General features: G+C 59.8%; 31 protein-coding genes, 3 tRNA genes and 2 pseudogenes. 20 read left to right on the forward strand and 16 right to left on the reverse strand.

Annotation, left to right across the window (positions count from 1 at the left end; genetic code table 11):
- Positions 1-433: 433 nt before the first annotated feature.
- On the reverse strand, positions 434-2,479 hold the full coding sequence (locus tag F7P80_RS15400; protein WP_151045921.1) for a M3 family metallopeptidase: 2,046 nt from the start codon (positions 2,477-2,479) through the stop codon (positions 434-436).
- Positions 2,476-2,829 carry a hypothetical protein gene (locus F7P80_RS15405; RefSeq protein ID WP_151045923.1) on the reverse strand — a complete coding sequence of 118 codons (354 nt, stop codon included), beginning with the start codon at positions 2,827-2,829 and terminating at the stop codon, positions 2,476-2,478. Before F7P80_RS15405 ends, F7P80_RS15400 begins: the two co-directional genes overlap by 4 nt.
- A gap of 30 nt (positions 2,830-2,859) precedes the next feature.
- On the opposite strand from F7P80_RS15405, the gene F7P80_RS15410 reads away from it, so the two are divergent.
- The 3 genes from F7P80_RS15410 (at position 2,860) to F7P80_RS15420 (ending at position 3,166) form a co-directional block, all read left to right on the forward strand.
- A tRNA-Gln gene (locus F7P80_RS15410) sits at positions 2,860-2,936 on the forward strand.
- A 38-nt stretch (positions 2,937-2,974) separates the two neighbouring features.
- Positions 2,975-3,051: transfer RNA gene (locus F7P80_RS15415), tRNA-Gln, on the forward strand.
- A gap of 38 nt (positions 3,052-3,089) precedes the next feature.
- Positions 3,090-3,166, forward strand: a tRNA-Gln gene (locus F7P80_RS15420).
- Between the two features lie 136 nt (positions 3,167-3,302).
- Here the strand turns inward: F7P80_RS15420 and F7P80_RS15425 are convergent.
- The 4 genes from F7P80_RS15425 to F7P80_RS15440 form a co-directional block, all read right to left on the reverse strand.
- Entirely contained in the window at positions 3,303-3,623 is a 321-nt protein-coding gene (locus tag F7P80_RS15425; RefSeq protein ID WP_058879575.1) for a DUF2322 family protein, read from the reverse strand.
- 74 nt (positions 3,624-3,697) lie between these two features.
- Positions 3,698-5,638, reverse strand: a complete 1,941-nt coding sequence (locus tag F7P80_RS15430) for a UvrD-helicase domain-containing protein (protein WP_249041502.1) — start codon at positions 5,636-5,638, stop codon at positions 3,698-3,700.
- 98 nt (positions 5,639-5,736) lie between these two features.
- Positions 5,737-6,471 carry a hypothetical protein gene (locus F7P80_RS16845; RefSeq protein ID WP_170265401.1) on the reverse strand — a complete coding sequence of 245 codons (735 nt, stop codon included), beginning with the start codon at positions 6,469-6,471 and terminating at the stop codon, positions 5,737-5,739.
- A 33-nt stretch (positions 6,472-6,504) separates the two neighbouring features.
- Positions 6,505-6,975: an EVE domain-containing protein gene (locus tag F7P80_RS15440; protein WP_058879577.1), complete on the reverse strand. Its 471-nt coding sequence runs from the start codon at positions 6,973-6,975 to the stop codon at positions 6,505-6,507.
- Between the two features lie 121 nt (positions 6,976-7,096).
- Here F7P80_RS15440 and F7P80_RS15445 point away from each other — a divergent pair, with 121 nt between their 5' ends.
- Both F7P80_RS15445 and F7P80_RS15450 read left to right on the forward strand, forming a co-directional pair.
- Complete coding sequence (locus F7P80_RS15445; protein ID WP_114070893.1) at positions 7,097-8,347, forward strand: aminotransferase class I/II-fold pyridoxal phosphate-dependent enzyme; 1,251 nt, start codon at positions 7,097-7,099, stop codon at positions 8,345-8,347.
- A 208-nt stretch (positions 8,348-8,555) separates the two neighbouring features.
- Positions 8,556-10,613 (forward strand): BCCT family transporter, encoded by a 2,058-nt coding sequence (locus tag F7P80_RS15450; RefSeq protein WP_151045925.1) that lies wholly within the window; start codon positions 8,556-8,558, stop codon positions 10,611-10,613.
- A gap of 261 nt (positions 10,614-10,874) precedes the next feature.
- On the opposite strand, the gene tnpA is transcribed toward F7P80_RS15450, so the two are convergent.
- Positions 10,875-11,288 (reverse strand): IS200/IS605 family transposase, encoded by a 414-nt coding sequence (gene tnpA, locus F7P80_RS15455; RefSeq protein WP_151045927.1) that lies wholly within the window; start codon positions 11,286-11,288, stop codon positions 10,875-10,877.
- 21 nt (positions 11,289-11,309) lie between these two features.
- Between tnpA and F7P80_RS15460 the strand changes: the two genes are divergently transcribed.
- Together F7P80_RS15460 and F7P80_RS15465 are read left to right on the forward strand one after the other, a co-directional pair.
- Positions 11,310-12,380: an RNA-guided endonuclease InsQ/TnpB family protein gene (locus F7P80_RS15460; RefSeq protein WP_151045929.1), complete on the forward strand. Its 1,071-nt coding sequence runs from the start codon at positions 11,310-11,312 to the stop codon at positions 12,378-12,380.
- An 11-nt stretch (positions 12,381-12,391) separates the two neighbouring features.
- Positions 12,392-13,081: pseudogene (locus F7P80_RS15465) on the forward strand (carbohydrate ABC transporter permease); the annotation flags it as partial.
- 15 nt (positions 13,082-13,096) lie between these two features.
- On the opposite strand, the gene F7P80_RS15470 reads toward F7P80_RS15465, so the two are convergent.
- The 3 genes from F7P80_RS15470 to F7P80_RS15480 form a co-directional block, all read right to left on the reverse strand.
- Positions 13,097-14,458 (reverse strand): HD-GYP domain-containing protein, encoded by a 1,362-nt coding sequence (locus tag F7P80_RS15470; RefSeq protein WP_058879579.1) that lies wholly within the window; start codon positions 14,456-14,458, stop codon positions 13,097-13,099.
- Positions 14,459-14,570: 112 nt separating this feature from the next.
- The gene (locus tag F7P80_RS15475) at positions 14,571-15,209 is read right to left on the reverse strand and encodes a CoA transferase subunit B (RefSeq protein ID WP_058879580.1); all 639 of its coding nucleotides are present in this window, start codon (positions 15,207-15,209) and stop codon (positions 14,571-14,573) included.
- 1 nt (position 15,210) lies between these two features.
- On the reverse strand, positions 15,211-15,930 hold the full coding sequence (locus tag F7P80_RS15480; RefSeq protein WP_058879581.1) for a CoA transferase subunit A: 720 nt from the start codon (positions 15,928-15,930) through the stop codon (positions 15,211-15,213).
- A gap of 79 nt (positions 15,931-16,009) precedes the next feature.
- On the opposite strand from F7P80_RS15480, the gene F7P80_RS15485 reads away from it, so the two are divergent.
- Complete coding sequence (locus F7P80_RS15485) at positions 16,010-16,552, forward strand: PAS and helix-turn-helix domain-containing protein (protein ID WP_054065778.1); 543 nt, start codon at positions 16,010-16,012, stop codon at positions 16,550-16,552.
- A 386-nt stretch (positions 16,553-16,938) separates the two neighbouring features.
- Entirely contained in the window at positions 16,939-19,119 is a 2,181-nt protein-coding gene (gene katG / locus F7P80_RS15490; RefSeq protein WP_151045931.1) for a catalase/peroxidase HPI, read from the forward strand.
- A gap of 157 nt (positions 19,120-19,276) precedes the next feature.
- On the opposite strand, the gene F7P80_RS15495 is transcribed toward katG, so the two are convergent.
- Positions 19,277-19,774: a DUF6882 domain-containing protein gene (locus F7P80_RS15495; protein WP_151045933.1), complete on the reverse strand. Its 498-nt coding sequence runs from the start codon at positions 19,772-19,774 to the stop codon at positions 19,277-19,279.
- 101 nt (positions 19,775-19,875) lie between these two features.
- On the opposite strand from F7P80_RS15495, the gene F7P80_RS15500 reads away from it, so the two are divergent.
- Positions 19,876-20,451 carry a peroxidase-related enzyme gene (locus F7P80_RS15500; RefSeq protein ID WP_151045935.1) on the forward strand — a complete coding sequence of 192 codons (576 nt, stop codon included), beginning with the start codon at positions 19,876-19,878 and terminating at the stop codon, positions 20,449-20,451.
- Between the two features lie 72 nt (positions 20,452-20,523).
- On the opposite strand, the gene folD is transcribed toward F7P80_RS15500, so the two are convergent.
- From folD to F7P80_RS15515, 3 genes are all read right to left on the reverse strand, one after another.
- Positions 20,524-21,384, reverse strand: coding sequence for a bifunctional methylenetetrahydrofolate dehydrogenase/methenyltetrahydrofolate cyclohydrolase FolD (folD, locus tag F7P80_RS15505; RefSeq protein WP_054065782.1), 861 nt, complete (start codon positions 21,382-21,384; stop codon positions 20,524-20,526).
- An 87-nt stretch (positions 21,385-21,471) separates the two neighbouring features.
- Positions 21,472-22,107: a response regulator transcription factor gene (locus F7P80_RS15510; protein ID WP_151045937.1), complete on the reverse strand. Its 636-nt coding sequence runs from the start codon at positions 22,105-22,107 to the stop codon at positions 21,472-21,474.
- Between the two features lie 120 nt (positions 22,108-22,227).
- On the reverse strand, positions 22,228-24,741 hold the full coding sequence (locus F7P80_RS15515; RefSeq protein ID WP_151045939.1) for a PAS domain S-box protein: 2,514 nt from the start codon (positions 24,739-24,741) through the stop codon (positions 22,228-22,230).
- A 302-nt stretch (positions 24,742-25,043) separates the two neighbouring features.
- Between F7P80_RS15515 and aceE the strand changes: the two genes are divergently transcribed.
- From aceE to F7P80_RS15540, 4 genes are all read left to right on the forward strand, one after another.
- Positions 25,044-27,761: a pyruvate dehydrogenase (acetyl-transferring), homodimeric type gene (gene aceE / locus F7P80_RS15520; RefSeq protein WP_151045941.1), complete on the forward strand. Its 2,718-nt coding sequence runs from the start codon at positions 25,044-25,046 to the stop codon at positions 27,759-27,761.
- A 21-nt stretch (positions 27,762-27,782) separates the two neighbouring features.
- A complete protein-coding gene (gene aceF / locus F7P80_RS15525) occupies positions 27,783-29,543 on the forward strand; it encodes a dihydrolipoyllysine-residue acetyltransferase (protein ID WP_151045943.1) in 1,761 nt (586 codons plus the stop codon).
- A 17-nt stretch (positions 29,544-29,560) separates the two neighbouring features.
- Positions 29,561-31,417: a dihydrolipoyl dehydrogenase gene (lpdA, locus tag F7P80_RS15530; protein ID WP_151045945.1), complete on the forward strand. Its 1,857-nt coding sequence runs from the start codon at positions 29,561-29,563 to the stop codon at positions 31,415-31,417.
- 439 nt (positions 31,418-31,856) lie between these two features.
- A complete protein-coding gene (locus F7P80_RS15540) occupies positions 31,857-32,732 on the forward strand; it encodes a YrhK family protein (protein ID WP_054065789.1) in 876 nt (291 codons plus the stop codon).
- Positions 32,733-32,816: 84 nt separating this feature from the next.
- Here F7P80_RS15540 and F7P80_RS16850 read toward each other — a convergent pair whose 3' ends face one another.
- A complete protein-coding gene (locus F7P80_RS16850; protein ID WP_170265402.1) occupies positions 32,817-33,083 on the reverse strand; it encodes a DUF4124 domain-containing protein in 267 nt (88 codons plus the stop codon).
- A gap of 39 nt (positions 33,084-33,122) precedes the next feature.
- On the opposite strand from F7P80_RS16850, the gene F7P80_RS15545 reads away from it, so the two are divergent.
- Both F7P80_RS15545 and F7P80_RS15550 read left to right on the forward strand, forming a co-directional pair.
- Positions 33,123-34,121: a MerR family transcriptional regulator gene (locus F7P80_RS15545; RefSeq protein ID WP_130932660.1), complete on the forward strand. Its 999-nt coding sequence runs from the start codon at positions 33,123-33,125 to the stop codon at positions 34,119-34,121.
- A 175-nt stretch (positions 34,122-34,296) separates the two neighbouring features.
- Entirely contained in the window at positions 34,297-35,169 is an 873-nt protein-coding gene (locus tag F7P80_RS15550) for a class I SAM-dependent methyltransferase (RefSeq protein ID WP_170265403.1), read from the forward strand.
- A gap of 55 nt (positions 35,170-35,224) precedes the next feature.
- Here the strand turns inward: F7P80_RS15550 and F7P80_RS15555 are convergent, their stop codons facing one another.
- Complete coding sequence (locus F7P80_RS15555) at positions 35,225-37,228, reverse strand: peptidase U32 family protein (protein ID WP_058879588.1); 2,004 nt, start codon at positions 37,226-37,228, stop codon at positions 35,225-35,227.
- 180 nt (positions 37,229-37,408) lie between these two features.
- Here F7P80_RS15555 and gltS point away from each other — a divergent pair, with 180 nt between their 5' ends.
- The 4 genes and pseudogenes from gltS to F7P80_RS15575 all read left to right on the forward strand — a co-directional run.
- Positions 37,409-38,623 carry a sodium/glutamate symporter gene (gene gltS / locus F7P80_RS15560; RefSeq protein WP_151045950.1) on the forward strand — a complete coding sequence of 405 codons (1,215 nt, stop codon included), beginning with the start codon at positions 37,409-37,411 and terminating at the stop codon, positions 38,621-38,623.
- Between the two features lie 42 nt (positions 38,624-38,665).
- Positions 38,666-40,069, forward strand: coding sequence for a tRNA adenosine(34) deaminase TadA (tadA, locus tag F7P80_RS15565; RefSeq protein ID WP_151045952.1), 1,404 nt, complete (start codon positions 38,666-38,668; stop codon positions 40,067-40,069).
- 262 nt (positions 40,070-40,331) lie between these two features.
- Entirely contained in the window at positions 40,332-41,246 is a 915-nt protein-coding gene (locus F7P80_RS15570) for an LD-carboxypeptidase (protein WP_249041503.1), read from the forward strand.
- Between the two features lie 78 nt (positions 41,247-41,324).
- Positions 41,325-41,563, forward strand: a pseudogene (locus F7P80_RS15575) (hypothetical protein); the annotation flags it as partial.

Here is a 41,563-nt window from a genome sequence, read left to right on the forward strand (position 1 = left end):
TCACAAGTGTGAGGGGCAGTCACTACCGCCAGCAGATGGGCGCTTGTTCCCTCTCCCGTTTACGGGAGAGGGTTAGGGTGAGGGGGCTATGAAGCAAAAAGGAGACCGCAGTCTCCTTTTGTTGTGGGCTGGCCCTCACCCCAGCCCTCTCCCACAAGTGGGAGAGGGAGTCACTACGCCAGCACAGGGGCGCTAAACACCAGTCGGAGGTGTAGATGCATCGGGCTGGCCCTCACCCCAGCCCTCTCCCAGCGGGGGAGGGAAAGTGGCGCTTATCCCAGCCCACTCTCACAAGTGTGAGGGGCAGTCACTACCGCCAGCAGATGGGCGCTTGTTCCCTCTCCCGTTTACGGGAGAGGGTTAGGGTGAGGGGGCTATGAAGCAAAAAGGAGACCGCAGTCTCCTTTTGTTGTGGCTTGGCACCAGCCTCGGCTTATGCCGCAACTGGCTCTGCCATGCCCTGGTGGCGCAGCAGGGCGTCCAGCTGGGGCTCACGGCCGCGGAAGGCCTTGAAGTTGTCCATGGCGCTGCGGCTGCCGCCCATTTCCAGGATGTTGTGCAGGTACTTCTGCGCAGTTTCCTGGCTGGCGGTGCCGTCCGAACCTTGGGTTTCTTCGAAGGCCGCGTAGGCATCGGCGCTCAGCACCTCGGCCCACTTGTAGCTGTAGTAGCCAGCGGCATAGCCACCTGCAAAGATGTGGCTGAAGGTGTTGGTGGAGCGGTTGTAGTCGGTCGTTGGCAGCACAGCCACTTCATCACGCACTTGCTTGAGCAGTGTCAGGTAGTCGCCATCTTTGGCGGCGCCGGTGTGCAGCAGCATATCGAATAGCGCGAATTCGATCTGGCGCAGCGTGCCCATGCCGGCCTGGAAGTTCTTGGCGGCAATCATCTTGTCGTACAGCGCACGGGGCAGTGGCTCGCCGGTGTCCACATGCGCGGTCATGTCGCGCAGCACGTTCCATTCCCAGCAGAAGTTTTCCATGAACTGGCTGGGCAGCTCGACGGCATCCCATTCCACGCCGTTGATGCCGGACACGTCACGCTCGTTGACCTGCGTGAGCATGTGGTGCAGCGCGTGGCCGGATTCGTGGAACAGGGTGATCACGTCATCGTGCGTCAGCAGGGCAGGCTTGCCATCTACGCCATCGGCAAAATTGCACACCATGTGGGCCACAGGTGTCTGCAGTGTGCCTGTGTCGGGGCGCAGCCAGCGGCTGCGCACATCGTCCATCCATGCGCCGCCGCGCTTGCCTTTGCGGGCGGGCTGGTCCAGATAGAACTGACCGACCAGCTGGCCGTTGCGCTCCAGTCGGAAGAACTGCACGTCCTTGTTCCAGACAGGCGCTTCGTCCTTGACGATCTTGACGTCAAACAGGCTTTCAATGATCTTGAACAGGCCAGCCAGCACCTTGGGTGCCGTGAAGTACTGTTTGACCTCCTGCTCGCTGAAGGAATAGCGCGCTTCCTTGAGTTTTTCGGAGATGTAGGTCCAGTCCCAGGGCTGTGGGTCGGTAATGCCCAGCTCCTTGGCGGCAAACTCGCGCAGATCGGCCACATCTTTTTCTGCGTAGGGGCGGGCGCGGCGGGCCAGGTCACGCAGGAAGTCAATGACCTGCTGCGGCGACTGCGCCATCTTGGGCACCAGCGAAACTTCGGCAAAGTTCTGGTAGCCCAGCAGCTGGGCCTCTTCCTGACGCAGGGCCAGAATTTCCTGGATGATGGCCGTGTTGTCGTACTTGGCCAGATCGCCCTCAGCCTGCTCGGAGGCGCGGGTCACATAGGCGCGGTACAGCTTTTCACGCAGTGCGCTGCTGTGCGCAAACTGCATCACGGGCAGGTAGGAAGGGATCTTGAGCGTGAGTTTGTAGCCTTGCTTGCCATCGGCCTCGGCAGCAGCCTTGGCGGCCTGCTTCACATCTTCGGGCACACCGTCGAGTTCCTGCTCGGTGGCGTAGTAGGCCCAGTGGTCGGTGGCATCCAGCGTGTTTTCACTGAACTTCTGCGCCAGCTCGGCGCTGCGCTCCTGAATCTTGGCAAAGCGCTCACGGTCTGCACCTTGCAGCTCAGCGCCGGAGAGCACAAAGCCGCGCAGCGAATTCTCATGCGCCTTTTTTTGCTCTGGGGTAAGGGTGGTGGTGTCAATGGCCTTGTACTTGGCGTACAGGCGTTCATCGGCCCCCAGGTTGGTCCAGAACTCTGTGACTTTGGGCAGCGCTTCGTTGTAGGCGGCACGCAGTTCAGGGCTGTCGGCCACGCTGGAGAGGTGGCTGACGGCGCTCCATTGCATGCCCAGCTTTTCGGTGGCGACGTCCAGCACTTTGGCAATCGCGTTCCAGTCTGCGGGGAAGTCCGGCGCTGTGACTGTCTCCAGCGCCACCTGGGCGCGCTCAATCAGGGTGTCGATGGCAGGGCCGACGTCTGCAGGCGTGATGCGGTCAAACAGCGGCAGGCTAGAGGGTTCAAGCAAAGCATTGGTCATAGCAAAGCATTTTGCTCCAACTGCCTGTGTTTCAAGGGCGTATAAAAACTATTTTCTTGATAGCTGCAGGTGCTGGATGGACGTGCGGTTTGCCAGGCTTTCGATGTGTGCAGAAGATGTTGGGTCAGCAGCGCATCATCTGGTTCAGCAGGGTGGAGTCTCCTGTACTGTGATGCATGCGGTTTGGCTTGGGCTTGCGCCTGTGGAACTGTCTGCTCAGGCTGGAGATCTGTATCGCTTTCGCATTGGAGTGCGGCAGCTTTGCGCGAATTGCTGAAAACATCAGCAATTCGGTACATCTTTCGAAAATTTTTTTGAGATTTGACAGCGTTTTTGATCAGAGAGGCCAAAAACTATGTGCATAATCTCGGCTTCTCTGAAGGGGAGTCGCCAAGTTGGTTAAGGCACCGGATTTTGATTCCGGCATGCGAGGGTTCGAGTCCTTCCTCCCCTGCCAGATTTTGTAGCTGGTCTGTTTGCAGGCCGGTTGCGTGTAGGGGAGTCGCCAAGTTGGTTAAGGCACCGGATTTTGATTCCGGCATGCGAGGGTTCGAGTCCTTCCTCCCCTGCCAGATTTTGTAGCCGGTCTGTTTGCAGATCAGTTGCGCGTAGGGGAGTCGCCAAGTTGGTTAAGGCACCGGATTTTGATTCCGGCATGCGAGGGTTCGAGTCCTTCCTCCCCTGCCAGAACACAAAACCCAGTCAGTTCACTGACTGGGTTTTTTTTTATGCCTGTTGCACAAATAAATGCCTATGTGCTGCCGTGGTCAGGCGTGCTATCAGCGGCATTCTGGCTGGCCCTATGCAGAGCCAGGCCGTCTGCCTAAGCCAAGGCGACGATGCGTACGTGCAAGGTCTGACCGCTGGCAATGATTTCGAACAGCCGGTCGATATTCGGGTGGCTGCCTGGGTGCTGGCGCGCAGCTTCTGTGTGCTCGGCAAACAGCACCAGCCCTTCTTGCGCAGCGGCAGCAGTGATGACACCACCATGCTTTGCAGCGAGCGCGTGGTACACGCGCACGGAACCGGCCTTGCCGGGCAGGTTGGGGATGCGGGCCACAGTGTTGCCCTGTGCATCCAGCAGTTGTAGTTCGGCAATATGGTCTACGGCGGGAAGGGTTTGCAAGTTGTCGGCGAAGGGCATGAAACGCTTTCAAGTAGAAAAAAATGAGAAGGCAGCCGGGCAGCAGGCTGCCGTGAAAATGTGCGTCCTATGCATCAAGCATCAAACGGCTGGACAGGCCGCAGAGCATTTTCCATCAGCCACAGGCGTTGGCGTGCACGGGTCATGGCAACGTACAGGCGGTTGCGCTCCAGAAAAGCTGTGGTTTTTTCTGCCGGTGCAGGAAAGCGACCGGGCTCCAGAAAGGGCAGGGCCACGTAGTCAAATTCCTGGCCCTTGGCCTGTTCAATGCTCAGCAGCTGAAAGGCAAAGCCGCCTCCTTGGCGCAGGGTTTTGCCGTGGCGCTGCGCCATGGTGGCTACGTGGGTCAGCACATCGGCTACTGGCATGTCTGCAATGGCTGCAATAAAGGCCTGCACACGGGCTCGCAGCTGGGCGCGGTCCTGCTCGGGCATGGGGGTTGCTGCAAACAGACCCCAGATGTCCGCTTGCTGCAGCAGCTGCGCTGCGTTGTCCTGCAGTGCCAGCGGCAGCTGCAGAAAGTTACCAAAGGCCGCGAAGTTGCGCTGGCCGCCTTGCAGGCTTTGTTCACCAATCAGAAAGCGCCAGATGGCCTGTGGGTAGGCCTGCATCTGCGCGGCCATGGTGGCCAGATCGCTGTCCTCCTCATTGCTGCGCTGGCGAATCTGGCCTTTGCCGAAGTACAGCGCACCGTCGATAAAGGCGCTCAGAATGTCTGTGCCCAGCATGCAGCGCGTACTCTTCCAGTCAGCCGCCTGCATGCTGTGGGCATAGAGCAGGCCCAGCAGCAGCGCAATATCGCGGTGCTGGTAGAACGGCTTCAGACCGTGCAGGCTGACGCTTTGGCCTGCGCGATGGATGGCCCATTCCAGTGCGATGGCATCATGCGCGTGGCGCAGGATGATGGTGAGCGGCCGCACAGGCTGTGCAGGGGCTGCTGGAATGCTGGCCTGTGCCTGCAGCAGCTGGGCGATGCATTGCGCATCGCTTTCGTAGCTGCAGCGCGTGACGGTGCTGCGCCGTGTGCTGGGTGCCTTCATGTCCACCGCAAACCACTGGTTGACGGCCTGTGCAATCTGCGGGCCAAAGCGGCGCGACTGGGTCAGCGGCAGGCTTTGCGTGGGCAGGGGTAGAAAGTCGGCCAGCTGGTGCAGCTTGTCCTGAAACACAGACCAGGCCTGGGCCTCAATGTGCTGGTTAAAGTCGCCTGCGCCCAGAAACCGTGCCTGCGTGGCCTGCAGCAGCTTGCGCAGCACGGTGAGTGCCGCCAGGTCCAGATCGTGCATTTCGTCAAACAGCACAAGCTCATACGAGGCGTGCAGCTGCGGTGCATCGTCCTGTGCCAGGGCGTAGGTGCAGTCGCCTTCGGCGTAGTAGCGGATATCGCCGCAGTGGTCGATGCGCAGGCGCTCATAGGCCGCAAACAGCCGCGCCTGCGTGTAGCTGAGCTGGTAGTTGTCGCAAAAGTCAGCCAGATCACCACCTTCTTCCTGCACACGCTGCAGCAGCAAAGACTTTTTGGCAGCGCGGTTGAAGGCGGCAAAGGCTTGCATATCCACTTCAGACGGCAATTCAATGCGTGGATCGGGGCGTTGCTGCAGCTGCTCTTCCAGCAGACGTAGGGCTTGCTGGGCCTGCTCGCGCAGCGCTACAGGGTCGGTCAGAAAGCGTGTGGCCGGGTCATGCTGGCGCAGCACGCGTGCGCACCAGCGCTCCAGCGTGGTGATGTGCAGATTCGCGGGCACGGCCTGCGTCAGCTGGCCCAGACGCTGGCGAAAGGCTTGCACCCCGGCGTGTGAACAGGCCAGCACAAGAATGCGCGTCTGTGGCCGCTCTCGCAGCACATGCACCGCGCGGCATGCCAGGGTGGTGGTCTTGCCAGTGCCTGCCAGCGCGGCAATGATGGCAGAGGGCGCGTCGCTGTAGACAATGGTTTGCTGCTCGTGGGAGAGCATCAGTGTCTGGCCGTGGTCGGTCAGAAAAGCATTGGGGCGTTGCATGGTTTCAAAGTGCATGACTGTGTGTCAAACAGTCCTTGGTCAATGTGCAGGCCAGGCCTGCTTTCAGCGGTGTGTTGTGCAGAGCGTTCTGAGCAGGCAAGTGCGGCAGATGCTCAGTCTTCATGACGGCGAGCACCCATGCCCATGCCAAGCCCGAGACCGCCCCCCATGCCGCCGCCACCGGCTCCACCACCGCCGCCACGGTTGCCTCCGCCTGCACCCCCTTCGGTGTTGCCCGCACGGCGCCCGCCAGGGCCTCCGGCGCTGTTGGGGCGCAAAGGGCCCTGGTTAGGGATGGCTACATCGCTGGGAATGGCTTCCAGATCCAGCGCATTGCGAATGTACTGGCGCAGTGAGCTCGCCAGCATGGCAGTTTGCACGGGGCGTCCCGCGACCAGGTCCTGGGCGGCCTGTGCAGCCATGCGCACCTGGTCTTCGGTACCCAGCAAGATGATGTCAGACAAGGCGGCCTCTACGGCATCGCGTGTGCGGCGCTGGCGTTCGGAGCTGCCGCCGGTAACGGGGCTGTCGTCATCTTCATCGGGTTCTAAAAAAGGTGTGGGTTCATCTTCCGGGCGCTCTCCGGCCTGCGTCATGGTGCGTGCATCCCGCAGATGCACGGGGCTGACGGTCAGATTGCCGGTGAAGGAGCTGCCCAGCGTTTTGTAGGCAGCAATCAGGGTGCGCAGTCGTTCATTGATCTGGCGGTTCTCGCGCTCGCGCTTTTTCTGAATGGTCTGCATGAACAGCAGACGCACGCCCATCATCAGCAGCGTCATCAGCAGCAGACTCATGATGGTGACGAGGATGGACGACCAGGAACTGAAATCAAACAGGGCACCGCGCATAGGTACTGCTTTCTGTGGGAAGACGCTAATTTTTTAGCGGAGGATGACGTTCATGATGTAGTCCCATTCCTCCGGGGTCACAGGCGTGATCGACAGGCGATTGCCGCGCTGCAGCACGCGCATGTTCTCCAGCGCCTGATGCTCCCGCAGTTCGGCAATGGAGACATAGCGGGTTTTCTTGACGGCCTGCACATCCACCATCAGCCAGCGGGGCTTGTCGGGGGATGACTTGGGGTCATAGTACGGATCGGCCGGATCGAACTGCGTAGGGTCTACGCGCAGATTGCCTGCAATGCGTGCGATGCCGTAGATGCCCGGCTCTGCGCAGCTGGAATGCCAGTACAGCACGCCATCGCCCACCTGCATCTGGTCGCGCATGAAGTTGCGTGCCTGGTAGTTGCGCACGCCCGTCCAGGGCATGAGTTGCCCGGGGGCCTGCAGGGCGTGGTCTATGGAGTATTCGTCGGGCTCGTTCTTCATGAGCCAGTATTGCGTACAGGTCATGGCGCTATTGTCAGGGCAGCGGCAATGCCTTGTGCGCGTACGTGCAACGGCATGGCGGTGTGTCTGTTTCACGCAGGGTGGCCGCGCTGCCGAACCTTTACCGCGCGGTGGGGCGCTTAATATGTATGGCATGAAAGAACAAGCTCGCCACATCACTACCGAACTGGTGCACCACAGCTACCAGCCCCCCCAGGCCTTTGCCGCCCCTCAGCCTGCGGTGCACAAGGCATCGACCGTCATTTTTGACAGCGTGCAGGACATGCGCACGCGCCGCTGGCTGGACAAAAGCGGCTACACCTACGGCCTGCACGGCACGCCGACCACCTACCAGCTGGAAGAGCGCCTGTGCAGCCTGGAAGGCGGTAAGCAGTGCCTGCTGGTGCCCAGCGGCCTGTGCGCCATCAGCACCGTGGCGCTGGGTTTGCTCTCGGCCGGTGATGAGGTGCTGATTCCCGACAACGCCTATGGCCCCAACAAAGACTTTGCGGAGCACGAGCTGGCGCGCTGGGGCATTCGCCATGCCTGGTACAACCCTATGGATGTGGCCGATCTGCAGGCCAGGATCAGCCCCGCGACCAAGCTGGTGTGGCTGGAAGCGCCGGGCAGTGTGAGCATGGAGTTTCCAGACCTGATCGCGCTGGTGCAGGCCTGCCAGGCGCGCGGCGTGACCACGGTGCTGGACAACACCTGGGGTGCAGGCCTGGCTTTCCAGCCTTTTGATTTGCTGGCCGATGGCGGCAGTCTGGCGGTGGATGTCTCTGCCCACGCGCTGACCAAGTACCCCAGCGGCGGCGGTGATGTGCTCATGGGCAGCATCACCACCGTGAACCAGGCGCTGCACATGCGCATCAAGCTCACGCACATGCGTCTGGGTATTGGCATTGGCGCCAATGATGCAGAAGCCGTGCTGCGTGCGCTGCCCAGCATGGCGCTGCGCTACCACGCACAGGACCAGTCTGCACGCCAGCTGGCAGCGGCCCTGCAGCGCCAGAGCGGCGTGGTGCAACTGCTGCACCCTGCGTTTGAAGGTGCGCCCGGGCATGCCTGCTGGCAGCAGCTGTGTGGCGCTGCCAACCAGGGGCAGGGCGCAGCGGCTGGCATCTTCAGCGTGGTGATAGATGCCAGGTTTGAGCAGGCCGCGATTGACCGTTTCTGTGACAGCCTGCAGCTGTTCAAGCTTGGCTACAGCTGGGGCGGCCCCATGAGTCTGGTCATGCCCTACGACATTGACAGCATGCGTGCCAACGGCCGTGGCTGTGTGCAGGCGGGCACCGTAGTGCGCTTTTGCATTGGTCTGGAAGACACGCAGGACTTGCTGCAGGATCTGGCCCAGGCCTGGGAGCAGGCCTTTGGGCAGGCATGGCAGCACTGAGTTGAATTGAGTTGTAAGCTACTTAAATAGGAGCTGCCTGCGCTTCAATTTAAAGAATTTCAGATATAAAACTATCTAAACCCCTTGTATTTCAAGCGCTGGCAGCTATTTTTTTGTTCGTCGGCTTCACAACTTTGTCTGACGTACAGACGCATGCTGTTGCCTCCATACTGGTTGGCATTTCTTGGCTAACCAATGCTTATTGCCTATGCAACCTGACACTCAAGCCCCAACCACCGCCGCGCGCAAGCCGCGCATGACTTTTGCCCCTGCCGTTGTCTTGCCTTCCTTGCTGGTGCTCGGTGCCCTGCTGGTGCTCTGCGGTTTTTATCCCCAGCGTGCAGACCAGCTGTTTGGCAGCGCGCAGGCCTGGGTGGTGACGAATTTCGACTGGTTCTACACCGTGGCCGTGACGGGTTTTCTGGTGTTTCTGGTGCTGATTGCCTGGAGCCGCTATGGCGATATTCGCCTGGGGCCAGATGATGCCAAGCCCGAGTTCAGCTTTGCCTCATGGACGGCCATGCTGTTTGCGGCTGGCATGGGCATCGGGCTGATGTATTTCGGCGTGGGTGAGCCGCTGCAGCACTACCTGAATCCACCCACGCAGGAGGCAGGCACACCGGCTGCTGCGCGTGAGGCGCTGACTTCTACCTTCTTTCACTGGGGTTTTCAGGCCTGGGCCATCTATGGCGTGATGGGGCTGGTGCTGGCGTATTTTGGCTTTCGCTACAACCTGCCGCTGACCATGCGCTCGGGCCTGTACCCGCTGCTGCAAAAGCGCATCAACGGGCCCATTGGTCACAGCGTGGATGCCTTCGCTTTGGTGGGCACGATTGCCGGTTTGGCCACCACACTGGGCTATGGCGCACTGCAGCTGGCGGCAGGCCTGAATCTGGTGACCGGCTGGGATACAGGAACCACGGCGTTTCGTATCGCCGTGATCGTCGTCGTCGTGGGGCTGGCGGGTCTGTCCGCAGCCTCCGGACTGGACAAGGGCGTCAAGCGCCTGTCAGAAGTCAATCTGCTGATTACGTTTGCCCTGCTGGGCTTTGTGCTGCTGTGTGGCCCCACGGTGTTTTTGCTGCAGGCCTTCAGCGAAAACATCGGCAACTACCTGTCCAGCCTGGTGGGCATGTCGCTGCGTACCTTCACCTATGAAGTCGCCAAGGACGATGGCTGGTTTGGCGGCTGGACCATCCTCTACTGGGCGTGGTGGATCTCCTGGTCGCCCTTTGTGGGCATGTTCATCGCGCGTATTTCGCGTGGCCGCACGGTGCGTGAATTCATTGTGGGCGTGCTGTTCATTCCCACGGCGTTCAACCTGCTGTGGATGACCGTGTTTGGCAATGGTGCGATCTGGATCGACACCCATGTGGCGCAGGGCGCGCTGTCAGCGACGGCCAGCAATGTGGATGCGCTGCTGTTCCGCTTCTTTGAATATCTGCCGCTGGCCAAGGCTGTGTCGTGGATCGCCGTCTTGCTGATTACCCTGTTTTTTGTGACATCGGCTGACTCGGGCGCCTATGTGGTGGATGCGATTGCTTCGCGTGGCCACCCACAGTCCCCTGTCTGGCAGCGCCTGTTCTGGGCGGCCGTGCTGGGTATGACTGCCGTGGTGCTGCTGCTCGCCGGTGGGCTCAAGGCCTTGCAGGCCATGACACTGGTGACCGCTTTGCCTGTAGCCGCCATCATGGTGCTGCTGTGCATAGGCCTGTGGCGCGGCATGAAGGCCGACCTGGCGCATGCCGGGCAGGATCTGGCGCCTGCTACCAGCTTCTGGACAGGCCAGCACTGGCGCAAGCGCCTGGAGCAGATCGTGCGCCAGCCTACAGAGGCAGATGTCAACCGCTTCCTTAAGGTATCGGTACTGCCTGCCATGCAGGAAGTAGTGGCTGAAATGCGCAAGCAGGGCGTAGATGCTCGGGTGCAGGATGACACGGCAGTGACAGAGGGTGCGGATGCAGGCTCTGTGCGCCTGATCGTGCCGATTACCGGGCTGCGTGACTTTGTCTATGGCGTGCGACCCGTCACACGCAGACTGCCGGGCTTCATGCTCACCGAGGTGACGGACGACGAAGCAAACGTGCGCCGCCACGTGGTGGAGCCCATCACCTTCTTTGAAGACGGCCGTGAAGGCTATGACGTGCAGTATCTGCGCCAGGAGGAGCTGATTGCTGACATCCTGCGCAACTACGAGCGCTACCTCTCGCTGATGGCCGACCAGCGCACCGTGCTGCTCAACCGCGCACCCGGGCATACGGAGTAACGCGCCTTTGCACTGAATACCCCCATGCCGCAAGTACACACGTGGCATGGGGGGTGTGACAGGTGCTGATGTCATGCTTGTGAATTCATGACATTTTTATGACGATGCAGGCTTTTACCCGGGTTACCTCGGGTAAAGACGTCATGACCGAATGCGCGACAAGCCCCGTCCAAGTCAGTTAGTCGCGCAGCGACTTGGAGGCCAAGCCGTCTGATTTGGGCGGGGAAGGATAGCGCTGCCCGCGCAAGCGGGCATGGGTATTCAATGGGGTGTTTGCTGCTGCTCGATATATCTGCGGATTACGTCAATTGGCGCACCGCCACACGACGCGGCAAAGTACGAAGGCGACCACAGCATGTTTTTCCAGTACCTCTTCGCCATATCAGGGCGCTCCTTGCGCAGCATCCGACTGGAGACACCCTTGAGACTGTTCACGAGACTTGCCACGGCCACCTTGGGCGGGTAATGCACCAGCAGGTGTACGTGGTCATCTTCGCCATCCATTTGCACTAGCTCTGCCTCAAAGTCTTTACACACCCGCGCAAAGTGCAGCCGCAGCCTTTCGATGGCATCGCCATCGAAGACATGGCTGCGGTATTTGGTAACAAAGACCAAATGAACGTGCATTTGGAAAAAACAGTGTCTGCCAGATCGTAAGTCTTGATTATTTGCCATAGACCAACTATAAATTACCCTATGGAAACGACCAAGACCCTCAAGTTGCGCATTAAAGACAAACACGCTCGCGTGTTGTCTGCAATGGCACGCGAGGTCAATACGGTCTGGAATTTTTGCAATGAGACAAGCCATCGCTCTATCCGAGAGCGATTCAAGTGGCTGTCTGCCTACGACTTGCAAAAGCTCACGGCGGGCTACAGCAAATGCGAGGGGGTGCAAATTGGCTCAGCAACTGCGCAGCTTGTCTGTGAGGAATATGCACTAAGGCGCAGGCAGTTTAAAAAGGCCAAGCTGCGCTGGCGTGTGAGCAACCCCAAGAGCAGCAAATACAGCCTTGGCTGGATTCCTTTTAAGGTCGGTGGAGTCAAGTACAAAGCAGGCCAGGTTGTGTTCGCAGGCCACAAGCTCAGCTTGTGGGACAGCTACGGGCTGGCAGACTACGAGCTGCGGGCAGGCAGCTTTGTGCAAGACACACGCGGGCGCTGGTATCTGTGCGTAGCGGTCAAGGTGCAGGTCAAGCCCAGCACTGCCACAGGCAGCATTGGTCTCGACTTGGGGCTTAAAGAAGCTGCCACAGCCTCCAATGGACAAAGTATCGAAGGACGCTTCTATCGCAAGCTAGAGGCCAAGCTAGGCATTGCGCAGCGTGCCCATAAAAAGCAGCGTGTCAAAGCCCTGCACGCAAAGATTGCGAACCAGCGCAAAGACATGCTGCACAAGTTCAGCACCCGGCTAACAAAAGAGTACGGTGCGATCTTTGTGGGCGATGTGAGCAGCCAAAAGCTGGTTAAAACCAAGATGGCTAAAAGCACGCTGGATGCGGGCTGGTCAATGCTAAAGACGATGTTGGAATACAAGAGCCAGCAGGCCGGTGTCGTCTTTGAAGTAGTCAACGAAAGCTACACAACCCAGACTTGTTCGTGCTGCGGGAGTATTCCCGCAAGCAGTCCGAAAGGTAGAGCAGGTTTGCGAATAAGAGAGTGGACTTGCAGCGATTGTGGTGCGGTGCATAACCGCGACACCAACGCTGCAAGGAACATTCTCGCGGCGGGACTTCGCCGTCTGGAAGCAGGAATCACCGTCCTTTAGGGCGGTGAGGAAGTCAACTGAGCGCGCCATGGACGCTGCAGAATTTTCGCAATGCCTGGGAAGCGGCACCTTTTGCGCGCTACTTTCTGAACACCACGCTGCTGGTGCTCATGATTTTGGCGGTGCAGCTGGTGCTGTCTACGCTGGCGGCCTTTGCGTTTGCACGCTATGAGTTTCGCGGCAAGAACGTGGCTTTTGCGCTGGTGCTGGTGCAGCTGATGATCATGCCGGACATCCTGCTCGTGGAGAACTACCAGACCATGGCACGCCTGGGGCTGGTAGATACGCTGTTTGCCATCGGCCTGCCGTACTTTGCTTCAGCGTTTGCCATCTTCTTGCTGCGTCAGACTTTCATGGGCATTCCCAAGGAGCTGGACGAAGCCGCACGCGTGGAAGGTGCCAGCACTTTGCAGGTGCTCTGGCGCGTTTATGTGCCGTTGGCCAAGCCCGTGTACACCGCGTTTGCGCTGGTATCGGTGAGTTTTCACTGGAACAACTTTCTGTGGCCGCTCATCATTACCAATAGCGTGGAGTCGCGCCCACTGACGGTGGGGCTGCAGGTGTTTTCCAGCGTAGAGCAGGGCGTGGACTGGAGCACCATCACCGCCGCCACATTGATGACTTCTGCGCCGCTGCTGATCGCTTTTATCCTGTTCCAGCGTCAGTTTGTGCAGAGCTTCATGCGGGCTGGTATCAAGTAAGCAGCGGGCGGCGGCTCAGCTATCCGCTGCTGCAGGCTTGCTGCCCAGCACTTGCTTGCAGGTGCTGATCCATTCCGCCATGGCCTTTTCAAAAAGGCTCTGTGGGTGTTGCACGATCTGTGGCCAGCGGCGTGTGCAGGCGTCAATACAGTTTTCAACCTGCCACAGGGCTTCGCGGTTGATCAGCACCAGCTCTGACATGCTGGATGGGGCTTCCTCGAGCATGGCCAGCCAGTCTGCCTGATGGCGGGGGTGTGAGCCTGCTTCGGCCAGCGCTTTCTCCAGTGCCACCAGACGTGCGTCGACGTAAACGCCAGCACGTCCACTGGGCATGGCCTGCCAACGTTCCGGAAACTGGCGCTTGCACAGCATCCATTGCTGAAAAATCGCTGCCAGCGTGGCAATCTCACGCCGGACTTCGGCCTGTGTGTGCTCCCGTGCCTGTACAGGCTGGGCTGTATCTGCACGGAGCATGGCGTGGATATGCTGCATCAGCTGCCTGTCAAAGCGGTTGTGGTTCATGCGCAGCACCAGGGACAGCCGCTGTGCGGGCATATCGCGGTATTTGTCGTAGAAGGCAGAGACCACTTCGGCCAGCATCAGGATGCGGCCCATGGACGAAATCGCATCGCCACTGATGCCGCGCGGGTAGCCGCTGCCATCCATGCGCTCATGGTGCTCCAGCACAGCCTCTTCAATCTCGTGTGAATAGGCCTTGCAGTTGCGCACCACCAGCATGCCTGTGACGCAGTGGGCGGCCAGATGCTTGCGCTCCTGGTCTGTCAGTTTGTGATTGCGGTTCAGCCAGCTGGGTGGCATGTAGAGCATGCCTACATCGTGCAGCATCGCAGCAGCAGCCAGCTGTCCACATTCACGCGTCTTCATGCCGGACTTGATGCCCAGGTACACGGCGCTCATCATCATGGTGATGCTGTGTGCGTACAGCACGGGCAGCTGTTCGCGCATGACGCTCATCTTGAAGCTGGCCTGGTAGGGCCATGGCATCTGGCGCACAGCTTCCAGCAGCATGTGGCTGTCAGCACCAAGATGAGCTTGCAGTGAACGACCCAGCGCTGATTCGGAGCACAGGCGCAGCACCTCTTCCTCGATCGCACGCACATCCACACCATTGCGTATGAGCAATTGCTCGTCAATGGGGGTGGCCAGCTTGTGCTGGATCAGTTGCTCGTACAGGCGACTGTCCAGCCGAACACCTTTTTCCAGCAGCTTGATGCCGGTCTCAGAGTAAATGGCCCCGCCCGTCACCACTTCTTTCTTGTCTGCCATGTCTGTGACAGCGCGTAGAAAGTGTGCGTCGTTATGCAGGCGCTCAGGAGCCAGCAAATCGTCGGGTTCCTCTACGCTCACTCCCTGCATGCAATCTCCATTCTCTGAATCAAGGCAGCCGATGGTAGTGGATTGCACACAGTGCCAGACAAGAAAAAGCCCGCATGGTGCGGGCATTGGCGTTTGTCAGCAGTGTCAACGCTCAGCGAAGCAGCGTCACACCGGTCTTGCTCTGGATTTCTTCAAAGCTGACGTCAGGTGCCAGTTCCACCAGTTTGAGACCTTCGGGCGTGACGTCCATCACGCCCAGATCGGTAATGATGCGGTCCACAACACCTACACCTGTGAGCGGCAACGTGCACTGGGGCAGGATCTTCAGGTCGGTCGTGCCGTCCTTCTTGCGTGCCACATGCTCCATCAGCACGATGACGCGCTTGACGCCTGCGACCAGGTCCATGGCGCCGCCCATGCCCTTGACCATCTTGCCCGGAATCATCCAGTTGGCCAGATCGCCTTTTTCGCTGACCTGCATGGCTCCCAGAATTGACAGGTTGATCTTGCCGCCGCGAATCATGGCAAAAGACTGGTCCGAGCCAAAGATGGATGAGCCTGGGATGGTGGTCACGGTCTGCTTGCCGGCATTGATCAGGTCAGCATCCACCTGGTCTTCGGTGGGGAAGGGGCCAATGCCCAGCATGCCGTTTTCGGACTGCAGCCACACTTCCTTGTCGCCTGTGTGGTTGGCTACCAGTGTGGGGATGCCAATACCCAGGTTCACGTAGAAGCCGTCTTCCAGTTCTTGCGCCGCACGTGCGGCCATTTGGTCTTGGGTCCAAGGCATGTCAGGCTCCTGCTTTGTCGTTCTTGGTTTCGGTCATCGTGCGTTTTTCAATGCGCTTTTCGGGGCTGGGGTTGTGCACGATGCGGTGCACGTAGATGCCGGGCAGGTGGATGTCGTCCGGTGCAATTTCGCCCAGTTCCACGATCTCCTCCACCTCCACAATGCAGATCTTGCCGGCTGTGGCCGCAGCAGGATTGAAGTTGCGTGCCGTCAGGCGAAACTGCAGGTTGCCGCTGGTGTCCGCACGGTAGGCCTTGACCAGCGATACATCGGTGACGATGGAGCGCTCCATCACATAGGTCTCGCCATCGAACTCGCGCAGTTCCTTGCCTTCGGCAACCATGGTGCCCACGCCGGTCTTGGTGAAGAACGCAGGAATACCGGCGCCACCAGCGCGCAGCTTCTCGGCCAGTGTGCCCTGCGGGGTAAATTCCAGCTCCAGCTCGCCTGCGAGATACTGGCGCTCGAATTCCTTGTTCTCGCCCACATAGGACGAGATCATCTTCTTGATCTGGCGCGTCTCCAGCAGCTTGCCCAGACCAAAGCCATCCACACCGGCGTTGTTCGACACCACGGTCAGATTTTTCACGCCGCTATCGCGCAGGGCGTCAATCAGTGCTTCAGGAATACCGCACAGGCCAAAACCGCCGACGGCGATCAGCTGTCCATCAGCGACCACGCCCTTCAATGCCTCATGGGCTGAGGGATAGAGTTTTTTCACGCTTGTCTCCTTGTTGGGAATTTATGCTTCGTAAGATACTACGTAGCTACATACGTAGTTTTTCCTAGAGAGTTGCACTATGGAGCTTGATCACCGACTCGCCTTTGACCTTGCCCCCGTGGGTTTGGTGATCTCGCGCAACCGCATCATGGTGGACTGCAACCAGCGCGTGTGCGAAATGTTTGCCATGTCGCGCGAAGTCATGGTCGGGCAGTCCTTTCAGCTGCTGTACCCGAGCATTGATGAGTATGAACGCCTGGGAGCACGCATGGCACCCATTCTGAATGCGCGGGGCACGTATTCAGACAACCGCATCATGCGGCGTGGTACGGGCGAGACCTTCTGGTGCCATGTGAGCGGGCGCGCACTGGACCGCAATGATCCGCATGCAGCAGGCATCTGGAGCTTTGAAGACATGAGCGAGCAGCGTCCGGTCAAGGCAGAGCTCACGGGCCGCGAACGTGAAGTGGCAGCACGTCTGCTTGAAGGCCTGACTTCCAAGGAGATCGGGCGTGTGCTCCATATCAGCCACCGCACGGTGGAAATTTACCGCGCACGTCTGATGCGCAAATACAGCGCCAGTACCACGGCCGATCTGGTGCACAAGCTGCTGACGGCATAAGTCGTAACGGTCCAAGCTGCTTGCTGGAGCAGCGTTTCTAATCTGCATCATGCATCTCGCAATGGTCTTGTAGTCCAAGTGCGCGATCGACTGCTGCTGCCTTGTTCTTTAAAAGCTTCCGCGACAGACTGAGGAACTTAAGTTACATGTGGCATCTCCCTTGATAGGAGTGCCATGGCAGTTACATGCTGCGCTTGCAGTTTTGCCTATGGGTGCACTTGGTATTTTCAATCGAAAACGCATACCGGATGTCACATGACTCCTGCATAATTCGATCCATAGATTGCTTATGTCTATCTAATTTCAAATCTGATATCAATTATTAATTGATATCTTCGCCCACCACGACTTGCGTTGTTGCAAGTTCAATTCAACGGAGATCACACATGACAGCTGAATCGAAGTGCCCTTTCCACCAAGAAGGTCAGAACCCAGGCACTGCTGCCAAAGGCGGCACAACTAATCGCGACTGGTGGCCTAACCAGCTGCGTGTGGACTTGCTCAGCCAGCACTCGTCCAAGAGCAACCCCATGGGCGAAGACTTCAACTACGCTGAAGAATTCAAAAAGCTCGACTATGAAGCCCTCAAGCGCGACCTGCGTGCACTGATGACGGACTCCCAGGATTGGTGGCCTGCTGACTTTGGTCACTATGGCCCTCAGTTCGTGCGCATGGCGTGGCACTCTGCCGGTACCTACCGCATGCAGGACGGCCGCGGTGGCGCAGGCCGTGGTCAGCAGCGCTTTGCACCGCTGAACAGCTGGCCCGACAACGTCAATATCGACAAGTCTCGTCGCCTGCTGTGGCCCATCAAGCAAAAGTACGGCAACAAAATTTCCTGGGCTGACCTGCTGATCCTGACTGGTAACGTGGCGCTGGAAACCATGGGCTTCCGCACTTTCGGTTTTGCCGGTGGCCGTGTGGACACCTGGGAACCCGATCAGGATGTGTACTGGGGCTCCGAAAAGGAGTGGCTGGCACCTACCGCCAACCCCAATAGCCGTTACTCCGGTGAGCGCGATCTGGAAAACCCACTGGCTGCCGTGCAGATGGGCTTGATCTACGTGAACCCCGAAGGTCCAGATGGCAACCCCGATCCCCTGCTGTCCGCCCGTGACATTCGCGACACCTTCGCCCGCATGGCGATGAACGACGAAGAAACTGTGGCGCTGATCGCTGGTGGTCACACCTTTGGTAAGACCCACGGTGCAGGCCCTGCTTCGCATGTGGGTGCAGACCCTGAAGCTGCGGGCCTGGAAGCCCAGGGCTTGGGCTGGGCTTCGAGCTTCGGCAAGGGCAATGCTGGCGACACCATCACCTCCGGCCTGGAAGTGACCTGGACCCAGACGCCTACACAGTGGAGCAACTTCTTCTTTGAAAACCTGTTCAAGTACGAATGGACGCTGGAGAAGTCCCCCGCTGGTGCCTGGCAGTGGGTGGCCAAGGACGCGGACGATGTCATCCCTGACGCACACGGCGGCCCTCGTAAAAAGCCCACCATGCTGACCTCGGACATTGCCCTGCGCATGGACCCTGCTTACGAGAAGATTTCTCGCCGCTTCCTGGAAAACCCACAGGCATTTGCTGAAGCTTTTGCCCGTGCATGGTTCAAGCTGACCCACCGTGACATGGGCCCCCGCTCGCGTTACCTCGGCCCCGAAGTGCCAAAGGAAGAGCTGATCTGGCAAGACGTGATTCCTGCACCTTTCTACGCTCCTGTGGGCGAAGCAGAAATTGCAGCCATCAAGGCCAAGATCCTGGCTTCCGGCCTGAGTGTGCAAGAACTGGTGGGTACAGCCTGGGCTTCGGCATCCACCTTCCGTGGTTCCGACAAGCGCGGTGGTGCCAACGGTGCTCGCATCCGCCTGGCTCCTCAAAAGGACTGGGCTGCGAACAACCCTGCCCAGCTGGCCAAGGTGCTGGCAACACTGGAAAGCATCCAGGCTGAGTTCAAGATCTCGTTGGCTGACCTGATCGTGCTGGCCGGTGGTGTGGGTATCGAGAAGGCAGCAGCAGACGCAGGCGTGCAGATCACCGTGCCTTTCACGCCTGGTCGCAGCGATGCCTCTGCAGAGCAGACCGATGTGGAATCGTTCTCGGTGCTGGAGCCTCAGGCTGACGGCTTCCGTAACTTCCAGAAGGCCAAGTTTGCGGTGCCTGCTGAAGCCATGTTGATCGACAAGGCCCAGCTGCTGACGCTGACAGCCCCTGAAATGACCGTGCTGATCGGTGGTCTGCGTGCCATCAACATCAACACCGACGGCAGCAACACCGGCGTGTTGACCAAGACGCCTGGCAAGCTGACCAACGACTTCTTTGTGAACCTGCTGGACATGAGCACCCAGTGGAAGCCTCTGGACAACGGCAACTACGAAGGCGTGGATCGCAAGACTGGCGAAAAGCGCTGGACTGGCACCCGCGTGGACCTGGTGTTCGGCTCGAACTCCATCCTGCGTGCACTGGCTGAGGTCTATGCCGAAGTCGGTAACGAGCACAAGTTCTACCAGGACTTTGTGGCTGCCTGGGTCAAGGTCATGGAGCTGGACCGCTTCGACCTGAAGAAGTAATGCAGCGAGGGCTGGTGTTCACCACCAGCCTGTTGCTGAAACGACTGAAAACGGTCATTTCAAGCGCCCTTCGGGGCGCTTTTTTTATGCCATCTTGGGGATGGCTGCAAGACGTAAAAAAGCGCTCTGGCGAGCGCTGTAGATCCTGGGTATGGCTTTAGCTGGGTAGCTGATCATTGGGTACAGCTACCTGCAGATGCAAGATGCTGAAGTACAGCGATACATCGCCTTGCTGGTCCACATAGGTGCCCAGTGCTCGCTGCAGCCGTGCAGCAATTGCCAGACACTCCGTGGCTTCTGGGCGGCCGCCCTGGATGCAGGGCGTGGTCAGCAGTGCCAGCTGATGTTCTCGGCCAAAGTCATAGACCACTTCGAGGGCCTGGGCGTGCTGAACAGGAATGGCTTCATTGCCCCAGCTCCATACGAACGTGCCGTCTTTGTTGCTGCTGGTACCAACCAGACACACTGTTGCCACAACCTCGTGCAAAGGGCCTTCGAAGGCCAGCAGTGCACGTTCCAGATCCCAGCGGCATTTCAGCGGGGCATGCAAACCAAACTGCTGTGGCCATTGTGCATTTTGGGCCAGCATGTTCTCTACGGCTTCACGGCTCCAGGCCGCCCAGTCGGTGCTTGCGCTTGCTTGTGTGTCGCTCATTCCCTATCCATGGTGTTTGTCATTGCCTGCATTGTCCGTCACATGACGATCTTGGTGCAGGCATTTGACTATGCTTGGGAAAAACTGTGAGGAGACAAACCTTGAAAGCGCGTTATCCCTTCCCTGATCTGAACGTTTTGCCTGAAGACATCCGTGCCCGCATTCTGGAGGTGCAGGAAAAGGCAGGCTTTATTCCCAACGTGTTTCTGGCGCTGGCGCGCCGCCCGGCCGAGTGGCGCGCATTCTTTGCCTACCACGACGCACTGATGCTCAAGGAAGAGGGCAGCCTGACCAAGGGAGAGCGCGAAATGATCGTCACTGCCACCAGCGCAGCCAACCAGTGCCTGTATTGCGTGGTGGCCCACGGAGCCATCCTGCGCATTTACGAGAAAAAGCCGATGGTGGCGGACCAGGTTGCGGTGAACTATCGCAAGGCCGACATCACGCCGCGCCAGCGTGCCATGCTGGACTTTGCGATGAAGGTCAGCCAGCGCAGCCACGAAATTGAAGACCGTGACTTTGAGCTGCTGCACGCACATGGCTTTGATGATGAAGACATCTGGGACATTGCCGCCATCACTGCGTTCTTTGGCCTGTCCAATCGCATGGCAAGCTTCAGTGGCATGCAGCCTAACCCGGAGTTTTACCTGATGGGGCGCATCCCCAAAAGCCGCTGAAAAACAAAACCTCCACAGACTTTGGCAGCCTGCGGAGGTTGTTCAATGTTCAGCCTTGCAGCTATGGGCTGATTACTTGGCCGCAGCCGTGCGCTCAGCGGCTTCCATGGTGTTGACCAGCAGCATGGTGATGGTCATGGGGCCCACGCCGCCGGGTACGGGGGTGATGTAGCCAGCCACGTCCTTGCAGCCGTTGTAGTCCACGTCACCGCACAGCTTGCCTTCGTCATCGCGGTTCATGCCCACGTCAATCACTACGGCACCGGGCTTGACCATGTCGGCGGTCAGCACATTGCGCTTGCCTACGGCAGCGACCACGATGTCAGCTTGGCGGGTCATGGCGGCCAGATCAGCAGTGCCGCTGTGGCAGATGGTCACAGTGGCGTTGGCAGCCAGCAGCATCATGGCCATGGGCTTGCCCACAATATTGGAGCGGCCGATGACTACGGCGTGCTTGCCGCGCAGATCTTTCATGCCAATGGATTCCAGCATCTTCATGCAGCCGTAGGGTGTGCAGGCCTTGAAGCCCACTTCACCGACCATCAGTGCACCGGCACTGGCAACGTGGAAGCCATCGACGTCCTTGGAAGGAGAAATGGTCTCGATGACCTTGTGGTCGTCAATGTGCTTGGGCAGGGGCAGCTGCACCAGAATGCCGTGGATGCTGGGGTCGTTGTTCAGCGCTTCCACGCGTGCCAGCAGCTCTGCTTCGGTCATCGACGCATCGTACTTTTCCAGCACGGAGTGGAAACCCACGTCTTCGCAGGCCTTGACCTTGTTGCGCACGTACACCTGAGAGGCCTGGTTGTCGCCCACCAGAATCACAGCCAGACCAGGTTTGGTACCTTGGGCTGTCAAGGCTGCTGCACGCTGGGCGACTTCGGAACGCAGTTGGGCGGAAAGGGCTTTGCCGTCAATGATTTGGGCTGTCATGGTGATGCTGGAGGAGGAAAGACATCAAAAGAAAAAGCTGCCGGACCTGTACAGGCGCTGGCAGCCTTTGAGGGTAAGCCCCGAATTTTATGCCGGGACTTTGGATGCTGAAGATGAACCCAATGCAATCTTGAGCAGATCAGCCACGGTGTTGGCACCCAGCTTTTCCATGATGTTGGCGCGGTGCGCCTCCACGGTCTTGATACTGATGCCCAGATCGTCTGCGATTTGCTTGTTCAGGCGACCGGCGACGATGCGCTCGAGCACCTGCGATTCGCGGCCAGTGAGCTTGGACAGCAGCGCTTCACGGCTGGCTGCCTGCTGGTGGTCAGTAAATGCTTCCTGTGCGCGTTCGAGCATGCGCTCCACCACACTCAGCAAGTCATTTTCGTTAAAAGGCTTCTGGATAAAGTCCAGCGCGCCTTTTTTCATGGTGTTCACCGCCATGGGCACGTCGCCGTGACCGGTGATGAACACGACGGGCAGGGGGGATTTGCGTTCCAGCAGCTTGTCTTGCAGCTCCAGACCTGTCATTCCTCCCATGCGGATATCGGCAATCAGGCAGGCCACTTCGCGGGGGTCATAGCGCGAGAGGAATGACTCGGCGGAGTCAAAGCAGCGTACGCGATAGTCTTTGCCCTCCAGCAGCCATTGCAGCGAATCGCGTACGGCTTCATCGTCATCGACTACGTAGACTGTGCCTTTTTTGGGTGTCAAGCTCATGCAGGTTTCCTTGTATTTGGATTTATCGCCGAAGAAAGGTTGTCTCCTTTTCCTGAGTTGCTCACACAAGCCTTGGAGCCATCTTTAAGAAGCCTGGGCGTAAGACTTGTGTAAACCACTCTAAGTGCTGGCCAGAGGTATCCAGAAGGAAAACCGGCAGCCAACCACTTCGGAACCATTGTAGATGTTCTCAGCAGCCATGCGACCCTGATGTGACTCGACAATGGATCGGCACAGGTTCAGACCAATGCCCATGCCTTCGTTTTTAGTGGAAAAAAAGGCTTCGAACAAGCGTTCCTGCACTTCGGGCGGCAGGCCTTTGCCTGAATCCTGCACGGAGAACTCCACGCCCTTGAGCCCTGTGGACTCCTTGGGCTCTACGCGCAGCTCCACATGACGCTGTGAGGGTGGGCGCTGGGCCTGCTCAATGGCTTCGCCAGCGTTCTTGATCAGGTTGATCATGACCTGCTCAATCAAGATGGTGTCCGCCATGACCGGCGGAATGGCCGGAGCCACCCAGTGCGTCAGGCGCACATTGCGCCGGCGCATTTCAATATTGGCCAGCTCCAGTGCTTCTTCCACCATGGTTTCCACGTGCGCCAGGGTGCGGTTGGGCTCGCTGCGCTTCACAAAGGAGCGAATGCGCTGAATGATCTGGCCCGCGCGCTGGGCCTGGTGGGCGGTCTTTTCCAGCGCAAAACGCATTTGCGATTCGGACAGCGATCCACTATCGAGGCGCGTCAACATGCCGCTGCAGTAGTTGCTGATGGCGGTCAGTGGCTGGTTCAGCTCATGCGCAACGCTGGAGGCCATCTCGCCCATGGTGATCAGGCGGCTGGCGGTTTGCGCCTGCTCGGCCTGGCGGGCTGCCTGCTCTTCGGCATGGCGGCGGGCGGTGATGTCGGTGGCAATCACCATCTGCGCCAGGCGGCCGTCCACCCAGCTCAGGTAGCGGGAGCGCACTTCCAGCCACTTGCCCAGTTCCGCCACATAGATTTCGGCGTTATTGCTGCCAGCGCTGGTCAAGCTGTCGGTGGGCAGGCCCATGAGCCCGTCTTCATCGTCTACCGACTCATTGCGCTTGCTGGGCAGGCCGCCTTGCTGCACTAGCTGCAGGTGTCCTTCGGTCTGTGAGCCAAACCACTGGCGGTAGAGCTTGTTGGCAAACAGCAGTTCTGCACTACCCAATGGTGCTACGGAAACTGAAGCATCCAGCGCTTCCAGCACAATGGTAAAACGCGCATGAGAGGCAGAAAGCTGATCGCGGATGCGCTTGGATTCCGTAATGTCCGTCATGGACGACATCCAGCCTGTCTGGTTGCCATGCGCATCGACGAGCGGCGAGATGTACAGGCGCGCATCAAAGATAGAACCGTTTTTGCGCTGCACCCGCACCTGAAAGCCGCCGGGCGAGCTCTTGCCGCTGAGCTCTTCGTTGAGCTTGCTCTGCAGAATTTCGTAGTCAGCCGCAGGCCAGTAGGAGTAGGGCGGCGTCTGGCCTACCAGCTCCTGCTCATTCCAGCCCGTCATCTGGCAAAACGCAGCGTTCACATAGGTGATACGGCCCTGCATGTCCAGCGCACGCATGCCGGTGAGCAGCGAGTTTTCCATAGCGCGGCGGAAATTGGTTTCCGCCACCAGCGCTTCCTGTGTGCGCAGGCGCTTGCGGGTATGGCGCCAGGTGGCTACCAGCAGCCAGGCGGTGAGCATGCTCAGCGTCGCCACCAGCCAGAACATGCCATTGCCAATCATGCTCATGGAGGTGCGGTATGCCTGCGCCTTGAGATTGAGTGCCTCCCCCACGGGCGCAATCGGCATGCTGTATTCCGTGGACTTGGGGGTGTTGATGTCGTACCACTTCCTGTCGGCCTTGGACAGCGTCAGTGGCGTGCCAGCAATCACCGTGCCCTGACCATCGGTCAGCGTCATGGCGTAATGCGCCAGCAGCTCGCTGGGGGTGGCATAGCGCATCAGGCTGTCGGGCGAAAACTCCGCCATGACGGTGCCGCCAAAGCTGCTGATGCCCAGCACGGGAGTCTGAAACTGCAGCATTGGCGGGTAGTCACCAGGCTTGGCCAGTGGCTGGGTGTACACAGGCAGGTGTGTGGTCTTGACCTGCTCAAAGCTGTGCGCTGCTGCGTCGTCCTGCAGTTTTTCCGAAGGCATGCGCAGGCGTTCGCTGGACACGGAAGGCGTGGCGTAGCTGGTAATGACGCGGCCATCGCGGTCCACCCAGGTCAGGCTCTGCAGCTCTGGGTACTGGGTGGTCAGCACTTCTGCGCGGTTGGTGAACTCGGAAGTGCCAATGTCTCCGGCAGCCAGGTCACGGGCCAGCAGCATGACCTGTTCCTGGCGTTCCAGCAGACGCAGGCGCATGCGCTGCTGGGCGTATTCCACATCGCGCTGCAGGGCCTGGTTGTCGCGGTCGATTTCCTCCGAGCGCAAATACCAGAAAGCGGCCACGATTGCAGCCATGAACAGGGCAACGGAAACCAGCGGTGCCAGTGCGGCCAGACGGTCCTGTCGGGTGGGGGAGAGGCTGCGCCACCAGGAACGCCACCACTGCGTGGGATCGGCGCTGGAAAAGCTGCTGGCTGTCTTTGTCTCTGTGTTCTTTTTTCTGAATAAAACCATGTACGCAGTGTAGGGGAATCCTAGTGATTTCACTGAGTTTGCATGTGGTTTTGCGGTGTTTCAGAGTATGTGCGCTTGCAGCAATTTTTCACAATAAGAAATGATGGTGCATCATTTGAAATCTGTAGAAAATGTGCGAAACTGCAAGTTGAAATGGTCAACGTATTGCGCGTCTTTGTCTCTCTAACAAGTCGTGGTCCACTGAGTAAGCTCAGAGCATTGCGGTCTTAAGGAAGCAAAGTAGATGGCACGCATTACATCCCTGACCGCGTACCTGCAGCCTCTTGAACAGGAGACAGACAATGACAGCTCAGACCGACCCTCAGGCCGGCGCTAACGTAAAGCCCAGCCTTGACCCCCAGGAAACCCGCGAGTGGATGGACGCGCTGTCCGCCGTCATCGACCGCGAAGGTGCGCAGTACGCGCACCAGCTGATCGAAGAAGTGCTGGAGCATGCCCGCCAGAACAGCGTGGACATGCCTTTCTCTGCACAGACCGGTTATGTGAACACCATCGAGCCTTCGCAGGAAGCCAAGTGCCCCGGCAACCTGGAAATCGAAGGCCGCCTGCGCGCCTACATGCGCTGGAACGCCATGGCCATGGTGGTGAAGGCAAACCGCCACAACCCACCCGAAGGTGGTGATCTGGGCGGCCACATTGGCTCCTTTGCCTCGCTGGCCAACATGTTTGGCGCAGGCTTTAACCACTTCTGGCATGCCGAGAGCGAAAACCACGGCGGTGACTGCATCTACTTCCAGGGCCACGTATCGCCCGGCGTGTACGCACGCGCCTATCTGGAAGGCCGCCTGAGCGAGGAGCAGCTGCTGAACTTCCGCCAGGAAGTGGATGGCAAGGGCCTGTCCAGCTACCCCCACCCCAAGCTGATGCCCAACTTCTGGCAGTTCCCCACGGTGTCCATGGGCCTGGGCCCGCTGATGGCCATCTACCAGGCGCGCTTCCTGAAGTACTTGCACGCACGTGGCATTGCCAACACCGAAAACCGCAAGGTCTGGGTGTTCTGTGGCGACGGTGAAATGGACGAGCCCGAATCCCTGGGCGCGATCGGCCTGGCCGCACGTGAGAACCTGGACAACCTGATCTTCGTGATCAACTGCAACCTGCAGCGTCTGGACGGCCCCGTGCGCGGCAATGGCAAGATCATTCAGGAGCTGGAAGGCGAATTCCGCGGCTCTGGCTGGAACGTCATCAAGCTGTTGTGGGGCAAGGGCTGGGACGAGCTGCTGGCCAAGGACAAGGACGGCGTGCTCAAGAAGATCATGATGGAGTGCAACGACGGCGACTATCAGGCCTTCAAGGCCAACGATGGTGCCTACGTGCGCAAGCACTTCTTCGGCCGCGACCCCCGCGCGCTGAAGATGGTCGAGCACATGAGCGACGACGAAATCTGGAATCTGCGCCGTGGTGGTCACGATGCGCAGAAGGTCTACGCCGCTTTCCATGCTGCCAACAACCACAAGGGTCAGCCCACTGTGCTGCTGGTCAAGACCGTCAAGGGCTTTGGCATGGGCAAGGTCGGTGAAGGCAAGAACACCGTGCACCAGACCAAGAAGCTCAGCGATGAAGACGTCAAGGCCTTCCGCGACCGCTTCAACATCCCAATTCCTGACAGCCAGATCGCCGATCTGCCTTTCTACAAGCCAGCGGACGACACCCCTGAGATGAAGTACCTGCACGAGCGCCGCAAGGCCCTCGGCGGCTACCTGCCTCACCGCCGCGAAAAGGCCGACGAAGCCTTCACCGCGCCTTCGCTGGATACCTTCAAGGCCATTCTGGAGCCCACACCCGAAGGCCGCGAAATCTCCACTACGCAAGCCTACGTGCGTTTCCTCACGCAGCTGCTGCGTGACAAGAACATTGGCCCCCGCGTGGTGCCCATCCTGGTGGACGAAGCCCGTACCTTTGGTATGGAAGGCCTGTTCCGCCAGATCGGTATCTACAACCCCCACGGCCAGAAGTACACCCCTGTCGACAAAGACCAGGTCATGTACTACCGCGAAGACAAGGCCGGCCAGATTCTGCAGGAAGGCATTAACGAAGCCGGTGGTATGGCATCGTGGATTGCGGCTGCGACGAGCTACAGCACGTCCAACCGCATCATGATTCCTTTCTACGTCTACTACTCCATGTTTGGTTTTCAGCGCATTGGCGACCTGGCATGGGCAGCGGGCGACATGCAGGCGCGCGGCTTCCTGCTGGGCGGCACATCGGGCCGTACCACACTGAACGGCGAAGGCCTGCAGCACGAAGACGGTCACAGCCACATCCTGGCCAACACCATTCCTAACTGCGTGAGCTACGACCCCACCTTCGCACACGAAGTGGCAGTCATCATGCAGGACGGCCTGCGCCGCATGGTGCAGAACCAGGAAAACGTCTTCTACTACATCACGCTGCTCAACGAAAACTACGCCATGCCCGGCCTGCAGCCGGGCACGGAGCAGCAGATCATCAAGGGCATGTACCAGTGCAAGCCTGGTCAGAAGGTGCCCCAGGCCGGCCTGCGCGTGCAGCTGCTGGGCTCCGGCACCATCCTGCGCGAGTCCCTGTTTGCGCAGGAGCTGCTGGAAAAAGACTGGCAGATCGCTGCGGACGTGTGGAGCTGCCCATCGTTCAACGAACTGACCCGCGACGGCCAGAACTGCGAACGTCACAACATGCTGCATCCGCTGGAAACCGCCAAGGTGCCCTTCGTGACGCAGCAGCTGCAAGGCACACAAGGCCCCGTCATTGCGTCTACCGACTACATGAAGGCCTACGCCGAGCAAATCCGCCCCTACATCCCCAAGGGCCGCAACTACAAGGTGCTGGGCACAGACGGTTTTGGCCGCTCGGACTTCCGCCGCAAGCTGCGCGAGCACTTCGAGGTGGATCGCCACTTCATCGTGGTCGCTGCACTGAAGGCGCTGGCCGAAGAAGGCAAGCTGCCTGTGACCAAGGTGGCCGAAGCGATTGTCAAGTACGGCATCAAGGCCGACAAGATCAACCCCCTGTACGCCTGATAGAGCACCGGAGACATAGATATGGCATTGACAGAAATCAAGGTCCCGGACATCGGCGACTTCGACAGCGTCGGCGTGATTGAAGTGCTGGTCAACGTGGGCGACACCATCAAGGTTGAGCAATCCCTGATCACCGTAGAGTCCGATAAGGCCTCCATGGAGATTCCTTCCAGCCACGCAGGCGTGCTCAAGGAACTGCGCGTCAAGCTCGGCGACAAGGTCGCTGAAGGCGCAGTGATTGCCGTGATTGAAACGGCAGACGCAGCCCCTGCACCAGCACCCGCTGCAGCCCCTGCTGCAGAAGCAGTAGCTGCTAGCGCAGCTCCTGCGCCAGTTTCAGAACAAAAAGCAGCTGAAGTTCCCGCTACACCAGCGCAAGCTGCTCCTGTAGCTGCAGCAAGCTCTATGAATATCGCCATTCCTGACATTGGTGACTTCAAGGACGTGGCCGTCATTGAAGTGCTGGTCAAGGTGGGCGACACCGTAGAGGCAGAGCAGTCGCTGTTCACCGTGGAGTCTGACAAGGCTTCCATGGAAATCCCATCGCCCGCCGCTGGCACCATCACCGCCTTGAGCCTCAAGCTCGGTGACAAGGTCAACGTGGGTGACGTGGTGGGTGCCATGACAGTGCAGGGCGCTGCAGCACCTGCTCCTGTGGCTGCTACTCCCTCGCCCGCTTCAGCGGGAGAGGGCAGGGGTGAGGGTGCAACGGCCTCTGTGCCAGCACCTGCACCTGCAGTTGCCAACAGCCAGCCCTCACCCCAACCCTCTCCCGCAAGCGGGAGAGGGGGCGAAGCTGCCCACAACCCCACCGTGGCACCTTCGGGCAAGCTGCCCCATGCCTCGCCTTCCGTGCGCAAGTTTGCGCGTGAGCTGGGCGTGCCGCTGGAAGAGGTCAAGGGCTCCGGCCAAAAGGGTCGCATCACGCAGGAAGACGTGATGGCCTTCACCAAGTCCGTCATGGCGGGCGCGATGCAGACACTGGCCCAGCAGGCTGCTGCCCCCAAGGCCGCACCTGCTGCCGGTGGTGGCGCAGGTCTGGACCTGCTGCCCTGGCCCAAGGTGGACTTTGCCAAGTTCGGCCCTGTGGAGCGCAAGGATCTGTCGCGCATCAAGAAGATCTCGGGCGCCAACCTGCACCGCAACTGGGTGATGATTCCCCACGTCACCAACAACGATGTGGCCGACATCACCGAGCTGGAAGCCTTCCGCGTGCAGACCAACGCCGAGCAGGCCAAGGCCAAGAGCGATGTCAAGGTCACCATGCTGGCCTTCGTCATCAAGGCCGTGGTCGCTGCGCTGAAGAAATTCCCAGAGTTCAACGCCTCGCTCGATGGCGACACCTTGGTCTACAAGCAGTACTACAACATCGGCTTTGCGGCAGATACGCCCAACGGTCTGGTGGTGCCTGTGCTCAAGGACGCTGACAAGAAGGGCATCCTGCAGATCAGCAAAGAGATGGGTGAGCTGGCCAAGAAGGCCCGTGACGGCAAGCTGGGCGCTGCAGACATGCAGGGCGGCTGCTTCTCCATCAGCTCGCTGGGCGGCATTGGTGGCACCAACTTCACGCCTATCGTGAATGCGCCTGAAGTGGCCATTCTGGGCCTGTCGCGCTCGTCCATGCAGCCTGTGTGGAACGAAGAGAAGGAAAAGTTTGTGCCGCGCCTGATGCTGCCTTTGAGCCTGTCGTACGACCACCGCGTGATCGACGGCGCAGCCGCTGCACGCTTTAACGCCTTCCTGGGCCAAGTGCTGGCGGACTACCGCCGCATCTTGCTGTAACGAAAGGGCTGCTACCTATGGCAATCATCGATATCAAAGTGCCCGACATTGGCGACTTCGCCGAAGTCGGCGTGATCGAACTGCTGGTGCAGCCCGGTGACACCGTCACCGTGGACCAGTCGCTCATCACCGTGGAGTCGGACAAGGCTTCCATGGAAATTCCTTCCAGCCACGCTGGTGTTGTGAAGGAATTGAAAGTGAAGCTGGGCGACAAGGTCGCTGAAGGCTCCGTCATCCTGACGCTGGAAGCCGCTGGCGAGGCTGCACCTGCTGCACCTGCTGCTGCTCCTGAAGTGCAAGCAGCTAGCGCACAGCCTGCAAGCGTTTCCGCGCCAAATGCATCACAAAGCCAGTCTGTGCCAGCGCCAGCAGCTCCTGCACCTGTAGCAAGCAGCTACGCAGGTCATGTGGACCTGGAAGCAGACGTCGTCGTCATCGGCGGTGGCCCTGGCGGATACTCTGCCGCCTTCCGCGCGGCTGATCTGGGCCTGAAGGTTGTGCTGGTTGAGCGTTACAAGACGCTGGGCGGCGTGTGCCTGAACGTGGGCTGCATCCCATCGAAGGCACTGCTGCACGTGGCGGCGGTGATGGATGAGGTCAAGCACCTGGAAGTGGCCGGCGTCAAGTTCGGCGCGCCTGAGGTGTCGATTGACCAGCTGCGTGCGCACAAGGAAAAAGTCATTGGCAAGCTGACCGGCGGCCTGGGCCAGATGGCCAAGATGCGCAAAGTCACCATCGTGCGTGGCGTGGCGGCCTTCGTTGGCTCGCACCACATTGAAGTGCAGGAAACCACCGGCGAAGGCAAAGAACTGGCTGGCAGCAAGAAGGTGGTGCAGTTCAAGAACGCCATCATTGCCGCTGGCTCTGAGGCCGTACACCTGCCATTTCTGCCCAAGGACGAGCGCATTGTGGACTCCACCGGCGCGCTGGCGCTCAAGGAAGTGCCCAAGCGCATGCTGATTCTGGGCGGCGGCATCATCGGCCTGGAAATGGGCACGGTCTACTCGACCCTCGGCGCACGCCTGGACGTGGTGGAAATGATGGACGGCCTGATGCAAGGCGCTGACCGTGATTTGGTCAAGGTCTGGCAGAAGGTGAATGCCCACCGCTTTGACAACATCATGGTCAACACCAAGACCGTGGCGGCCGAAGCAACGCCCGAAGGCATCAAGGTGAGCTTTGAGCCTGCCAAGAACGGCGTCACCGTGCCTGAGCCCCAGACTTACGATCTGGTCTTGCAAGCTGTGGGCCGCACGCCCAATGGCAAGAAGATTGGCGCAGAAGCCGCTGGCGTGAGCGTGACGGATCGCGGATTTATCAATGTCGACATCCAGATGCGCACCAACGTGCCGCACATCTTTGCCATTGGCGACATCGTGGGCCAGCCTATGCTGGCGCACAAGGCGGTGCATGAGGCGCACGTGGCCGCAGAAGTTATCGCCGGTGAATTGCAGGGCAACAAGGAACTGGCATCCGCCGCGTTCAACGCCCGCGTGATTCCTAGCGTGGCTTACACCGACCCCGAAGTGGCATGGGTGGGCCTGACCGAAGACCAGGCCAAGGCACAAGGCATCAAGGTCAAGAAGGGCCTGTTCCCCTGGGCCGCCTCCGGCCGCGCCATTGCCAATGGCCGCGACGAAGGCTTTACCAAGCTGCTGTTTGATGAAGAAACCCACCGCATCCTGGGCGGCGGCATCGTCGGCACGCACGCAGGCGACATGATTGGCGAGATTGCGCTGGCCATTGAAATGGGCGCAGACAGCGTGGATATCGGCAAGACCATCCACCCCCACCCCACGCTGGGCGAAAGCATTGGCATGGCGGCAGAAGTGGCGCATGGCAGCTGCACGGATGTGCCACCGGCACGGCGTTAAGCGCACTTTCTGAGAAAGTGCTGCAAAGCAACAAAGGCAACCTTCGGGTTGCCTTTTTTATTACATATTTTTATAGCTGCTAGCGCATGCTGGATAAGCCTTAGAGGTTGATTGGGCTGATATTTTTTATCTGTGCTTTGCCGCTTGTGCTTGACTCCCTCTCCCGCAAGCGGGAGAGGGCAGGGGTGAGGGGGTATGCAATTCAATGGTGGAATCAATCATTGCGTATTCGTTGTCTGCCTGAGCGCTCAAGACAGCAAAGACTTTCTGCCAGACACCCGTACGACTCCAACGCATGTGCCGCAGATGCACGACGCGAAAGTCGCCAAACCGTTGGGGTAAATCACGCCATGACAGATACCGGCTTCGCCCTGATAGGCAGTCCTCGGCTGGGCGTCATGTAATACTGCACGCCTTGTGCATAGCGCCCACCCGTGACATGAGCTTTCGCTTGGACCCATCGATTCACCGTTCTACCCTTCACGGCATCCTGCAGGCCGGGGCAGGCCCCTTCATCACCTTTCGCAGTTATCAGCTGGCAGCAGGGCGGCGCATTATCTGGAAGGCGCGCGAGCATCGCAAAGGCTTGTTGCGTGCGGCGCGTGCCATGGAGCATCTGCCTGTGCCGTTGTGGAAGTCGCGCGGCTACAACCGGCTGATGGGGGGCACTTTTGCGGTGGGGTCAGCGCTGTTTATTCTGGGCAGCGTGCTGTCCATGCTGCCGCAGGCGAGCGCTGCCTTGCTGGCCTGGGCCAACGTGATCTTTTTCATGGGCTCGATACCCTTCACGCTGGCTGCCTATATGCAGCACTTTCAGGCAGCCAATACAAGCAGTTTTACGCCAGACCCAGAGGGGCAGGCGCGCCACACCCGCATTCAGCTGCTGGGGTGGCAGCCCAGAGATGCTGGCTGGCTGAGTACGCTGACGCAGTTTCTGGGGACGCTGGCCTTTAACGTGAGCACGCTCAGCGCGGTGAAGCTGGGCAGCCTCTGGTATCTGCAGGATCTGCTGGTCTGGGCGCCGGATATGCTGGGGTCGGTGCTGTTTCTGGTGTCTGCCTATCTGGCCTTTGTAGAGGCCAATCACAGCTTCTGGCGCTGGCGGCTGAAGGATCTGGACTGGCAGATCGTGTTTGTGAATCTGGTGGGCTGTATCGCCTTCATGATCGCGGCATGCACGGCCTTTGTGCCACAGCAGGGGCAGTCGAGTGCAGTGGCGCTGTTTTCCAATGCGCAGCTGATGCTGGGGGCCGTGTGCTTTTTGATTGGTGCCTTGCTGGCGGTGCGTGAAGCCAAGGCGGCGGATCGCGTCTAGATTTCAACAAGTTTCATTTTTCATAGCTTTCAGCGCTTGCTGCATAAACGCTGGAAGCATTTTTAATGCTTATTTTGTGTGCGTTCATTGCGCGGGTTGCGCGGCCAGTGTAGTGGCAGTGGCAGTGGCAGTGGCAGTGGCAGTGGCAGTGGCAGTGGCAGAGCCTGTGGCTCCCAGTGTGCTGGGCCGCACTTCAATCTGCTTGCCGCGCATGCCGGTAGCTTCGCAGGGACGTTCCTGAAACGTGGTGCGGCCTGTTGCCGGGTCCTGGCATTGGTAGATGGCCCAGGCGGCTGTGGGTGCGTGCAGCCGTGCTACCGCTGGCTGCTTGCGTGCCGCTATATTGCGCACACTACCAGCATCAGACAGGGGGCAGACTTGTATTTCACCGTGGGCGAAGTTGCCCAACGCACGCAGCTGACGGTGCGCACCTTGCACCATTACGACACGATTGGGCTGGTAAGACCCAGCGGGCGCAGCCCTGCTGGCTATCGGCTCTACCACGTACAGGACATTGAGCGCCTGCATGCGGTGCAGTCCCTCAAGCAGCTGGGGCTGAGTCTGGAAGCCATTGCCGAAGTGCTGCAAGGGCAGGGCGTACAGCCACTGGTACTGATTGAACAGCAGATGGCACAGGTCCAGCAGGCCCTGGAGCAGGCACAGCTGCTCAAGGACAAGCTGCTGCTGGTGCGTGACCAGCTGCGCAGCAGTCAGGCTGCAGCAGACAGCGCACAGGCCTTGCTGCAAGGCATGCAGCTGCTGTCCAGCTACCAGCAGTTTTTGCCCGTGGGCCAGGTCCGCCGCTTGCTGAGCAGCTGGCGCAGAGCCAGGGGGCAATGGCAGCCGCTGGCTTTGGCCTTGCAGCAGTGCCAGCAACAAGGCCTGCCTGCCGATGCCCCCGAGGTGCAACAACTGGCGCAGCAGTGGATGCATGTGGCCATGGCCGTGTTTGGTGGGCAGCTCAGCACCATTCGCCAATGGGCGGATATGCACAAACACGCCCCGCAGACGGCGGCGCACATGGGGCTGGATACGGCCTTGCTGGCTTATCTGGAGCAGGCTATTGGCATGCGTATGGCGGCATTGCTGCGGCATATGAGTGCGCAGGAGCTGGAAAAGCTCGATGGCAGCCTGGGGCCCCAATGGGTGCAGCTGGCTGCTGATGCGCAAGCGCTGGTAGCTGCAGGCGTGGCTGCTGATACGCCGCAGGCCCAGGCACTGGCGAGCCGCTATGCCGAATTGCTCCACCGCACGGTGCGCCATGATGCAGCGCTGGCCGAGAAGATGCGGCGTGCCTACCACCAAGAGCCGATCCTGAGCCACGGGCATTACCTGTCACCTGCATTGCGCAACTTTTTAGAAAAAGCGCTTGACCCTGACGTTACGTGAGCCCTGACAGTCGTGCTTTCTAAGACTCGCTCACACCACCCTTGATACGTCGTTGCGAAGCCTTGTCGTACGCCTTGTACTGCCTGCGGCTTCGCGCCTCGTCTCAAACGCAAACCTGCGGTTTGCTGGGTGGTGTGCGCGACTCTCCATGGAAAACCACCAAGAAAGCACATTCATGACGACCCACTTCAATCCCGCTTCCTGCCCAAGCCCTTCTGCATTGCGTGTGGCCGCTTCGCGGGCGCTGCACCAGCTGCTGGACACACAGCGTGTATTCGATGACCCCTTTGCCATAGGCATTCTGGGCGCAGCCACTGCCGCCCAGCTCATGCTGGACCCCGATGCCCATAACGATGTGACGGCGCGTTCCATGCGCGCAGGCATGGTGGCGCGCTCGCGCTTTGCGGAAGATCGTGTGCTGCGCGCCATTGCCGCAGGCGTGCAGCAGTATGTGATCGTGGGCGCAGGGCTGGACACCTGGGCGCTGCGCCATGCCCAGACGCTGCCGAGCGTGGAGGTGTTTGAGCTGGACCAGCCTGCCATGCAGCAGTGGAAGCAGCAGATGCTCCTGGCCAATGGCTGGCACCTGCACCCGCGCCTGCACTGGGTACCTGTGGATTTGCGGGAGCAGGCCGCACTGCAAGACCCGCAGCGGCTGGGCTGGAGCCGCAGTAGCCCGAGCGTGATCAGCATGCTGGGCGTGCTGGTGTATCTGCACCAGCACGAGGTAGCGCACAGCTTGCAGCGCCTGCGTGCATTGCCCGCAGGTTCTGTGCTGGTGCTGGACTACCGGCTCGAAGACCAGTGCCTGCCACCTCTGGAGCGCAGCATGATGCAGTTCACCGGCCAGATGATGGCGGCAGGCGGCGAGCCCTGGCTGTCTGCGCACACCCCGGATGGCATGCGCCAGTTGCTGGCAGAGGCGGGTTTTACCGTGGAAGAAGATCTTGGTCCGCAAGCGCTGAATACGTGCTACTTCGCACGCCGCCGTGACGGGCTGCAGATTGCAGGTGGGGGGTTTCGTTATCTGAGTGCCATCAAGCACTGATGGCTGCCCCCGTATGCGCTGTGGTGGCATGCGGGGGGGCTTTGCTGGCTTATGCCTATGCCTTGGGCTGAACCGCAGGGCGGGTGCGGTAGAACTGCATGGGGAACTCTTTCATTTCCTTGGCATGCTGGTTCAAGACCGACTGCTTCATCTTGCCGACCACGTGCATCTCGCAGGGCTTGCAGTCAAAGCGCAGGGTCAGCTTTTCTTTGCCGTTGATCAGCTGCAGTGGTTCGGCCTTGATGGTGCCCTTCACACCAATCACGCCCTTGGCCTGCTTGGGACAGAGGCTCATGGAAAAGCGCACGCAGTGCTTGGTAATCATCAGGCTGACTTCGCCCAGCTCTTCCTTGCTCTCATACGCTGCGTCGATGACCTTCACGCCGTGCTTCATGTAGAAGTCATGGGCCTTGTGGTTGTAGACGTTGGCCAGATACGTCAGCGTCTCTTCCGGGAAGGGTACGGGCGGCTCTACCGGCTTGGCACGTGGCAGGCGCACAAAGCCGTCTGCACGGGCCTGCTCCAGCGCAGCCACGGCATCGCGGCGCAGCTGGTTCAGGGCGGAGGCGGGCACAAACCAGGGCTGGCTGATGGACAGGCTGATGTCGTTGACTGCAAAAATCGTTGCGCCAAAGCGGCCCAGCTGTTCGCGCAGCGTGGCTTCGGCTTTGGAAGCATCCGTTGCAGCCTGGTGTTCCTGCGCAATGGCTGCACTGCCCACAAAACCGTCTTCATCGGTCAGCGTTAGCGCAAAGCCGTCGGCGGTTTCCTTGAACTCGGCCCACAGGCCAATGCGGCGGTCGCTCGACTTCTTGTCGAGCATGCGCACCCAGTTCATGTCACGGTTGCGGTTGATTTCCAGGCCTTTGCGTAAGTCCTTGAACTCGGCAATCTCGTTCTTGGGGAAGACACGCCAGATGCCTTTCTTGGCATTCACGCACTCGGCGCGGTTGATGTGCACACCTACCAGTTCCTTTTGCAGGTCGTAGTAGCACAGACCGTCGCCGTTGTTGAAGATGGCGGTCTTGTCGTTGCTTTCAAATTCAAACCACTTGTCACCCACCTGTGTGACCCAGCCCACGGCGCGGCCTGGGGTTTTGGGCGTGTCAAACGCACCAATGTCCTGTTTGCGGCCGTTGACAAAGTAGTCTGTGAATTCGCGGTTGAAGTTCTGGTCAGGGTCGGGATTGAAGGTGAAGGTGGTCGTGCCCGAGGACGAGCGTGCCAGCGGGTAGTCCGAGACTTCGCGCTCTTCAATGATTTCGTCGAGCAGCTTGCGGTAGTGGGCCGTGATGTTCTTCACGTAGGCCATGTCCTTGTAGCGGCCTTCAATCTTGAAGCTGCGCACACCGGCGTCGATCAGCGCACGCAGGTTGTCGGACTGGTTGTTGTCCTTCATCGACAGCACATGTTTTTCGTGCGCAATGATGCGGCCGTTGGCGTCCAGCACCTCGTAGGGCAGGCGGCAGGCCTGGTTGCAGTCACCACGGTTGGCACTGCGGCCCGTGTGGGCGTGGCTGATAAAGCACTGGCCCGAATACGCCACGCACAGCGCGCCGTGGATGAAGTATTCAATGGTGGTGTTTGGATTGAGCACATCGTGCACGGCCTTGATCTGCTTCAAGTCCAGCTCGCGTGCCAGCACGATCTGGCTCAGGCCCACGTCCTGCAGGAACTTGGCTTTCTCGGGCGTGCGAATGTCGTTCTGGGTGGAGGCATGCAGCTGGATGGGGGGCAAATCCAGCTCCAGCAGGCCCATGTCCTGGATGATCAGCGCGTCCGCGCCGATGTTGTACATGTCCCAGGCCATCTTGCGCGCGCCTTCGAGCTCATCGTCGCGCAAGATGGTGTTGAGCGTGATGAAGATGCGGCTGCCAAAGCGGTGGGCGTGCTTGACCAGACGCTCCAGATCACGCGTCTCATTGCCTGCCGTGGCGCGTGCGCCAAAGCCGGGGCCGCCGATGTACACAGCGTCCGCACCGTGGTTGACCGCTTCAATACCAATGTCGGCGTTACGTGCGGGGGAGAGAAGTTCGAGTTGATGAGGCAATAGAGACATAGGGGGCGAATTATCCGTGCGCCACACGCCTGTGTGGGGAATGGGGGGTATTGTGAAACGATGCTGTGAGCAGTAGCGGTCAGCAGCCAAACAGCAGCTGGCGATCTTGTCCTATAGCCGTTGCACAGCTTTATGGGCAGGGTAGAGCTTCCCGCTTTAAGGTGCTTTCCTATTTCTTCCATGGCTCTTGAATTCAGTTCTTACTACACCCTGATCTGTGCGGCAGTGGTGCTCATCATTGGCAGCTTTCTGGTGCGCAAAGTGCCGCTGCTCAACAACTTCAATATTCCGGAGCCTGTGGCGGGTGGTCTGGTGGCTGCCCTGGTCTGTTTAGGGGTGTATCAGTTCACGGGCTATCGCGTCAGTTTTGATGCGGAGTTGCAAAACGCCTTCATGCTGGTGTTCTTCTCTTCCATCGGACTCAGCGCCAATTTCTCCAAGCTCAAGGCGGGCGGGCGGGCCTTGCTGGTGTTTCTGCTGGTGATTGTGGTGTTCATCGGTGTGCAGAACACGGTAGGCATCACCATGGCCAAGCTGCTGGGGCTGGACCCACTGATCGGTCTGGTGGCTGGCTCCATCACCTTGCTGGGTGGGCATGGTACGGCGGGTGCGTGGGGCGCGGTGCTGGAGCATGAGCATGGCGTCAAAGGTGCGATCACCCTGGGTCTTGCCTGCGCCACTTTTGGTCTGGTGATTGGTGGCCTGGTCGGCGGCCCACTGGCCAAGTGGCTGATCCGTCGCAATGGCCTGCGTGGTCCGGTGGCAGATGGCAATAGCGACAGTGAGGAATCGGCCATGCCCAATTTCTCGTCGCCCCACAAGAACCGCCTGATTACGGCAGAAGCTGCGGTGGAAACCCTGGCCCTGTTCGCGGGCTGCCTGGCTTTTGCGCAGTTCATGACCGAGCTGACGGCAGGCTCCAGCTTCAAGCTGCCCACCTTTGTCTGGGCGCTGGGCGGCGGGGTGCTGATTCGCAATGCGCTGGACTATGTGTTTCGCTTTGAGGTGTTCGACCGTGCCATTGACGTGTTTGGCAATGCCTCGCTGTCGATCTATCTGGCCATTGCGCTGCTGTCGCTCAAGCTGTGGGAGCTGGCTGATCTGGCTGGGCCGCTGGTGATCATTCTGGCGGTGCAGACCCTGGTGCTGTTGCTGTACGTGGGTTTTGTGACCTTCCGAGTGATGGGCAAAGACTATGACGCTGCCGTGCTCTGCGCCGGCAACTGCGGCTTTGGCATGGGTGCTACGCCCACGGCGGTGGCCAACATGCAGGCCATTACCAACCAGTACGGCTCTTCATACAAGGCCTTTCTGATTGTGCCCATGGTGGGGGCTTTCTTTATCGACATTCTGAATGCGGTGTTCATTCAGCTCTTTCTCAAGTTCTTGAGCTAATGGAAACAAGAGGGCCATGACGGGCAGAGATAATTCCGGCCCATGACGATTGCCTTTTCTGACCACGAACACTGGATGCGCCACGCGCTGCAACTGGCGCAGCAAGCTGCGGCTGCGGGCGAAGTGCCCGTGGGGGCCGTGGTGGTCAAAGATGGGCAGATGGTAGGCGAGGGGCGCAATGCCCCTCTCTCGTGCAATGACCCGACGGCCCATGCCGAAGTGCAGGCACTGCGCGCTGCGGCGCAAAAGCTGGGCAACTACCGGCTCGATGGCTGCACCCTGTATGTGACGCTGGAGCCTTGCACCATGTGCAGCGGCGCCATGCTGCATGCGCGCGTCGATACCGTGGTCTATGGTGCGGCCGAGCCTAAGACGGGCGCTGCAGGCTCGGTGCTCAATGTGTTTGGCTACCCCGCCATCAACCACCAGACCCAGGTGGTGCGTGGTGTGCTGGCCGAAGAATGTGCGGCAGTGATGGCGGCATTCTTCCAGCAGCGCCGCGCCCAGCAGCGTGCGGTGGCGCTGGCCAATCACCCGCTCAAGGACACAGCGCTGCGCCACCCGGACAGCGCCTTTGCCGACCTGCCTGACTGGCCTTATGCGCCGCAGTGGCGCAGTGACCTGCCTGCACTGGGCGGTTTGCGCATGGCCGTGGTGGACGAAGGCCCCAGGAATGCCAGCATGACCTGGCTGTGCCTGCATGGCGCGGCCAGCTGGGGGTATGGCTTCCGGCATCTGGTGGTGCAGTGGCTGGTGGCAGGCCATCGTGTGGTCGTGCCCGATCTGCCCGGCTTTGGCCGCAGCGATCAGCCCAAGCGTGACAAGGCGCATACGGCAGACGGGCATGTGCAGCTGCTGCAAGAACTCGTGCAGGCCATGGACTTGCATCAAGTGGTGCTAGTAGGCGAGGGCGATGGCGCACGGCTGGGACTGGCGGTGGCGCAGGCCATGCCCGAGCGATTTACTGGCTGCTGGCTGATCGATAGCTGGCCCGATGCGGATGTGCCCAAGCCGTTGGCGCAGTGGCTGCAAGCCGCCGCCAACAAGCCGCAGTGGGATGTAGTGCAGAGTATGGTTCAAGCAGGTTTTTGGCCTATAGGGCAGATGCAGCAAGCGCCACTAGCTATACCTTTTGCACAGGCCGGGCACCGCGCAGCGCTCAAGGCCTGGCCGCGGGTGCAGGCGCAGCTGCCTGCGGTGCCGCATGAGTTGCTGAGAGGCTGGATGGAGCAGGGCAAGTGCTGGATCACCCGCAGCGCCACCAACACCCTGATGCCACAGGCCGCGTGGGAAGCCGCCTGGCGTGACACCCTGTCTGCACTGCGGCAATACCCACAGGCGCTGCAACAGACCCCCTTGTTCCCTATGGTTCCCGCGCAGGCAGCCATCAGCGCGGCGCAGGCTATGGAATACTTTGGGGCAACAGCCAGGGCGGTTGCGTCCTAGCCAGCCAACATTGATAGATCTATATGGAGCATGCAGCCCAGCCGCTGCATGACACGCTGTGGCGACTTCCAAGAAAAAAACCTCTCCCGCACCTGAGCATGCACACGCACATGACGAATATGGCTGCGGCGCACACGACTGCTGCCAGCATGATCACGAGCATGGACATACGCATGCCCACGGCGAGCACTGCGACCACCACCACGATCATGCGCACGATGGTGGCTGCTGCGGCCATGACCACAGCCACGGCCCCAGGCACATCTATGTGTATTCCCCTTCGGGGGCCGTGCGTGACAAGACCGCGTTCAAGCGCGCCATCAAGCGCCTGCAAGCCATGGGGCATGAAGTGGAAGTCGATACCGACGCCTTGAGCAGCTACCAGCGCTTTGCCGGTGACGATGCCACACGCCTTGCCGCCATTGAACGTGCTGCCGCCAGCGGTGCTGATGTGGCCCTGATCTCGCGCGGCGGCTATGGCCTCACACGCATCCTGCCCGGCATCAACTACCAGGCCGTGGCCAAGGCTGTAGAGCAGGGCACGCACTTTGTGGGACTGAGCGATTTCACCGCCTTCCAGAACGCCTTGCTCGCGCAGGCTGGTGCGGTGAGCTGGGCGGGCCCGGCGCTGATTGCCGACTTTGGCCAGAAGGACGAAGTGGACGACATCATGCTCGACTGCTTTGAAGACCTGCTCTACGGCCACGGCGAAGGTGCGGGTTGGCGCATGCCCAAGCAGCCCGAAGGTGCGGTGCCTGATGATTTCTACGTGGAAGGTGGCGCCACGCTGTGGGGCAGCAATCTGGCCGTGCTGGTGTCGCTGCTGGGCACGCCGTACTTCCCGCAGGTCGAGGGCGGCATTCTGTTCCTCGAAGACGTGGGCGAGCACCCCTACAAAATCGAGCGCATGCTCACCCAGCTGTTGCATGCCGGTGTGCTGGCCCAGCAAAAAGCCATCGTGTTTGGCCAGTTCACGGAGTTCAAGCTCACCAGCCACGACAAGGGCTACAAGCTGCAAAGCGTGATTGACTGGCTGCGCACGCAGGTGAAGATTCCCGTGCTGCAGGGCCTGCCTTATGGCCATGTGGCCACCAAGGTGCTGTTGCCTGTGGGCGCGCCCGTGTCGCTGTCGGTGGAAGGGCGCGACGCGCTGATCTACTGGGGTCATGCCCATTAATTAAAAACAAGAGCTGCTAGCGCTTGATGGACGGGCGCTGGTGGCCAATTTGGCTTGTAACTTTTCAAGAGACATTCCATGGGCAAAGTCGCCTTGCAATGGACGGATGACATGCTGGCCCAGCTGGGCAAGGAAAAAGACGCCGTGCTGGCCGAGCGCTGGGGCACCACGGCCAAGACCGTGAACCTCAAGCGCAATGCGCTGGGTATTCCCGCGTTTGGTCATGTGCAGTGGACGCCAGAGATGCTGGTGGCACTCGGCACAGACAGCGATGCCGCACTGGCCAAACGCTGGGGCATGAGCAAAGCCAGTGTGGT

This window comes from Comamonas kerstersii, from assembly GCF_008801935.1.
GTDB lineage: Bacteria > Pseudomonadota > Gammaproteobacteria > Burkholderiales > Burkholderiaceae_C > Comamonas > Comamonas kerstersii.

Coding starts and splice junctions, on each gene's coding strand:
- tnpA (WP_151045927.1), bottom strand. CDS start 11,288: ATGGCAAATAATCAAGACTTACGATCTGGCAGACACTGTTTTTTCCAA.
- F7P80_RS15440 (WP_058879577.1), bottom strand. CDS start 6,975: ATGACCTGTACGCAATACTGGCTCATGAAGAACGAGCCCGACGAATAC.
- gltS (WP_151045950.1), top strand. CDS start 37,409: ATGGCTCTTGAATTCAGTTCTTACTACACCCTGATCTGTGCGGCAGTG.
- F7P80_RS15495 (WP_151045933.1), bottom strand. CDS start 19,774: ATGAGCGACACACAAGCAAGCGCAAGCACCGACTGGGCGGCCTGGAGC.
- F7P80_RS15475 (WP_058879580.1), bottom strand. CDS start 15,209: ATGCCTTGGACCCAAGACCAAATGGCCGCACGTGCGGCGCAAGAACTG.
- F7P80_RS15485 (WP_054065778.1), top strand. CDS start 16,010: ATGGAGCTTGATCACCGACTCGCCTTTGACCTTGCCCCCGTGGGTTTG.
- F7P80_RS15470 (WP_058879579.1), bottom strand. CDS start 14,458: ATGCAGGGAGTGAGCGTAGAGGAACCCGACGATTTGCTGGCTCCTGAG.
- F7P80_RS15450 (WP_151045925.1), top strand. CDS start 8,556: ATGCAACCTGACACTCAAGCCCCAACCACCGCCGCGCGCAAGCCGCGC.
- aceF (WP_151045943.1), top strand. CDS start 27,783: ATGGCATTGACAGAAATCAAGGTCCCGGACATCGGCGACTTCGACAGC.
- F7P80_RS15515 (WP_151045939.1), bottom strand. CDS start 24,741: ATGGTTTTATTCAGAAAAAAGAACACAGAGACAAAGACAGCCAGCAGC.
- F7P80_RS15540 (WP_054065789.1), top strand. CDS start 31,857: ATGAGCTTTCGCTTGGACCCATCGATTCACCGTTCTACCCTTCACGGC.
- F7P80_RS15400 (WP_151045921.1), bottom strand. CDS start 2,479: ATGACCAATGCTTTGCTTGAACCCTCTAGCCTGCCGCTGTTTGACCGC.
- lpdA (WP_151045945.1), top strand. CDS start 29,561: ATGGCAATCATCGATATCAAAGTGCCCGACATTGGCGACTTCGCCGAA.
- katG (WP_151045931.1), top strand. CDS start 16,939: ATGACAGCTGAATCGAAGTGCCCTTTCCACCAAGAAGGTCAGAACCCA.
- F7P80_RS15510 (WP_151045937.1), bottom strand. CDS start 22,107: ATGAGCTTGACACCCAAAAAAGGCACAGTCTACGTAGTCGATGACGAT.
- F7P80_RS15445 (WP_114070893.1), top strand. CDS start 7,097: ATGTATGGCATGAAAGAACAAGCTCGCCACATCACTACCGAACTGGTG.
- folD (WP_054065782.1), bottom strand. CDS start 21,384: ATGACAGCCCAAATCATTGACGGCAAAGCCCTTTCCGCCCAACTGCGT.
- F7P80_RS15550 (WP_170265403.1), top strand. CDS start 34,297: ATGACGACCCACTTCAATCCCGCTTCCTGCCCAAGCCCTTCTGCATTG.
- F7P80_RS15555 (WP_058879588.1), bottom strand. CDS start 37,228: ATGTCTCTATTGCCTCATCAACTCGAACTTCTCTCCCCCGCACGTAAC.
- tadA (WP_151045952.1), top strand. CDS start 38,666: ATGACGATTGCCTTTTCTGACCACGAACACTGGATGCGCCACGCGCTG.
- F7P80_RS15460 (WP_151045929.1), top strand. CDS start 11,310: ATGGAAACGACCAAGACCCTCAAGTTGCGCATTAAAGACAAACACGCT.
- F7P80_RS15430 (WP_249041502.1), bottom strand. CDS start 5,638: ATGCACTTTGAAACCATGCAACGCCCCAATGCTTTTCTGACCGACCAC.
- F7P80_RS15425 (WP_058879575.1), bottom strand. CDS start 3,623: ATGCCCTTCGCCGACAACTTGCAAACCCTTCCCGCCGTAGACCATATT.
- aceE (WP_151045941.1), top strand. CDS start 25,044: ATGACAGCTCAGACCGACCCTCAGGCCGGCGCTAACGTAAAGCCCAGC.
- F7P80_RS16845 (WP_170265401.1), bottom strand. CDS start 6,471: ATGCGCGGTGCCCTGTTTGATTTCAGTTCCTGGTCGTCCATCCTCGTC.